The 57,671-nt window shown below is 31.5% G+C and carries 61 protein-coding genes, 1 tRNA gene and 1 other RNA gene (2 of these 63 running past the window's edge); 36 read left to right on the forward strand and 27 right to left on the reverse strand.

The genetic code is table 11. The features are described from left to right. From dnaK to DSQ20_RS00575, 4 genes are all read left to right on the forward strand, one after another. A protein-coding gene (gene dnaK / locus DSQ20_RS00560) for a molecular chaperone DnaK (protein ID WP_179365637.1) crosses the window boundary here: on the forward strand, positions 1–1,596 show its 3' portion. It extends 261 nt beyond the left edge of the window; 1,596 of the gene's 1,857 nt are visible here — the last part of the coding sequence; its start codon lies beyond the left edge, outside the window; it ends in the stop codon at positions 1,594–1,596. A gap of 41 nt (positions 1,597–1,637) precedes the next feature. Further along, positions 1,638–2,717: a molecular chaperone DnaJ gene (gene dnaJ / locus DSQ20_RS00565; protein WP_179365638.1), complete on the forward strand. Its 1,080-nt coding sequence runs from the start codon at positions 1,638–1,640 to the stop codon at positions 2,715–2,717. 9 nt (positions 2,718–2,726) lie between these two features. After that, a complete protein-coding gene (locus DSQ20_RS00570) occupies positions 2,727–3,263 on the forward strand; it encodes a hypothetical protein (protein ID WP_179365639.1) in 537 nt (178 codons plus the stop codon). Positions 3,264–3,512: 249 nt separating this feature from the next. After that, positions 3,513–3,597 (forward strand) — tRNA-Leu (locus tag DSQ20_RS00575). 5 nt (positions 3,598–3,602) lie between these two features. Here DSQ20_RS00575 and gatE read toward each other — a convergent pair. The 3 genes from gatE to DSQ20_RS00590 are packed head-to-tail and all read right to left on the reverse strand — an operon-like array spanning position 3,603 to position 9,028. After that, a complete protein-coding gene (gatE, locus tag DSQ20_RS00580) occupies positions 3,603–5,507 on the reverse strand; it encodes a Glu-tRNA(Gln) amidotransferase subunit GatE (protein WP_179365640.1) in 1,905 nt (634 codons plus the stop codon). Positions 5,508–5,518: 11 nt separating this feature from the next. Beyond that, on the reverse strand, positions 5,519–6,808 hold the full coding sequence (gene gatD, locus DSQ20_RS00585) for a Glu-tRNA(Gln) amidotransferase subunit GatD (RefSeq protein WP_179365641.1): 1,290 nt from the start codon (positions 6,806–6,808) through the stop codon (positions 5,519–5,521). 33 nt (positions 6,809–6,841) lie between these two features. Continuing rightward, the gene (locus DSQ20_RS00590; RefSeq protein WP_179365642.1) at positions 6,842–9,028 is read right to left on the reverse strand and encodes a CDC48 family AAA ATPase; all 2,187 of its coding nucleotides are present in this window, start codon (positions 9,026–9,028) and stop codon (positions 6,842–6,844) included. A 105-nt stretch (positions 9,029–9,133) separates the two neighbouring features. Here DSQ20_RS00590 and DSQ20_RS00595 point away from each other — a divergent pair, with 105 nt between their 5' ends. After that, positions 9,134–9,868 carry a 50S ribosomal protein L2 gene (locus tag DSQ20_RS00595; RefSeq protein ID WP_179365643.1) on the forward strand — a complete coding sequence of 245 codons (735 nt, stop codon included), beginning with the start codon at positions 9,134–9,136 and terminating at the stop codon, positions 9,866–9,868. Positions 9,869–9,924: 56 nt separating this feature from the next. Then, a complete protein-coding gene (locus DSQ20_RS00600; RefSeq protein ID WP_007549405.1) occupies positions 9,925–10,203 on the forward strand; it encodes an acylphosphatase in 279 nt (92 codons plus the stop codon). Here the strand turns inward: DSQ20_RS00600 and DSQ20_RS00605 are convergent. The 4 genes from DSQ20_RS00605 to DSQ20_RS00620 all read right to left on the reverse strand — a co-directional run bounded on the left by DSQ20_RS00605 (position 10,200) and on the right by DSQ20_RS00620 (position 13,032). After that, the gene (locus tag DSQ20_RS00605) at positions 10,200–10,532 is read right to left on the reverse strand and encodes a DUF5655 domain-containing protein (protein WP_179365644.1); all 333 of its coding nucleotides are present in this window, start codon (positions 10,530–10,532) and stop codon (positions 10,200–10,202) included. The genes DSQ20_RS00600 and DSQ20_RS00605 overlap by 4 nt on opposite strands. Before the next feature lie 31 nt (positions 10,533–10,563). Beyond that, an RNA gene (gene ffs / locus DSQ20_RS00610) (signal recognition particle sRNA) lies at positions 10,564–10,875 on the reverse strand. A 34-nt stretch (positions 10,876–10,909) separates the two neighbouring features. Then, entirely contained in the window at positions 10,910–11,824 is a 915-nt protein-coding gene (locus tag DSQ20_RS00615) for a TIGR00269 family protein (protein ID WP_179365645.1), read from the reverse strand. Between the two features lie 44 nt (positions 11,825–11,868). After that, positions 11,869–13,032, reverse strand: a complete 1,164-nt coding sequence (locus DSQ20_RS00620) for a site-2 protease family protein (RefSeq protein ID WP_255458276.1) — start codon at positions 13,030–13,032, stop codon at positions 11,869–11,871. A gap of 81 nt (positions 13,033–13,113) precedes the next feature. On the opposite strand from DSQ20_RS00620, the gene cutA reads away from it, so the two are divergent. Next, a complete protein-coding gene (gene cutA, locus DSQ20_RS00625) occupies positions 13,114–13,425 on the forward strand; it encodes a divalent cation tolerance protein CutA (RefSeq protein WP_179365646.1) in 312 nt (103 codons plus the stop codon). Here cutA and DSQ20_RS00630 read toward each other — a convergent pair. Together DSQ20_RS00630 and DSQ20_RS00635 are read right to left on the reverse strand one after the other, a co-directional pair. After that, a complete protein-coding gene (locus DSQ20_RS00630) occupies positions 13,422–14,474 on the reverse strand; it encodes an mRNA surveillance protein pelota (RefSeq protein ID WP_179365647.1) in 1,053 nt (350 codons plus the stop codon). The genes cutA and DSQ20_RS00630 overlap by 4 nt on opposite strands. A gap of 32 nt (positions 14,475–14,506) precedes the next feature. After that, positions 14,507–14,923, reverse strand: a complete 417-nt coding sequence (locus DSQ20_RS00635; RefSeq protein ID WP_179365648.1) for a hypothetical protein — start codon at positions 14,921–14,923, stop codon at positions 14,507–14,509. Positions 14,924–15,096: 173 nt separating this feature from the next. Between DSQ20_RS00635 and DSQ20_RS00640 the strand changes: the two genes are divergently transcribed. Further along, positions 15,097–15,516 carry a secondary thiamine-phosphate synthase enzyme YjbQ gene (locus DSQ20_RS00640; RefSeq protein WP_179365649.1) on the forward strand — a complete coding sequence of 140 codons (420 nt, stop codon included), beginning with the start codon at positions 15,097–15,099 and terminating at the stop codon, positions 15,514–15,516. 1 nt (position 15,517) lies between these two features. On the opposite strand, the gene DSQ20_RS00645 is transcribed toward DSQ20_RS00640, so the two are convergent. From DSQ20_RS00645 to DSQ20_RS00655, 3 genes are read right to left on the reverse strand one after another with little or no spacing between them, the layout of a single operon-like run. Beyond that, entirely contained in the window at positions 15,518–15,682 is a 165-nt protein-coding gene (locus DSQ20_RS00645; RefSeq protein ID WP_007549417.1) for a hypothetical protein, read from the reverse strand. Positions 15,683–15,733: 51 nt separating this feature from the next. Next, the gene (locus DSQ20_RS00650) at positions 15,734–16,192 is read right to left on the reverse strand and encodes a metal-dependent transcriptional regulator (protein ID WP_007549419.1); all 459 of its coding nucleotides are present in this window, start codon (positions 16,190–16,192) and stop codon (positions 15,734–15,736) included. A 1-nt stretch (position 16,193) separates the two neighbouring features. Beyond that, positions 16,194–16,961: a TrmB family transcriptional regulator gene (locus DSQ20_RS00655; RefSeq protein ID WP_179365650.1), complete on the reverse strand. Its 768-nt coding sequence runs from the start codon at positions 16,959–16,961 to the stop codon at positions 16,194–16,196. A gap of 116 nt (positions 16,962–17,077) precedes the next feature. Between DSQ20_RS00655 and tes the strand changes: the two genes are divergently transcribed. Together tes and DSQ20_RS00665 are read left to right on the forward strand one after the other, a co-directional pair. Beyond that, entirely contained in the window at positions 17,078–18,742 is a 1,665-nt protein-coding gene (tes, locus tag DSQ20_RS00660) for a tetraether lipid synthase Tes (protein WP_179365651.1), read from the forward strand. Positions 18,743–18,780: 38 nt separating this feature from the next. Beyond that, on the forward strand, positions 18,781–19,725 hold the full coding sequence (locus tag DSQ20_RS00665; protein WP_179365652.1) for a glycosyltransferase family 4 protein: 945 nt from the start codon (positions 18,781–18,783) through the stop codon (positions 19,723–19,725). On the opposite strand, the gene DSQ20_RS00670 is transcribed toward DSQ20_RS00665, so the two are convergent. Beyond that, entirely contained in the window at positions 19,722–20,615 is an 894-nt protein-coding gene (locus tag DSQ20_RS00670; protein ID WP_179365653.1) for an NAD-dependent epimerase/dehydratase family protein, read from the reverse strand. The two genes, DSQ20_RS00665 and DSQ20_RS00670, sit on opposite strands and share 4 nt — an antisense overlap. An 86-nt stretch (positions 20,616–20,701) precedes the next feature. Between DSQ20_RS00670 and DSQ20_RS00675 the strand changes: the two genes are divergently transcribed. The 3 genes from DSQ20_RS00675 to DSQ20_RS10495 all read left to right on the forward strand — a co-directional run bounded on the left by DSQ20_RS00675 (position 20,702) and on the right by DSQ20_RS10495 (position 23,281). Further along, the gene (locus DSQ20_RS00675) at positions 20,702–22,078 is read left to right on the forward strand and encodes a nucleotide sugar dehydrogenase (protein ID WP_179365654.1); all 1,377 of its coding nucleotides are present in this window, start codon (positions 20,702–20,704) and stop codon (positions 22,076–22,078) included. Beyond that, entirely contained in the window at positions 22,065–22,628 is a 564-nt protein-coding gene (locus DSQ20_RS10490; RefSeq protein WP_255458277.1) for an asparagine synthase C-terminal domain-containing protein, read from the forward strand. The genes DSQ20_RS00675 and DSQ20_RS10490 overlap by 14 nt, the downstream gene beginning before the upstream one ends. 311 nt (positions 22,629–22,939) lie before the next feature. Further along, on the forward strand, positions 22,940–23,281 hold the full coding sequence (locus DSQ20_RS10495) for an asparagine synthase-related protein (protein ID WP_370464196.1): 342 nt from the start codon (positions 22,940–22,942) through the stop codon (positions 23,279–23,281). Between the two features lie 9 nt (positions 23,282–23,290). Here DSQ20_RS10495 and DSQ20_RS00685 read toward each other — a convergent pair whose 3' ends face one another. Further along, positions 23,291–24,349, reverse strand: a complete 1,059-nt coding sequence (locus tag DSQ20_RS00685) for a glycosyltransferase family 4 protein (protein WP_179365655.1) — start codon at positions 24,347–24,349, stop codon at positions 23,291–23,293. Positions 24,350–24,458: 109 nt separating this feature from the next. On the opposite strand from DSQ20_RS00685, the gene DSQ20_RS00690 reads away from it, so the two are divergent. After that, positions 24,459–25,499 (forward strand): methyltransferase domain-containing protein, encoded by a 1,041-nt coding sequence (locus tag DSQ20_RS00690; protein ID WP_179365656.1) that lies wholly within the window; start codon positions 24,459–24,461, stop codon positions 25,497–25,499. A 5-nt stretch (positions 25,500–25,504) separates the two neighbouring features. Here the strand turns inward: DSQ20_RS00690 and DSQ20_RS00695 are convergent, their stop codons facing one another. Then, positions 25,505–26,263 (reverse strand): bifunctional 2-polyprenyl-6-hydroxyphenol methylase/3-demethylubiquinol 3-O-methyltransferase UbiG, encoded by a 759-nt coding sequence (locus DSQ20_RS00695; RefSeq protein WP_179365657.1) that lies wholly within the window; start codon positions 26,261–26,263, stop codon positions 25,505–25,507. A 129-nt stretch (positions 26,264–26,392) separates the two neighbouring features. Between DSQ20_RS00695 and DSQ20_RS00700 the strand changes: the two genes are divergently transcribed. Then, complete coding sequence (locus tag DSQ20_RS00700) at positions 26,393–27,265, forward strand: hypothetical protein (protein WP_179365658.1); 873 nt, start codon at positions 26,393–26,395, stop codon at positions 27,263–27,265. A 69-nt stretch (positions 27,266–27,334) separates the two neighbouring features. After that, positions 27,335–27,832: a hypothetical protein gene (locus tag DSQ20_RS00705; protein WP_179365659.1), complete on the forward strand. Its 498-nt coding sequence runs from the start codon at positions 27,335–27,337 to the stop codon at positions 27,830–27,832. Here DSQ20_RS00705 and DSQ20_RS00710 read toward each other — a convergent pair whose 3' ends face one another. After that, positions 27,833–29,062, reverse strand: a complete 1,230-nt coding sequence (locus DSQ20_RS00710) for a glycosyltransferase (RefSeq protein ID WP_179365660.1) — start codon at positions 29,060–29,062, stop codon at positions 27,833–27,835. Between the two features lie 127 nt (positions 29,063–29,189). Between DSQ20_RS00710 and DSQ20_RS00715 the strand changes: the two genes are divergently transcribed. From DSQ20_RS00715 to DSQ20_RS00730, 4 genes are read left to right on the forward strand one after another with little or no spacing between them, the layout of a single operon-like run. Next, positions 29,190–29,771 (forward strand): DapH/DapD/GlmU-related protein, encoded by a 582-nt coding sequence (locus tag DSQ20_RS00715; RefSeq protein WP_179365661.1) that lies wholly within the window; start codon positions 29,190–29,192, stop codon positions 29,769–29,771. Between the two features lie 55 nt (positions 29,772–29,826). After that, positions 29,827–30,582 carry a class I SAM-dependent methyltransferase gene (locus tag DSQ20_RS00720; protein ID WP_179365662.1) on the forward strand — a complete coding sequence of 252 codons (756 nt, stop codon included), beginning with the start codon at positions 29,827–29,829 and terminating at the stop codon, positions 30,580–30,582. A 2-nt stretch (positions 30,583–30,584) separates the two neighbouring features. Then, positions 30,585–30,845 (forward strand): hypothetical protein, encoded by a 261-nt coding sequence (locus DSQ20_RS00725; protein WP_179365663.1) that lies wholly within the window; start codon positions 30,585–30,587, stop codon positions 30,843–30,845. 34 nt (positions 30,846–30,879) lie between these two features. Next, positions 30,880–32,085, forward strand: a complete 1,206-nt coding sequence (locus DSQ20_RS00730) for an asparagine synthase C-terminal domain-containing protein (protein WP_179365664.1) — start codon at positions 30,880–30,882, stop codon at positions 32,083–32,085. A 2-nt stretch (positions 32,086–32,087) separates the two neighbouring features. Here the strand turns inward: DSQ20_RS00730 and DSQ20_RS00735 are convergent, their stop codons facing one another. Continuing rightward, complete coding sequence (locus tag DSQ20_RS00735; RefSeq protein ID WP_179365665.1) at positions 32,088–33,182, reverse strand: DegT/DnrJ/EryC1/StrS aminotransferase family protein; 1,095 nt, start codon at positions 33,180–33,182, stop codon at positions 32,088–32,090. 78 nt (positions 33,183–33,260) lie between these two features. Here DSQ20_RS00735 and DSQ20_RS00740 point away from each other — a divergent pair, with 78 nt between their 5' ends. Continuing rightward, entirely contained in the window at positions 33,261–34,142 is an 882-nt protein-coding gene (locus DSQ20_RS00740) for an NAD(P)-dependent oxidoreductase (protein ID WP_179365666.1), read from the forward strand. 68 nt (positions 34,143–34,210) lie between these two features. After that, positions 34,211–35,542 (forward strand): nucleotide sugar dehydrogenase, encoded by a 1,332-nt coding sequence (locus DSQ20_RS00745; protein WP_179365667.1) that lies wholly within the window; start codon positions 34,211–34,213, stop codon positions 35,540–35,542. A 3-nt stretch (positions 35,543–35,545) separates the two neighbouring features. Here the strand turns inward: DSQ20_RS00745 and DSQ20_RS00750 are convergent, their stop codons facing one another. Together DSQ20_RS00750 and DSQ20_RS00755 are read right to left on the reverse strand one after the other, a co-directional pair. Continuing rightward, entirely contained in the window at positions 35,546–36,442 is an 897-nt protein-coding gene (locus tag DSQ20_RS00750; protein WP_179365668.1) for a hypothetical protein, read from the reverse strand. A 32-nt stretch (positions 36,443–36,474) separates the two neighbouring features. Next, positions 36,475–37,107, reverse strand: a complete 633-nt coding sequence (locus tag DSQ20_RS00755) for a glycosyltransferase family 39 protein (RefSeq protein WP_179365669.1) — start codon at positions 37,105–37,107, stop codon at positions 36,475–36,477. A gap of 173 nt (positions 37,108–37,280) precedes the next feature. Here DSQ20_RS00755 and DSQ20_RS00760 point away from each other — a divergent pair, with 173 nt between their 5' ends. From DSQ20_RS00760 to DSQ20_RS00800, 10 genes are all read left to right on the forward strand, one after another. After that, positions 37,281–38,723: a B12-binding domain-containing radical SAM protein gene (locus tag DSQ20_RS00760; RefSeq protein ID WP_179365670.1), complete on the forward strand. Its 1,443-nt coding sequence runs from the start codon at positions 37,281–37,283 to the stop codon at positions 38,721–38,723. Beyond that, the gene (locus tag DSQ20_RS00765) at positions 38,720–39,616 is read left to right on the forward strand and encodes a glycosyltransferase family 2 protein (protein ID WP_255458278.1); all 897 of its coding nucleotides are present in this window, start codon (positions 38,720–38,722) and stop codon (positions 39,614–39,616) included. Before DSQ20_RS00760 ends, DSQ20_RS00765 begins: the two co-directional genes overlap by 4 nt. Positions 39,617–39,620: 4 nt before the next feature. Then, entirely contained in the window at positions 39,621–40,553 is a 933-nt protein-coding gene (locus DSQ20_RS00770) for an NAD-dependent epimerase/dehydratase family protein (RefSeq protein WP_179365672.1), read from the forward strand. Between the two features lie 49 nt (positions 40,554–40,602). Beyond that, complete coding sequence (locus DSQ20_RS00775) at positions 40,603–41,244, forward strand: PIG-L deacetylase family protein (RefSeq protein WP_179365673.1); 642 nt, start codon at positions 40,603–40,605, stop codon at positions 41,242–41,244. A 19-nt stretch (positions 41,245–41,263) separates the two neighbouring features. Next, positions 41,264–42,052, forward strand: a complete 789-nt coding sequence (locus tag DSQ20_RS00780) for an N-acetyltransferase (protein WP_179365674.1) — start codon at positions 41,264–41,266, stop codon at positions 42,050–42,052. 64 nt (positions 42,053–42,116) lie between these two features. After that, positions 42,117–43,298, forward strand: a complete 1,182-nt coding sequence (locus DSQ20_RS00785; RefSeq protein ID WP_179365675.1) for a glycosyltransferase — start codon at positions 42,117–42,119, stop codon at positions 43,296–43,298. A gap of 51 nt (positions 43,299–43,349) precedes the next feature. Next, positions 43,350–43,979 carry a UDP-N-acetyl glucosamine 2-epimerase gene (locus tag DSQ20_RS10500; protein ID WP_255458279.1) on the forward strand — a complete coding sequence of 210 codons (630 nt, stop codon included), beginning with the start codon at positions 43,350–43,352 and terminating at the stop codon, positions 43,977–43,979. Then, positions 43,940–44,422 carry a UDP-N-acetylglucosamine 2-epimerase gene (locus tag DSQ20_RS10505; RefSeq protein WP_255458280.1) on the forward strand — a complete coding sequence of 161 codons (483 nt, stop codon included), beginning with the start codon at positions 43,940–43,942 and terminating at the stop codon, positions 44,420–44,422. Before DSQ20_RS10500 ends, DSQ20_RS10505 begins: the two co-directional genes overlap by 40 nt. Before the next feature lie 35 nt (positions 44,423–44,457). Then, positions 44,458–45,174, forward strand: a complete 717-nt coding sequence (locus DSQ20_RS00795) for an NAD(P)-dependent oxidoreductase (protein ID WP_179365676.1) — start codon at positions 44,458–44,460, stop codon at positions 45,172–45,174. Between the two features lie 58 nt (positions 45,175–45,232). Continuing rightward, a complete protein-coding gene (locus DSQ20_RS00800) occupies positions 45,233–46,294 on the forward strand; it encodes a glycosyltransferase family 4 protein (RefSeq protein WP_179365677.1) in 1,062 nt (353 codons plus the stop codon). Positions 46,295–46,348: 54 nt separating this feature from the next. Here DSQ20_RS00800 and DSQ20_RS00805 read toward each other — a convergent pair whose 3' ends face one another. After that, positions 46,349–47,392, reverse strand: a complete 1,044-nt coding sequence (locus tag DSQ20_RS00805) for a GDP-mannose 4,6-dehydratase (RefSeq protein WP_179365678.1) — start codon at positions 47,390–47,392, stop codon at positions 46,349–46,351. Between the two features lie 82 nt (positions 47,393–47,474). Between DSQ20_RS00805 and DSQ20_RS00810 the strand changes: the two genes are divergently transcribed. Then, a complete protein-coding gene (locus tag DSQ20_RS00810; protein ID WP_179365679.1) occupies positions 47,475–48,395 on the forward strand; it encodes an NAD(P)-dependent oxidoreductase in 921 nt (306 codons plus the stop codon). 35 nt (positions 48,396–48,430) lie between these two features. Next, entirely contained in the window at positions 48,431–49,657 is a 1,227-nt protein-coding gene (locus DSQ20_RS00815) for a class I SAM-dependent methyltransferase (RefSeq protein WP_179365680.1), read from the forward strand. A 45-nt stretch (positions 49,658–49,702) separates the two neighbouring features. Here the strand turns inward: DSQ20_RS00815 and DSQ20_RS00820 are convergent, their stop codons facing one another. The 4 genes from DSQ20_RS00820 to DSQ20_RS00835 form a co-directional block, all read right to left on the reverse strand. After that, entirely contained in the window at positions 49,703–51,589 is a 1,887-nt protein-coding gene (locus DSQ20_RS00820; protein ID WP_179365681.1) for a class I SAM-dependent methyltransferase, read from the reverse strand. Between the two features lie 32 nt (positions 51,590–51,621). Beyond that, positions 51,622–52,458, reverse strand: a complete 837-nt coding sequence (locus DSQ20_RS00825; RefSeq protein ID WP_179365682.1) for a hypothetical protein — start codon at positions 52,456–52,458, stop codon at positions 51,622–51,624. A 374-nt stretch (positions 52,459–52,832) separates the two neighbouring features. Beyond that, complete coding sequence (locus tag DSQ20_RS00830; RefSeq protein WP_179365683.1) at positions 52,833–53,015, reverse strand: hypothetical protein; 183 nt, start codon at positions 53,013–53,015, stop codon at positions 52,833–52,835. Continuing rightward, entirely contained in the window at positions 53,016–53,156 is a 141-nt protein-coding gene (locus DSQ20_RS00835) for a hypothetical protein (protein WP_179365684.1), read from the reverse strand. It lies immediately after the preceding gene. Positions 53,157–53,529: 373 nt separating this feature from the next. Between DSQ20_RS00835 and DSQ20_RS00840 the strand changes: the two genes are divergently transcribed. Continuing rightward, positions 53,530–54,267 (forward strand): hypothetical protein, encoded by a 738-nt coding sequence (locus DSQ20_RS00840; RefSeq protein WP_179365685.1) that lies wholly within the window; start codon positions 53,530–53,532, stop codon positions 54,265–54,267. Between the two features lie 328 nt (positions 54,268–54,595). Here DSQ20_RS00840 and DSQ20_RS00845 read toward each other — a convergent pair whose 3' ends face one another. Then, the gene (locus DSQ20_RS00845; RefSeq protein ID WP_179365686.1) at positions 54,596–55,375 is read right to left on the reverse strand and encodes a glycosyltransferase family A protein; all 780 of its coding nucleotides are present in this window, start codon (positions 55,373–55,375) and stop codon (positions 54,596–54,598) included. 72 nt (positions 55,376–55,447) lie between these two features. Here DSQ20_RS00845 and DSQ20_RS00850 point away from each other — a divergent pair, with 72 nt between their 5' ends. Next, on the forward strand, positions 55,448–56,248 hold the full coding sequence (locus tag DSQ20_RS00850) for an MBL fold metallo-hydrolase (protein WP_179365687.1): 801 nt from the start codon (positions 55,448–55,450) through the stop codon (positions 56,246–56,248). Here DSQ20_RS00850 and DSQ20_RS00855 read toward each other — a convergent pair. Both DSQ20_RS00855 and DSQ20_RS00860 read right to left on the reverse strand, forming a co-directional pair. Then, complete coding sequence (locus tag DSQ20_RS00855) at positions 56,245–57,375, reverse strand: DegT/DnrJ/EryC1/StrS aminotransferase family protein (RefSeq protein ID WP_179365688.1); 1,131 nt, start codon at positions 57,373–57,375, stop codon at positions 56,245–56,247. The two genes, DSQ20_RS00850 and DSQ20_RS00855, sit on opposite strands and share 4 nt — an antisense overlap. Before the next feature lie 22 nt (positions 57,376–57,397). Further along, positions 57,398–57,671: the final stretch of a class I SAM-dependent methyltransferase gene (locus DSQ20_RS00860; RefSeq protein ID WP_179365689.1), read on the reverse strand. Its footprint extends 470 nt past the window's final position; only the last 274 of its 744 coding nucleotides appear in the window; the start codon falls outside the window, past its right edge; its stop codon occupies positions 57,398–57,400.

Genomic DNA, 57,671 nt, shown 5'->3' on the forward strand with positions numbered 1-57,671 from the left:
AAAAATTACAAACCTCAACAAATTTCTGCATTTATCCTTCAAAAAATAAAAAAAGACGCTGAAGCTTTCATAGGCGAACCCGTCAGCAAAGCTGTAATTACAGTTCCTGCGTATTTTGATGATAATCAACGTCAAGCAACTAAAGATGCCGGAACTATTGCAGGTCTTGATGTTGTAAGAATAATAAATGAACCAACAGCTGCATCGTTGGCATTTGGATTAGATAAAACTAAACAAGATATGAAAATTCTTGTCTTTGATTTTGGTGGTGGAACGTTAGATGTTACAATTATGGAAATGGGTGGTGGTGTATTTGAAGTAATGAGTACATCTGGTGATACTCAGTTAGGTGGAACTGACATGGATAAAGTAGTAATTAATTACATTCTTGATGAATTTAAGAAAAAAGAAGGAATTGATCTATCTAAAGATAGTACTGCAATGGCTAGAGTCAGAGAAGCTGCAGAGAAAGCAAAAATTGAACTTTCAACTATTATGGAAACTGACATTAATCTTCCTTTCATTTCTCATAATCCCTCATCTGGTGCAAAAAATCTTGAACTAAGACTAACAAGAGCAAAACTTGATGATTTAATTCGCCCAATTATTCAACGATGTAAACCTTCTATAGAAAAAGCACTTGAAGATGCTAAAATATCAAAAACAGATGTTAGCAAAATTGTGATGGTTGGGGGACCTACAAGAATTCCACTAGTGAAAAAATTTGTTGGTGAAGTTCTTGGTAAAGAACCTGAATCTGGTATAGATCCAATGGAAGCAGTGGCTATGGGTGCAGCAATTCAGGCTGGAATCATTGCTGGAGATGTAACTAGTGATATTGTATTGCTTGATGTTACACCATTAACATTAGGAATTGAAACTTTGGGTGGAGTAAGAGAGCCATTAATTGAAAGAAATACAACCATACCTACATCAAAAAGTAAAGTGTTCACTACTGCAGCAGATAATCAGACAGCAGTAACAATTCATGTGGTCCAAGGGGAAAGACCTATGGCAACTGATAATGTTTCATTAGGAAGTTTTAATCTTACAGATTTACCACCTGCTCCTAGAGGAATTCCTCAAATTGAGGTAAAATTTGACATTGATGCAAATGGAATAATTAATGTAACTGCAAAAGATCTTGGAACCAAAAAAGAAGCTAAAATTACCATCTCGTCTAACTCAAAATTATCACCTGAAGAAATTGAAAAATTAAAACAAGATGCAGAAAAATTCTCTGATGAAGATAAAAAGAAAAAGGAGAAAATAGATCTAAGAAATGAAGCTGAAAGTTTCATCTATACAGTTGAAAAACTTGTAAATCATGATCTTAAAGACAAAATTTCACAAGAACAAGGAATCAAAGTCACTGATGCTGTAAAAGAAGTAAAAGAATCTCTTGATAAGGAAATTGAGATTCTTAAACCAAAACTTGATACTTTAAAAACACTAGTAAATGAAATAACAACTGAACTTTACAAAAATTCTGCTCAACCAAATACAGATCAGCAAAATGCTGGAACTGATGGCCAGCAAGATCAAGGTACTGCTCAGCAAAATACCGAATCATCTTCTGATGAAAACAAAAACTAACAAATTCCACCGTTTATACAATTACAATTAAAGGATGATTTATGGCTGCAAAACGTGATTATTATGAGGTTTTAGGAGTTTCAAAATCATCTGCTTCCGATGAAATTAAAGCACAATATAGAAAATTAGCATTAAAATTTCATCCTGATCGTAATAAATCTGAAGAAGCTGGTGAACACTTTAAAGAAATTTCAGAGGCATATGCTGTCTTATCCGATCCTGAAAAAAGAAAGGTTTACGATCAACATGGTCACGCTGGTGTAGATGGAAGATATAGTAACGAAGATATTTTTCAAGGTGCAGGTGGCGACTTTAGTGATTTATTTGGAAGAAGCGGTGGGTTTGATTCCATTTTCGAATCAATCTTTGGTAGAACAGGAGGAACTAGCTATAGGCAACAAAGAGGTTCAGATATTCTATATCAAACTACCATTACTCTTGAAGATGTTCTTCATGGAAAAAAAATGGAGATTGATTTACAAAAAGAAATACAATGTGAAATATGTAATGGGTCGGGATGTAAACCTGGGACAAACAAGAATACATGCTCTACATGTAATGGCCAAGGTCAGGTACGTCAAAGCAGAAGCATGGGATTTGCATCATTTGTAACAGTAGTACCTTGTTCAACATGTAGAGGACAAGGTTCAATCATCCAAACTCCTTGTAGCGAATGTAAAGGAAACGGTAAGAAAAAAGGTAGCAAAAAAATATCATTTGATATTCCTCCTGGTGTAGATAGCGGTGATTATACTGTTCCAGAAGAAGGCAACGAAATGCCAGAGGGAATAAACGGAGATCTAATTGTTAGAATTAGAGTACAAGCTCACCAAAAATTCAAGAGAGATGATATGGATATTTTTTATGATCAAGATGTATCTATGGTTGATGCCGCTTTAGGGCGTGAAATTACAGTTCCAACTTTGGATGGAACTGAAAAAATTAAAGTGGAATCAGGCAGTCAACCAAATACGATCATAAAATTAAAAGGCAAGGGTTTGCCACGCATGAATTCAAAAAATAGAGGTGATCAATATGTGCGAATTGTTGTTAATATTCCCAAAAAACTCAATAAGCATCAAAAAAATCTTTTAGATGAATTCCAAAAAGCAGATCAATAGGTAATAAAATTGAAAATAGCTTTAGATGTAGATGGTGTTCTAGCAGATGTAATTAAATCATGGTTAATTTACAGTAATAAAATCAGAGATAATATTTCTAAAGATGAAATAACAAATTGGGATTTTTGGAAAAAATTCAAAATTAATAGGTATGATTTTTATGAAGAATTATCTACCTGTTGGAAAAACTGGAATGCAATTCCTCCAACAGAAGAAAATCTGTCCGTAATTACAGAAAATCTTTCAAACATTGGACAAGTTGATATTGTTACAGCAAGAGAACTTTCAACTGATTCTTTTGTAAAAGATTGGCTAAAGCATCATGATATAACTTACCAAAATTATGTCTCTGTAATTGATGGTCCAATGAAAGCAGATTTAGATTATGATGTTTTTATTGATGATTCCCCACTAAATGCAATTAAATTTTTAGAACGGAAAAAGAATGTTTTATTATACTCACAACCATGGAATCAACATATTTCTGATCCAAAGGTTCAAAGAATTTTTACATTATCTGAAGCTGTTGAAAAATTGAAATTATAATCTGGCATCTTTGACTAATTTTCTTATTCTAACTTGATGACCACTTCGTATGTGACTTATATGATGAGTGTTTGCTATTTCTTTAATTTTATCATCACTATAGAATTTTATGTTATAACGTCCTAGAATCTTTTTACAATTACTACAATAAATCTCTCTAAATTCCATTTTCTATGTTTGTTAATTCGAAGTATTTTAACTAAAACAGTATAATAAAGAAACTTATTCAGGATTTCAAAAATTCAGATTGCGGGAGTCGCCCAGCCTGGCCAAAGGCGTAAGGTTCAGATCCTTATCTTCTAGGAGTTCGTGGGTTCAAATCCCACTTCCCGCATAGAATTAGATGCTTTCTAATTTTTTCTTGATATTTTTTAAAAGAAGATTGTTTATCATTTCGCCTGATGCTTTACCTCTTAATTCCTTCATAGCAATTCCCATAAGTGGTCCAACAGCTCGTTCTTTTTGATTTTTAATAATTTCTTGATTTGTTTCAACTATTTCTACAATGATCTTTTCCAAATCTGATTCATTTACCGCCTCAATTGAAGTATTTTTAATTGCTTCTTCAGTAGTTTTGGCTTTTCCAGCCATAATATTTTCAAAAATCATTTCAATTGATTCTTTGGCAATTTTTCCAATATCTAATAATTCAAATGTTTTTACAATGTCATCATTTTGTAATAAATTAGCATTTAGTCCATTTCTTTCTAAATTAGTAATTGTGGAACAAAGTATTGATGCTACAAACATAGTATTAATTTTGGTCTTTTCAACAATTTTTTCAAATAATTCAATATATCGTGAATCAAAAATCTGTTCTGCTAGTTGTTCATTAATTTCATATCTTGTTTGTAAGTCTTTGATAGATTCATCCCATGATTTTGGTATGTTTTTTCTTGCATCTTCTAATTCTTTTTTTGAAATTAAGATTGGTGGAATATCTGTTTCAGGATACATTCTTGCTGCACCAGGTCTGGGTCTTAGAAATTTTGTTTCACCTGTCTGAGTAGCTAATCGTGTGTCATTTGGTATGCCTTTATTTTTTATATGTTCGATTCGTAAAATTATTTGATCTATGATGATATCCATCATTTCAAACGGGATAGCTAAAACTAAAAATGCATCATTATCATTAATTTTTAGAAATTCTTTCAAATTCTCTATGTCTTTTTCTTCAATACCGTAATTTGGTAACTCGTCTGAATGAAAAACTCCACCTAAACCAAAAAACCTCACTAATTCTGCTACTTCTTTTCCTAATCGTATTCCTTCATAAGGTGAATATCCAAACATACCTCTCATATTTTTAAAGATTATTGTAACGATCTCCTGATTTTTCTTTATAGCATTTTGAATAATTTTTGATTCACATTTTTTAAACTGCTCCGTGACTAATTTTCTGTCCTCGTTATTATGACTCCATTCTATCTCTTGTAATTTTTTTGAAATTTTTAGTAATCCATGTTGTCTTTTAGCCTCATATTCTACTACTTTTTCTAATTGTTCTAATTGCTGAACACCTTTTACCTCAATTACAACTCCCCCATCTTTAATTGAAACATTGACATCTTGTCTAATGGAACCTAATCCTCTTTTTACCTTCTTAGTACTCCTCAAAATTCTTCCTAACCCCAAAGCAATTGATTTGATTTGTTGGGGTTCTACTTCAAATGGTTCAGTAGCAATTTCAATTAATGGTATTCCTAAACGTTCTAATCCAAATTTTCTTGTAGAGCCTTCATCGCCCAAATTTTTTGCAGCATCTTCTTCTAGACATATGGATTGAATTCCAATATTTTTTCCGTCAACCTCAAAATTACCACCTTGTGAAATTAACATAGTACGTTGGAATCCGGTTGTATTAGATCCATCAACAACTGTTTTTCTCATAGGATAAATTTCACTAAAAATATTTGATTTTAATGTAGAAGCAATAATTAATGTAATTTTCTTTGCATCATCATCTAATTCATGTGGCGGTTCTTCATCTTGTTCTACAAGACAACTACTTGCTGGATTAGCGTAATACATTATGGTTTTTGATTTAGATTTTTCAAATAATACTGCAGGATCATATTCACCTAATTCGCTTTTTGATGCTCGTAACTTCCTCAGAAATTTTATAAAATATTCATCTGATTCTAATGGCATACAATTGCAAAACAACTTCTTATTAGTTGCTAGTTGCTGATGAATTTCAAGTCCTACTTTTACTCCAATCTCATTTATGGAAAATTCTGACACTACTATAACCTCTAATCTAATAACTCCGATGCAATATTTTCAAGCATAATCTTCTTTATTTTATTTCTGTCTTGAAAATTTCCTAATGCCCACATTGTTTTTACTAGAGCTACCTCGGGAATCATATTTTCTAGTGGAATTATGCCTAAATCAAGTAAATCTCGACCACTTTCATACACTGTCATTCTCACTCTACCATCAATACATTGAGAAGTCATGCCTAAGAATATGCCTTTTTCATTTGCTTTTTTTACATTATCATACATTATTTTTCCGATATGTCCTAAACCAGTACCCTCAAAAATTATTCCATCATAATTCATTTCAATAATTTTTTCCAGGAGACTAGGATCATATCCTGGGTGATATTTGATTAGAGCTACTTTTGTATTGATCTTAATTCTTGGTTGAAATTCTTTTACTTTGAAAAAATCATTTCTTGCATTTCTTTGAATTTGATCATCTACAACAATAAATGCTGGATCATCTCCAATAGTTTGAAATGCGCCTCTTTTGCTAGTGTGGTTTTTTCTAACTCTTGTTCCAAAATGACACGCAATTGTTTCATCATTTTCATCTTGATGCATTACAATATAGACACCATTTGTTTTACAACCTATCAAAAATTTTACCGCACCAATCAAATTTAGAGCTGCATCTGAAGAAGCACGATCAGAGGATCTTTGTGAACCTACAAGTGCAATTGGAATAGGAAATCCCACAAGTGCAAATGAAAGAAATGATGATGTATAATGCATTGTATCTGTTCCATGCGCGATAATTATACCTGAATAATCTGAAGATGAATGCTCTTTTAATTTCTCAGCAATTTTTAACCAGTGTTCTGGCATTATGTTTTCTGAATATTCTGAAAATAATACTTCTGCATCCATATTTGCAATTTTAGAAAGTTCTGGAACTGATGAATTAAGTTCCTCAGCACTTAAAACCGGAGTTACTGCACCTGTTCTATAATCTACCTTACTTGCAATTGTTCCTCCCGTTGATAATAATAGAATTTTTGGCAAGCTTGGATTTTTTTCAACACTTTCTACTTTTTCAATATTTTTTTTAGAACTAGATGTTATCTCGATTTTTTTGATCTTTTCTATTTCTAATCCAATGTTATATCCACTTTTTAATTTGAGAACAAGATGTGAATCGTCACTGTGTTCATATCTTGGCATAATTATTCCCAAATATGTCAAATCTGCTAAAATCTTGACTGAATCTCCAACACTAATCTTATTAATTTTCAAAAACTCTAGTGATTTACCAGCGTATCCCCTAAATTCTGACATTTACGAGAGTTGGTATTGCCTATTTAATAAAAACTACCTGTAATAGGAAGCAACTAGTTTTTCGCCTATCTTGAGGTTCTTTTGTTCTCTTACTTTCTTTACTGCTGCTTCAAAATGTTTCATAGTAACTTTGGCATCTCCAGAACTCTTCTCTATATCTTTGACATCTGGATGTGCATCTAAAAATTCATGAATTACAAGTGATACTGCAGTATTTGCAATCGCAGCAGTATCTGCACCGCTTAAACCGTCTGTCAACTCTGCAATTTTATCAATATCTACACGTTGTGGATCATTTGGATTATCATTAATTGGTATTTTTTCAGCATTAATTTTCAAGATCATCTTTCTGCTTTCTTTATCTGGCAATGGTATCTGAATGATCTTATCAAATCTACCTGGTCTTAGTAATGCTGGATCGATCATGTCTGGTCTGTTAGTAGCTGCTAAAACAACTACTCCATGCATGTTTTCCATACCGTCTAATTCTGTAAGTAATTGACTAACCACTCTTTCAGTAACAGCTGTTTCGCCTCCTGCACCTCTAATTGGTGCAATCGAATCAATTTCATCAAAGAATACAACACATGGTGAAGCTTGTCTTGCTCTTCTGAAAATTTCTCTTATTCCGCGTTCAGATTCTCCAACCCATTTTGATAATAATTCAGGACCTCTAACTGAAACAAAGTTTGCTTCACTCTGAGTTGCAACTGCTTTAGCTAATAGTGTCTTACCAGTGCCGCTTGGACCATGTAGCAAAATACCTCTTGGCATTTTATGTCCTAATTTGTCATATAGGCCTGGATATTTCATTGGCCATTCTACTGCTTCTTGAAGTTCACGTTTTACATCTTCCAAACCACCGACTTCTTCCCATTTAACATCTGGATTTTCTATGAAAACTTCCCTCATTCCAGATGGAGTAACTTCAATCAATGCTTTCTGGAAATCCTCATTATTTACAATCAATTTATCCAAAGTCTCTGGAGGAAGTTTTTCTTCTTCCATGTTAAGCTCAGGTAGTAATCTTCTCAAGCATTTCATTGCAGCCTCTTTACAAAGATATTCTAAATCTGCACCAACATATCCGTGACTGACACTGGATATTTTCTCAACATTGACATCATCTGATAATGGCATGTTTCTGCTATGAATTGCAAGAATGTCCTTTCTTCCTTTTTTATCTGGAACTTTAATCTCAATTTCTCTATCGAATCTACCTGGTCTTCTAAGTGCTGGATCTATTGCATTTGGTCTGTTTGTAGCTGCAATTACGATAACCTTTCCTCGAGCTTCCAACCCATCCATTAATGATAACATTTGTGATACTACTCTTCTTTCTACTTCGCCAGTTACCTCTTCTCTTTTAGGTGCAATAGAATCAATTTCATCTACAAATATTATTGATGGTGCTTTTTCTCTGGCTTCTTTGAAAATCTCTCTTAGTCGAGCTTCACTTTCACCATAAAACTTGCTCATAATTTCTGGACCGGAAATACTAATGAAATGAGCTTGACTTTCATTTGCAACTGCTTTTGCAAGTAAGGTTTTACCTGTTCCAGGTGGACCGTATAATAACACGCCTTTTGGGGCTTCAATTCCTAATTTCTCAAAAATTTCTGGATGTCTTAATGGTAGTTCTATCATCTCTCTTACTTTCTTTATTTCATCAGTTAAACCTCCAATGTCCTCATACGTTACTTGAGGAACTCCTCGTAATGTTTCACCCTTTTCTGCAATATGGAAAACAGTTTTCTGAGTAACCAAAACTGCATCTGCAGCTGGTGTTACTCCAATTACTTGAAATGTTAAACGTCCTCCAAAATATGGAACCATTACATTATCTCCCTTAATCAAAGGAACGCTTTCAAGAGCATCAGCAAGGTAACGTTCATCAATTGGAGGTATTGCTTCAAGTGGTGCAACTACAACTTTTTCAGCAGCGACTGCTTTGATTTTTCTTACAGTAATGGTATCGCCTATGGCAATTCCTGAATTATTACGACCCAATCCATCAATTCTGATAATTCCTTTTCCTTCATCTGATGGGTAAAGTGGAAGACATTTTGCAACGGTTCTTCTCTTACCTTTAATCTCAATAACATCGCCAGTAGATGCGTTTAGTGTATCCATAGAATCATAATCAATTCTTGCTACGCCACGACCTACGTCTCGTGTATATGCTTCTAGAACTTTAAGAGAAAGTGCATTCTGGCTCATATTACAAACTCTGTTGTCTAATTTTTATATCTTTGTGGTAATTTCAGCAAAATACACGGGTAAAATCACAAGCTTAAAATCCTTAATGAATGGGAATCGATCTACTTGGGTAAGAGACCATTAGTAAGAAGACGTGGCCGTGGAGGATTTCAATTTAGATCTACTTCTACTGGTAAAGTAGGTAGTAAAGCAAAATATCCTCGATTTTCGTTATCTGAGCAACATGAAGGATTAGTAATTGATCTAGTGCATGAGCGTGGTAGAGAAGCACCACTAGCTAAAATACGATTTGAAGATGGTTCAGTCTCGTTTATGCCTGCAGTTCTTGGTACTAAAGTGGGCGAAACTTTCCAATTTGGATTAAAATCAAAAATCGAAAAAGGAAATGTAATCAGTGTTCAAAATATTCCTGATGGAACTATTGTTTGTAATGTCGAAAAACATTTTGGTGATGGCGGTGCTATAGTAAAGTCAGCAGGAACAAACGCAACTATTTTCTCTCACGGTGAAGAGGGAGTTACAATAAAACTCCCATCTGGAAAATTCACTACACTAAATCCAAAGAACAGGGCAATGATTGGAACTTTGGCAGGTGGTGGAGCTGGTGAACGATTCTTTATGAGTGCAGGTAACAAATGGCGTAGTTTTAGAGCTAAAGGAAAGAAATTCCCTATAGTAAGAGGTGTAGCACAAGCAGCTTATGTACACCCACACGGTGGTGGAAGACACCAACACGTTGGACAAAGTTCTACTGTTTCTCGAGATGCTCCACCTGGAGCTAAAGTAGGTAGCATTGCTGCAAGAAAAACTGGTAGAGCTAGAATTAAAGAAAGAAAGTAATAATCTGATTTTTCTTCCCTAAAATTGATTAATACCTGATTGAAAATATTTTTTGTATGTCAAAGCAAAGAATCAGAATTTTTGTAAAAGGTAAAGTGCAAGGTGTATTTTTTAGGCAAGCGTTAAAAGTAATGGCTAAAAAAAATGATGTTTTTGGTTGGGTAAAAAATCTCAAAGATGGTCGAGTTGAAGCTGTACTTGAAGGAGATGAAGAAAAAGTAAATAGGCTAATTGAATGGTCTCATGGAGGACCGGCAAATGCACGAGTCGAAGATGTTGAAATCCGAAACGAGAAATTTACTGGAGAATTTTCAAAATTTGATGTATTGTACTAGTTAATTGTTTCAAAAGCATTTTTTATGATTTCTTTGAGTTCTGTTATTTCTTGCCCTGTTTTGATTTGTAGAATTTGTGGAATCTCTTTTCTGCTTTTTTGAATTTTAATTATAATGCCTTCTCTTTCTGGCTCTACATCTACAAACCATCTAAATGTCATGGATTTTCCAAAAACAACTCTATGCATTCTGATGTCCTCGACCACGTTTTCTCCTAATGAAAGACAGAATTCTCTTACAGAATCAAATAGTGGTAGTACTGAACTTGGAATTTGTTTTTTAAAATCATTATAATCTCTTTTTGTTCCAAAAGAAATTATTCCATCCATGATGATTAAAATTTTATTTTAATTATAAAGGTAGTAGATCTGTTGGTTCCAGTCTAGACGGATAGCCCCATTTCAAGGCATACAAGATCCGCCACGTAGACGAGGAAGCGTGGATGCTCCACCTTAGGATTGCTCCCTCCCGGACCTCATCCCTTTCGATAGTTCGGACTTAGACGTTATCCCTTCGGATAATTCTGGTCCTGCAACCACCCGCCTCGGCGTGATTTCATTTCCGCACACCAAGCGGGAATTACCTATCTAGAGATTTACCCAACAGTTACTGATCTCTGCGTATAGCCGGTTTCAGAATAGGGCACGGCTGGCACCCCAATCCTCCCTACTACCATTTTTTTCTATGACGGTATGTTATATTTGCATTAGGTTTGATTTTCTTTTAGTTTTAAAACCATATTACACACAGAACAGATCTTTCCAGTGCACTCATTACCACATTTTATACAGATTGTCTTTTGTTTGCTATTGCTGTCCTTTACACTTTGAGATACTTTGATTATTGATTGATACAGATTATTTTTAATTCCACTATGTTTTCCTTCTAATGAATTCAAGAATTCTCTGATCTCAGTTCTTATTCCTTCGTTCATGTGTGGACAAGGTTCTGTTTGAAATGGTATGTCGTTTGTAAAAGCATAAAATACAATTTCAGATTCATAAATCTCACAAAATGGCTTTATCTTTCTCAATGTGTTGCTGGAATTATCAGGATCCATCCAACCAATTTTAGTAGTATCTCCAGATAACATGTTTATTACAAATGTCTGTAACGTATCATCTAAATTATGCCCTGTTGCTATTACATCTGCACCAATATCTTTTGCTGCATGATCAATTGCACGTCTTCTTAGAGTTCCACAAATTGAACATGAAGATGTTTTTTCGCTTTCTCTCAAGTCTAGTGCTTCTTCTAATGTTAAATCAAACAATTCTTTATAAGAAAAAACTTTGTGTTCTACATTTAATTTAGCACAATATTCTTGGACAATCTCTAATGCCTCGTTTCTATAACCTGGAATTCCCTCATCAATTGTTATTGCCTTGATTCTAAAGTTATGTGTTTTAGTCATTTGATTAATGATATCAAGTAAAGCAAGTGAATCTTTACCACCAGATACTGCAACTGCTACTAGTTCATTATTTTGAATCATATTGTGTTTTGAAATAGTTTTTGCAGTCTTTCTTACAATAGAACTTGAAAAACATCTAGAGCATAATTTTTCTCCAGAATATTTACGCGTGTATGCTGCCTGATTCTCACATCTGTCGCATTTCATTAAACCATCTGATTATTTTTCATTAATGATTCTTTAGGTATTTTTTAGATAGTAAACCAGCCTGATTTCATGTATGATAATGCAATATTCAAACCAAACAATGCAAACGTGAATGCGTAAATTCCCCACATTGTAATGTTTACTGCCTTATCAGAAATTTTCTTATCTATGATTGTATGAATGAATTTTCCACCATCTAAAATTGGTAATGGCAACATATTGATGATTCCAATAAAAAATGATATCATCCATAACCATAGCAAAAACATTGAAACATTTGGATCGTTCCATTCAATAAAATTCAAAACTGGTTTGTATGCAAATGAATTATCCCTCATTATTCCTATCAATCCTCTTTGAGGATCTTCAGGTGATGGAATTATTTCAACAGGAAATTGTAAAATCTGTCCATTTCTCAGTACAGAGACATTTGCTATTTCACCAGGAATTAATTCTGTCTTTTGGAAATCCAACGGACTCAACATTTGGATTCCGTTAATTGAAGTAATGATGTCATTTGCAAGCAGTCCTGCTTTTTCTGCTCCAGAGTTTTCTATAATTGAAAGTATCAATACTCCATCTGGTAAATCATAAAATGTACTTAGTAATGGTTCAGGTAAAACCATTGCAAAGAAAGGATTTGTTAAAAGTATCAATCCTAACGCAAATGCAAAAATTACATTTGAAGTAGCTCCTGCACCGATGACTCTTAATTTTGAAATCTTTTTTGCTTTGTTAAATTCTTCCTCGTCTGGTTCTACAAATCCTGCAAACATTGCAATAAATATTGCAAACCCTCCAGTTTTTATCTTAATTTTTTCTAGTGTTGCAACAATACCGTGAGCACCTTCATGAATAACTAAAACAATTGGAATTGATAGTAAAAAGTATAGAATTGATGATGAAGATGTCAAAGTTACACCAGGAATTAAGACGGTTAACTGTGAAAATTCAGTTGGTGCTACAAAGTAGTTAGAAATATTTGATAGTAAAAACCAAAATGCAAATCCCATCATAAGAAAGCCTGCAACTACACTAACATTAGCAAAAATTTTGATTCCTCGTCTGGTTCGTCCTAACATTCTTGTTAACACTGATTGTACTTGTTGATTTTTGTAAACTAGACTGTAAATTTTTAGCTCAAATCCATGTTTTTCTAATTTTAATCCCTTGGCAACCACCAAAATTATTACCCACGCTATTAACACGTAGATTATCGAATTTTGAGTGATAAAATCAAGGTCCAAACTAATTGTTAATTTTTTAAACTCCTGTCATTTATAGGTATTATGAAGCCAACCATGATTATCTCTACATATCCTAACAAAATTTCAATTACAAAAATTGCAAATCAACTAATTGAAAATAAAATTATCGCTTGTGTTAACATTACTAAAATTTCATCCATTTACTCTTGGAATAATAAAATTGAAAATACTACCGAATATCTTGCAATCTTCAAAACAACACAAAAAAACAAAAAAATTCTCAAAGAAAAAATTAAAGAGACTCATCCATATCAAGTTCCTGAAATTGCTGAAATTGCTATTTCATCAATAAATTTATCTTATCTCAAGTGGCTAGCCAAATCTACCTCTTAGGCTTCTATAGCATAACGTAGTAAAGAAACTATTCCTCCCAATCCAGTAACTCTGAGACCTATGTCTGTGGAAGAGTCTACACTGTAAGTTTTCACACCTTTACTTTCAGCATCGTTGAGAAATTCTATTATTTTTTTTTCATCATTTGTTTGTATTGCTTTATCTGAAAAAACTAGTAATTCGACAGCACCAAATTGATTAGCTTTAAGAGTTTCCTCAAACCCCATAGTAAATTTCTTGCTTTTTTTGTTTGCCCTTAGCATTATCTCATCAATTATTGAAGATACTTTGGCCAGTTTACTCTCTGACATTATTTCTTTCATAGCTTGGGATTTTGTAAATGTGTAGATTCCGTCCTCTCCTCCTGAATCAATGCCTTCTACAACCTGAATTTTATATTTTTGAGCATCTTTGGATTTTAATATAAAATTTGAAAATCTTTTCTTTGTTTCTCCCGGACCAAAAATAATGATAGTGTCTGTTTCTTTGACTATAGAAAATAATGCTTGCTGAATTTGCTCAAAGAATTTTTCTATATTGAAATTTGTTTTGTATCTTTTTCCTCCAGATCCGGAATAGATATTTGGAATAAACTCCAAATGTGTCCCTTTTAATCTTGCTATTCCGCAATCTCCAGTATCAATTGCAACTAATACAAAACCTATTTGCTTGTTGTTTGACTCGATTAAATTTTTTTCAATTGGTAGCCATCTTTTCTTTGTAACTGTAATTCCATCACTTACTTTAAGAATAAACGAATGGTGTGATCCGTGAGGTACTGACTCGTTACTTGATTCTAATATGGTACCACCAATTCTTAATCTATCCAACACATCATCAAGTGATATTTTTTCTACATTTAGTGCAATTCTCACTTTTATTCTCTCCCCTTTGTCCGGTCTTGCATAATCTTTTTCTAGTTTGATTACTCTTGTTGTATCGCCAACTATTCTGTCTCCTTCTTTGATTACACGACGCAAATTCAAAAGATCATCAGAATCTTCTGGCATTACAGAAATTGAATTATCATCAATTGTTTTTGTAATCATGATCTTATTCTAACTAACAGAAACAAAAGAGTTTAGCTTGTGACTTCGTTAGTTTTTGTCTCTTCAGTTTTTTTCTTTAGGTAATTTTCAACCCAATCCAAAGTAAGGACACCTGATTCAGCTAGGTTTGTTAAAGAATTTGCAGAGGCTTCGCCTACTACCTTTCCATTGTTTTTTCTTATTTGACGCCATTTTAGTGCTGTATTTCCGCTCTTTGAATTATAGATAATTCCAAGAATATCTCGTGCGTTAACAAATGTAATGTCTCTTACTTTTTTTAAGGTAACCTTGTCTGCAGCTTCAACATAAATTGATCCCAAACTGTCTTCTCTTTCAGCAAATACTTCTGAATCCTCCAAATAACTTCTTGGAGCATAAGATCGGCATGTACTTCCAATTACAAATCTTCTAAAACTTTCCAATGATGCAGGAGTGTCAATTGTAACCATTTTGAATAAATCCACAGTTCGTCATTTATCAATCTTGTTGAAAGACTCAATAGGCATCTGCCTGAATTATGCCTTGCTGGCAGTGATGACCCTATCCCTTTGATTGATGATGAGGATCTTGAGTTCTGAGCCTGCTCTTAGAATTTTTATGACAGACATGCTAATTTCATATCATGAAATCTTTAACTGAATATCTAACCTATAATGTAAAAGGACGTAGAGGTTTTGTCAATATTACTTCTGATGTGAGAAAACTGGTTCTTAAAAGCAAAGTCCAAGAGGGACTTTGTCTTGTAAATGCAATGCATATCACAGCAAGTGTTTTCATAAATGACAATGAAAGTGGATTACATCATGATTATGAAAAATGGTTAGAATCACTTGCACCACATGAACCAGTTGATCAATATGAACACAATAATACTGGCGAAGACAATGCAGATGCTCATTTAAAACGACAAATAATGGGAAGAGAGGTAGTTGTTGCTATTACTGCTGGCAAATTAGATTTTGGTCCGTGGGAGCAAATTTTCTATGGTGAATTTGATGGACAAAGACCAAAAAGAGTGCTAGTTAAAATTATTGGCGAATAATTTATCCAAAATCTACATCGCGCTTCTGACTTTGTGACTCGTTCTTTCTTGCAGAAGCTCTGAATTCTTCATCATGATTCTGAGGTCCATGACCGCATTTCACACATGCCACTTTGAACCCATCATCATTTTTTTGCCAGGTTTCACAGCCACAAAAACATGCCATGTGTCATATTATTTTTAATACGATATATCCTTTGGGATCAGAAATTTGTTTCTAAGATGTTTTACAACACTCACCCATTGGGATTTCGTGATCATGAGGACATTTTCTTGGATGCTTTAACATGGTACATAGTGCATCTGTAAATTGTTTGTTCATATGATGTTCAATTCCACATACCATCTCTTCATCAATTGCAACTTTTAATGCACTGTCCATCAAAACTTCCAACAGTCTACTGTTTCTCATCATACTAGAACCGATTCTTTCTCCATCTTGGGTTAGTGTTACACCTGCTTTGTTATAGTTTACAAGATTTTTCTCATTTAATTTTTTGAGCATTTGTACAACACTTGGCTGTCTGACATTGAGCATCTTTGCAATTGTAGATATCTTGACATCTTCTCCTCTCTCTTTTATATGCCAAATTGCCTTGAGATACATTTCGACATGTTCAGCTTCTGCTGTTCCTACAAAAAGAATCTCATCATTTTCATCATTTACTGCGTCCATACTATACCACCTTTGAATCTTTTAATAAATATTCAAAGTATTGCCTTGCAAATCCTGCCAATCCTGTATGATCTGCCCAAATTGCAACTAGATCCGGGGTATTCATTGCTCCCATCTCTGGACCCAATAAAATTACGACATATCTGTTATCTGAAATTATTCCTCCACCAAAGAGTCCTTTTTTGATTTTTACAGTTGCAACTCTGCTTATTGCCTTGAGTGACTCTTTATCCATTTTATCTGAAGTTAATATTTTGATATCTACTCCTTTATCGTGTAATGCTCTTAGTTTTGGTAATGCTTGTCTGACTAACTCTTGTCCTGCTTCAGGTAATGCAATCATTACTTCATTTCTGCAAGATTCTACCATCTCCAAAATTTTTGAAGCGATATTTATTGCACCAGATAATACCCATATATCTGGCCTTTCACTGGTTCCACTTTTTTCATACAACGGAACAAGCTCGTTTAAAATAACATTTTGATTTTGTAAAAAATCATTTTGCATCTTTTGTTTTGTAGTCTCCAACCCCGTAGATGGAGATTTTGCAAAGTATTTTGTTGGTCTGGAATCATCAGAACCAATCCAGCCTTTCTCTTCTAGTGTCCCTAAAACCTCATAAATTTTTGAATAAGGAACACCTGACTTTTGACTAAGATCAGAGGCTGTCAATTCACCCGTTTCAAGTAACGAAGCAAATGTCCTTGTCTCATAACTAGTAAGACCGATTTTTTCTAGAGCCTTTCTTGTCTTGTCAGTTATATTCATGCGATCTAATCGTTAAGTTTTGATATTTAAACCAGTCATGCCTGATTACTAAATTCCATACGGGGCCAAGTAGGCAATGCGTTATATAGCATTTCAGAAAAGTTGCCATTGTAAGCATGGCATTAATTCAGATTTCCAATCAGTCAAGTAAAAGTCTAGGCAAGAAATCCACTATTAGATTTACTCAAAGCATATGTCCTGACTGTAACATGATATTAGATGCTGAAGTCTTTGAGCGAGACGATAAGGTCTACATGTCAAAGATTTGCCCAACTCATGGTGAATGTGAGGAATTATACTTTGGTTCTTATCAAATGTACAAGAAGTTCAGTACATACTGGGTAGACGGTAAAGGCGCTCATGCTCCAAACGTAATGATTGACAAATGTTCATGTCCAAATAACTGTGGATTGTGCTCAAATCACCTATCACACAGTGGATTGGCAAACATGATTGTAACTAATCGATGTGATTTGACATGCTGGTATTGCTTCTTTTATGTAAAGAAAGGCCTTGAAGGTGCTTACATGTATGAGCCAGACCATACACAAGTTAGAGGAATGATGAAGACACTTAAAGCTGAAAGACCAATTCCCGGCAATTCTATTCAGATTACTGGTGGTGAACCAATGCTTAGAGAAGACATTGCTGATGTTATTAAAATAATGAAAGAAGAAGGTGTTGACCATGTCCAGATGAATACCAATGGTATTAGACATGCAATGGATCCAGAAGCTGCAAGAGAAGTCAGACTAGCTGGATGTAACAACTTGTATCTTTCTTTTGATGGTGTTACTGCAAGAACAAATCCAAAGAATCATTGGGAAATTCCATATGCACTTGATAGCTGCAGAAAAACTGGAACAACCGTAGTCTTTGTTCCAACTGTAATCAAATCAATTAATGACCATGAATTAGGTGGAATTATTCGCTATGCACAAAAGAACATGGATGTAGTTCATGCTGTTAACTTCCAACCTGTATCGTTAACTGGTAGAATGGGTAAAGGAGAACGTGAAAAATACAGAATTACAGTTCCAGATTGCATTCAAAGAATTGAAGAGCAGACAAACGGTGAGGTAACTGTTGATGACTGGTTCCCAGTACCAAGTTGCATGCCACTAACTAATGTAATTGAGGCATTTTCTAGTAAACCAAAATATGAATTATCTATCCACTTTGCCTGTGGTGCAGGAACATACATCTTTGAAGACGCAGAGACAAAGAAATTTGTTCCACTAACTAAGTTCTGTGACATTCAAGGAATGCTTGAACTATTTGAAGACAAAGCAGAAGAGATTCGTTCTGGTAAAAACAAGTACTTTACAATGCTTGAAGTTGTAAGAAAACTAAAAGGCTTTGTTGACACAAAGAAGCAACCAGCAGGACTAGACTTGGCAAAGATGTTTGGCAATATTTTAATGAAGAGATCATTTGAGTCAATTGGCTCATGGCATGTCAAAGGATTATTCTTGGGTATGATGCACTTTCAGGACAAATACAACGAAGACTTGGAAAGATTGCAAAGATGTGACATTCATTATCTTACTCCAGACCTTAGAATCGTTCCATTCTGTGCATTTAATGTAATTCCAGAATGGTACAGAGACAGAATTCAAAAGAAATACTCCATTACAGTAGAAGAATGGGAGCAAAGAGAAGGCGTCAAACTAGAAGACGGTCTGTATCGTGGTCTAATGAGACGTGGAGCAGGAGATGAACTTGCTGCTGGTTGTGCAAAGAGTCAGATGTTCCATGACGCTGCTCAGGCAACAATGTAAATCTTAGACCTTAAATTATCTAAAACTAATTTTGTTTTGTGAAGATACTCTTTATTTCTCCAAGATATGAAGGAGGTATTGGAGGTCACGCATTTAGGGTGGCAGAAAAACTGCGTGAATTTGGATTTGATGTAAAGTTAATGCATATCCCACATGTTCCAATAAAAAATTTGAAAAATCCAAGCTTTGCAATTTTTGGTATGATAAAGGCAATACTTGATAGAGAAAAATATGATGTGGTACATGCATGGAATGTTCCATCTGCATTTGTGATGAAGTTTGTAAAAGCAAAAAAGAAAGTTCTCTCAGTTCATGGGATTTATTCAGAACAGGTAGACGCATTGCATTCTACTGCCACAAGTAGTATGGTTAGTAATGCAGAGTCTAAAGTTTTGAAATTTGCAGATGTTCTTACAACTGATTCAAAATCTGTTCAAAAAACATACAAAGAAAAACTGGATCTTGACTTTGTGTATCTTCCAGCACCGTTAGATATTAAAAAATTCAATGAAATTCCAGACGTAAAAAAAATTGAAAACCAAATTGTCTATGTTGGGCGCGATAGCTTTGAGAAAGGAACCGATATTTTACGAAATATAGAGCCACAAATTAAAGGCAAAATAGTTTATTGTACAAACATGTCATGGATTGAGGCTATGAAAAATCTCAAGGCATCTTTTGTTCTAGTTGTTCCTTCAAGAATGGAGAGCTTGCCACAATCAATCAAGGAAGCATTTTTTTTAAAAATTCCAGTAATAGCTACAAGTGTTGGGGACATTCCAGAAGTGATTAAAAACAATGAAACAGGAATACTTGTTCCACCAAACGATCCGCAATCATTACTTGATGCAATTAATTCATTATTGGAAGACAAAGATAAGACATCACAAATGGCAGAACATGCATATGAGTTTATAATTGAAAATTTTACCTGGGAGAAATTAATCTTCAAATATGTTGATTTTTATAAAAATTTATCTTAGATAAAAAATTTTGATAATCCATTTTTTAATTCCATAGAATACTTCCAGTTTAATACAGATTCAGTCAAGTTGGTATCTGCCTGACTAGACTGTACATCACCATCCAGTGCATTTTCATACTGTATCTCTAGTTTCAAACCTGATAACTCGATCATTATTTTTGCAAGCTGCTCAATTGATGTTATAATGCCTGTACCAATATTAAAAAATCCGTTATTTACATTGCTTTGCATAGCAGCTATGTTTGCACATGCAACATCATCAACAAAAATAAAATCTCTTAATTGTGTACCTGTGCCAAAAATTATTGGAGATTTTTTTTCTTTTAACCTATTGAGGAATTTTGTAATCACACCGGCATATGAGCCAGTTTGACCATCTCCATAGACATTAAAGTATCTAAGGCCAATAATGGATACATTATCTTTAGAATATTTCTCAGCAAGAAATTCGTCGTCTAATTTTGTTTTTCCATATGGGTTAATCGGATTACGTTCACTATTTTCAACTATTGGGATTTTTTTTGGATTTCCATAAACACTTGAACTGCTTGCATACACTACTTTCAAGTCAAACTCTTTTGCAATTCTAAATACATTTTCAGTTCCTTTTACATTGACATCGTTGTATTCTTGTTGTTTTGTAAATGATTCTTGTACATCTGTAAGTGCAGCTTCATGAAATATTCCATCAGAATTTTTTACTATGTCTCTAAGTTGATCAAAATCTCTTATGTCAACTTTATGAAACTCAACACCAAGTGATGAAATTCTCTCAATCTTTCCTCGATACATATTATCAATTACAATTGGAGTGTGATTTTGCTTGAGAAGTTGTCTTACTATGTTATTTCCGATAAACCCTGCTCCTCCAATTACTGCAAATTTCATGTCGTCGCTAAAATTTTCCAATCTTTAAATCTTCATCATTAATAAAACTAAAAAACAAGTAAATTATGTGAAGTTGTAAGTCAGAAATGAAAAATGTTCTAGAAATGAATGAATTTGAGTTCAATAATAGCATCCAATCAGGATCACTCAAAATATGTGTAATTGGAATTGGAAGAATAGGTCTCCCTACCGCATTATCATTTGCCAATTCTGGTCTACCTACTATCGGTCTTGATATCAACTCTGAACTAGTTGATATGATTAATCAAGGAGAATTTCCCTTAAAGGACGAACCTGGATACCCTACAATCTTTGAAAAAGTTTTAAAAGAAAAAAAATTCACTGCGACTACTAAGATTCAAGATGCTGTTCCTCAGTCAGATGTAATAGTTTTATCATTGCCTACACCAATGGATAAACAAAATGTACCAAATTATGATGCTTTACGTTTAGTAGGAAGACAACTCCACGAATTTTTAACTTCTGGTTCTATAGTCATTGTTGAAAGTACAATTGAGCCAGGTTTTGTTGAGAATGAATTAAAATCAATAATAGAAGGAAATGATCTCAAACTAACTGCTGGTAAAAATTTTGGTATAGGAGTATGTCCAGAAACTGCAAATCCAGGACAAATTCTTAATGACTTTGAGAGATTACCTAGATTAGTTGGAGCAATAGATCAAAGAACTCATAATATAATAAAAAAAATCTACAAACATGTTTTTACTGTAGACTTGATTTCAATGCCTGACTGTAAAACAGCAAATGCCGTAAAATTAACAACAAATGTTTTTCGTGATCTAAACATTGCATTTATCAATGAACTGGCATTAATCTTTGAAAAATCTGGAATAGATATAATGACCGTTTTAGAAGCTGCAAAAACAAAATATAATTTCCAAGTTCATTATCCTGGAGCTGGAGTTGGCGGACCATGTCTTCCTGTAAACTCTTATCAAATGATAAATTTTGCAAAAACTTTTGGCTTTGATAACTTTTCAATTGTTGAAACAGGAAGAAGAATTAATGAATCAATGCCAGATCATGTAATTGAACTTTTGAAAGATGCCTTTAGCGAATCTTGTACAGACATAAAACAGTCAACAATATTGATTTTAGGCGTAACATACAAACCTGATGTAAAAGATGTTCAATTAACTCCTGCCGAACCAATTATTTCAAAATTACACCAACTAGGTTCTAATGTAAAAATATATGATCCATACTTTAAGAATTCAACTTTGTTTGGAATAAACTGCGAATCAAATCTTGTGGAATCTTTGAAGCAATCTGATGCATTAATTGTGGTTACAGCTCATAAAGAATTCCATGATCTAGAACCAGCATTCTTAAAATCAACTCTGAAATCTCCAGTGGTAATTGATTCTAGATGTATAATTAATCAATTTGATGCAAAAAATGCAGGATTGATTTATCGTGGAGTTGGACGTGGAAAAATCTAGTTCGAAATTAGCTCCTAATTCAATCAAAAATATTCTCACTCTTAGATACAATCCAACAAAAAAATCAAAATTTACCAAAAAAACTTGGAAAGATTTTGTTGAAAAACCATCCAATACATCTTCACAAATAATAGAAAACTTGATCTGTTCAAACATCCATAAAACAATTAGAAATTCTACAAATACAAAAATATCCATAGCTCTTAGTAGCGGAGTTGACTCTACACTTGTTTTAGCACTATTAAAAAAAACATGTCCAGATGTAAAAATTAGTGCAATTTCAATTAGATTTGAGAATAGTGTTGATGAATCAAGATATGCTGCAAAGATTGCATCAAAATTTGACATAGATCATAATATTGTATATGTTGAAAATTATCTCAGGGAATTACCACAAGCAGTTAGTATTATTAAACAACCGTTTTGGGATTTACACTGGTATCATGTTGTAAAAAAAGCAAAAACTCTGGGAAAATTCCTGATGTCAGGTGATGGTGGAGATGAATTATTTGGAGGTTATACATTCAGATACAAAAATTTCTCTCTCTAACTGCAAAAAACTCATCACCAATTGATAAAGTCAAAGCATATCTGCAATGCCATGAAAGAGATTGGGTAGAAGACCAAGCAGACATATTTGGTAAAAAACTTGGTTTTAATTGGAATCCTATCTACAAACAATTTTTACCATATTTTGATAATCCATTAAGTCAATTATCGCAGGTATTTCTGGCAGACTTTAATGGTAAACTACTCTACAACTGGATTCCATTAAATACAAGTTTTCACAGTTACTTTGGAGTAAAACCTGTTACTCCACTATTATCTAAAGAAACAATTCAACATACTACACATTTACCGATTAATTTAAAATATGACTTAAAAACCGATACTGGAAAGCTTCTCTTAAGGGAAATTCTTCACAAGTATTCCCTTGATAAATTATTGATTAAGAAAAAACAAGGGTTTTCTGTAGATACAATGAATTTGTGGAAATCTTATGGGTATGATTTATGTGATTGTTATCTGTCTGATGCAAGAATTGTACAGTCCAAATGGATTAACAAAGATTGGATTGAAAAGCATTTTGATAAAAATAACATAGATATCAGATATGTAAACAAGTTTCTTGGGTTATTATCTTTGGAGATATGGTACAGAATATTTATCACAAAAGAAATGAAACCAACTGTTACTCTTTAAATTCTTAATTTATTTAATTCCGTGTTTTTCCAAAATATCTAAAAACTCTTTTGCAATTTTACTCCAATTGAAGTTCTCTTCAACGAATTTTCTTCCACTTTCTCCCATGCTTTTTCTTTTTTGTTCATTATTAATTAAAAGTGATAATTTTTCAATCCATTCGTTTGCATCACACTTCTCTATCAAAAATCCAGTTTCGTTATTTTTCATAAGCTCTGGAATCCCTCCTACGTTTGTTGCAACTACTGGCTTTTTCATTAATTGTGCTTCTTGCAATGTTAACGGTGACATGTCAATTCCACTAACTAGTGCATAGACATCAATCTCAGTTAGATACTCTCTGACTTTATCTGGATATTGCAAATTTCCAAGCCACTTGAAATTATCATGTTTTCCTAATGCCGATAGAATCTTGTCACGGTACGGCCCATCTCCTGCCCAGTAAAAAGTCACATCAGGCATGGATTTTAAGACACTATCTAAAATAAGCATCTCTTGGGCTTTTCCCCAAATTACTGCCCCTTGTAACAATCCAACACAAGGATGTTTGAGAGTCATTCCTTTTGATGTATACCATCTAGATGAGGATATTCCCTGATACATCACTCCTGTTTTTTTGTTTGGATAATTCCTCTTGACAATTTTTTCTAAATGTTCACAAATTGGTACAATTAATGATGATTTTTGAAAAGTTTGTCTAGCAATAGAAATCCACATTTGCAATGCAATTCTCTTTGGAAGTGATTTGTACAGTGTATTTTTTGCCCACTCCATTTCCTTCCAAATGTTTCCTCTCAGATGTATTACTAGGGGAATATCCTGTTTAGATGCGGCAAGCGCAAAATGCCTTTGTCTGTCTACTAGAATGACATCTGGCTTAAATTCAGAAATTAATTGATCAAACTTCTTTCTAGTTTGAAACCAATCGGAAACCTTACGGCTTGGAAAACCATTGCAAATATCTGTATCTACAACTAGCTTACAATCAACTCCTAAATCTGTTAGAGCACTTGCAAATTCCTTTAGATGAAATATCTTGGAGGTAGAACCTCCTATAAGTAATCTCATTTTTGTTCACAATTATAAAAATAATGTATGTATTAAGACATTTTGTAAAATAAATGGTATTATACTTAATCCTAATATTTTTAAAGCCATAAAAAATCGATTAAACAACTTGAAACCTTCTCTTGTTGAATATCTAGTTTGTCCTATATGCAGAAAAAATTTCAACATCAAAATAACAAAAAAATCTAAAGGAGAAATTATGGAGGGATATTTGATTTGTATAAATAAACACAAATTTACTATTACAGACGGAATTCCTAGATTTGTCACAGATGCTACAAAGGGTTTTGTAAAAACTGAAGATGCATTCTCATCAAAATGGAAAATATATCATAAATCATATCATGAGAAAAAATGGTTTGAGTTTCAAAGAAATTGGTTTTTAGAAAGGTTTCAATGGGAAACTCTTGAAAGTTTTAATAAATTTCTATTGACAAAACATAATGTTCTTGATGCAGGAACTGGTCTTGGAAATAGTGCAAACTTTCTATCTACCAACAAACAATCACTAGTTTTTGCAATAGATGCTAGCGAATCTGTAAATTTTGCTTATAAAAAATATGGCGGTGCTACAAACATTCATTTTTTGCAAGCAGACTTGCGTCAACTTCCATTTAAAAAGAATTTTTTTGACTATGTCTACTCTGATCAGGTATTACATCACACAAAAAATACTGAAACATCATTCAAATATCTGACAAAATTCCTCAAAAAGGCAGGCCATATTTCGATATATGTTTACAACAAAAAGGCTCCAATAAGAGAATTTGCAGATGACTACATTCGTTCAAAGACTACAAAAATGTCTGTAAATGATTGTGTAGAGTTTTCAAAAGATATGACAATTCTGGGAAAATCATTATCTAATCTAAAAAGGAAGATTATCATACCACGTGACATTAAGCTACTTAACATCAAGGCAGGTACATATGATGTACAGCGATTCATCTATTGGCATTTTTTGAAATGCTTTTGGGCTGAAGATGGAGATTTTGAGAGAAGCGTAGGTGTTAACTTTGATTGGTATTATCCAAAGTTTGCTTATAGACACACTCCTGATGAAGTACGTAAGTGGTATCGTGATACCAAAATAAAAATTACAAGTTTTAAAGAAATTGAAAGCGGAATTAGTGTTACTGGGAAAAAATAAATTTTTTATAAACTTTGTTTATTCTGTTTTTTCATTATGAAAATATATGAACTTGGAAAAACATGTGCAAAATATTTTCTAATTTTATAACCATAACTCTTGAATATACTATATCCAGAATAAACTAACGGACCGTTTGATTCATTGTGAACTACATACCCATAAGAAGCGAACATTTTTGCCCAAGAGTTTTTTGAAAACTTGAAAATTTCAATAATAAAAGATCTTTCTGTTCCTAACGGATGTAAAAATAACAAGTTTTTTAATCTAATTTTTTTATGATTTAATCCGTCTTTACCATCATTTCTTAAATTTTCTTTTGAATTTGATTTACCTGTAATTTTTTTGTACAGTATTTTTGGTAATAATACATAATGCCAAAAATTAGTAATTACTGACCACCAATTTGATGGAACAATGTGTATGGCTAAACCGTCTGATTTTAGAACTCTGTTGATTTCCTTGAATAGTGAATTTTTATCTTTTATATGAGCAATTACATGTGAAGAAAAAACTAAATCAAATGTTTCTGGCTTGAATTCTAACTCTATTGCATTCATTTCTTTTACATCAAAATATGTTGAAGATGGATTGATATCAATTGAAATTACATCAAAACCCCAATCTGTTAAAATTCTTGCAAGATATCCGTCTTTTCCTCCAATTTCTAAAATTTTTTTTATTCTAGCGTCTGATAGGTTTTTTCTAATAGATGACAGTTCCTGATTTCGAATAAATTCAATCCACGTATTTTCATTAATCATTTCTCATCTTATGTGATTTTTTCTATACATGACTAAATCATTAAATATCTTATTTTGAGACATACTTTTTGTCATACTTTAATTAGTATAACTAAAATCTAGAATTAATTTATAGTTGTTTACAGTGATATGAAATTGTTTAAAAAAATCAAATCAAAAATCTCACATTTTCCATATTTCTATCAGTGGATAATTCTTGTAAATATGAATAATGATATTTCCACATCCTTTTTAAAATTTAAGGAGATAATGCCCATAAAAGACAGATTTTGGGCGGATCCATTTGTAGTTTACAAAGATCAGAAACATCATATATTTTTTGAAGAATTTCTGAATTATCAAAATAAAGGACATTTGTCAGTAATGACTGTTGATAATAATGGAAATTATACTAAACCTGTAAAAATTTTAGAACGTGATTATCACTTATCATATCCGTCTATATTTGAATTTCAAAATGAATGGTATCTGATTCATGGAACAATACATAATTCAAAATCTTATGTGGAATTATTCAAGTGTGATAATTTTCCATTTCGTTGGAAGCATGATCGTAAATTAATCATTGATATCCCACTTGTAGATACTACCATGTTTTTTTATAATAAAAAATGGTGGATATTTGCATGTAAAGCCGAAAATAATGGAACATCTCGATCTGAGGAATTGATGCTTTTTTATTCTGATGATCCACTTAGTGCAAATTGGATTCCACACCCTTTGAATCCTATAGTCTCTGATATTAGAAATGCTAGACCTGCAGGAAAAATCTTTGAAATGAATAATAAAATTATTCGACCTGCACAAAACTGTTTTCAAGTATATGGAAACGGACTTTCCTTTAATGAAATAATTAAATTAAATGAAAATGAATATGAAGAAAAACACCTGGAATTCTTCAAGCCTGATTGGAAAAGTGGTCTAATTGGACTTCATACTTTTAATTATGAAAAAGGTTGTACTGTAATTGATGCCAGAATAAAACGAAGTAGACTAAACTAATTAAAGAAAATCCAATTTCAAATCAAATATGATAGTTCAATTGATATACAACATAATAAGAAAAAAATCATGAAACAAAATATTGGCTTTCGAGGATGGTTCTATTTTAGGCAAGGATGGACAACTTATTTTGCTTTCATTTTTGCAGCCATTAACACAATGGTTGTTACATATTATCTAGCAATTGAAAATATTCCTTCTTTAAAGACAATTTTTCCAACATTTTATGTTTATCTAGCTATTACAGCTTCTATTGGTGTTCCGTTGCTGATTTTAGTTGGATATGCACATCAGAAAAAAACTTCGTCATATAAAGCCGAAGCTGATATCTATTATGAATCAAATCCTCATGCACTAAGACAATATAACGATATAGAATTGCTTTTGCAATTAAATCTAAAATTAGTCGATCTCTTACTTTTGGATTATGAAAAAAATAATGTTTCCAATGAAAAATTAGATGAGCTAATAAAATTGAAAAATGAAATAGAAACTTACTTTAATCAAAGAAAAGACAATAAACAAATAGATGTTGCATTATTCAAGAAATTTTCACACTTGAAATAATCAATCTCTAATCAATCTATCATATTCTTCCTTTCCCCATGTACTGATGTTTTTTTCTCTGAATTTTTTTATGTATATTTTTTCAATCTTAAGAATAATAAAACTCATAAACCTATCCAAAATGGATAATTTTCTATCTAGCGTTTTACTTTTCTCAAATACTTTTACAAAAATATTTTCCCAGTCTTTTGATACCAATTCCGGATCAGATATTTTCTTTACATATTCGTATTCCTTTTGTGCTAAATCATCTCTGAATTGTTTTGATTCTACAATCTTATCTATGATATCTGCTATCTCTTGCGGTTCATTTGATTTTGGTAGAAATGGCGGGATTATTTCCTCACCATCAACAATGTTGGGTTTTTTTGGATCCGTATAACAAATCACTGGTTTTTTACAAAATGCAGCTTCTCTTTCTATCCCGCCTTGAACACCTGCTCTCATTTGCCCCATCACTGCGTTCGCTCCTGCAAAATATCTGCCTAATTCTTCTCTTTTAATTAATGGAATGAATCTGACTCTGTCTGATTTTTCATCGATTAATTTTTTATTTATTGAACTTAACTCATCAAATTTTTCAGTGGTTGTATCTTCTATAAACCACTTTACTTGTAATACTTCAAAATCTGATTTACAAAGCTCTATTGCCTTCCAAATCTTATCCATTCCTTTTTCCAATCCAAATCTTTGTGCTGACAAGAAAGTAAATTTTTCTTTTTTAAATTCAATTGGTTGTATTTTTTCATTGAAAAGTTCTGTATCTACAAATATCCTGTCTAATCTGATTGCATCTTTTCTATATTTTTTTAATGGTGTATAATATTCGTCCATAGGTGCTATACATGCAATGGCATTATCTAGTATTTTTTTATAAAAGTTTTTTTCAAAAAAATTATAATTTTTATTTTCTTTTGCAAAAGGTGGATTTGTAATATCTCCTCCGACAAAATACATTATGTAATTTATTCCCGCTAAATATGCAATTCTTGTTCCTGCCCAAGGAACAGCTATGCATAAATCATAGTTATCTTTGATTTTTTTGATTCTTTCTACTTGTTTTGAAATTAATAACGAATCAAAGTATTCTATTCCATCTTTTCCAGTTGTTGTTTTATCTACACCTTTTTTTGGAAAATCTATTAAATGAACTTCTATATTTCTTGCAAATTTTTTCATTAGATAGATATTGCTTGTTGAATCTCCTATTGCCAGAATTTTTAATTTCATCTAAAAGACCTCTTTGTTCATTGTTTACACTACTTTAATTTTTAGTTGTATTATCTTAAGATTTTGAATTATGTATTGTTCAAGTCTTTATGAAATGCTTTATTTAGCTAAATTCTTTCTATTTTGTATGAGAACAAAAAAATTTGAAATTTCAGAACAGTTTTACTCCGACTTGATATCAGTACATAAAAAACGACGAAATGAAGTTAAAAAAAAATGGAACCGAGTTTTACCTTTTAATGAATTAATATCTGACAGATGGGAAAAAGCCAAATTTTTGAATGGATTGCATGGTAGTAGCATATATGATAACAGTTATGTATTTGGCAAGGTTTCTATTGGAAAAAATACTTGGATAGGTCCTTACACTATACTTGATGGCAGTGGTGGAAAACTCTCCATAGGTGATTTTTGTAGTATTAGTAGCGGAGTTCAAATCTATACTCATAACACAGTAAAATGGGCTGTAAGTGGTGGAAAAGCTGAATACGAAAAAAAATCTGTCAGGATAGGTGATAATTGTTACATTGGTCCTTACTCGGTAATTAGTATGGGATCTAGTATTGGAAAAGGAAGTGTTATTGGAACATCAAGTTTTGTTAATACTGTAATTCCTCCTTATTCAATTGCGTTTGGTTCTCCAGCAAAGATTGTAGGTAAAGTTAAAGTCAAAGGAAAAAATGTAGAGTTTGAGTATTTTAAAAAATAATTTTATAATTTCATTCTACCAATAACTAATAATATCCTAAAACATTAGATTAGAAATGGGAGTATTTGATCAAAAAATACAATGGGTTGATCCAATTACCAATGAAACTTTAAACTCTGATGGGCATTACCTTGTTTCAAATCATTCATCATATTCTATATTCAATGGCATACCAAATTTTGTTGATAATGTAAATGATCAAACCCAAAAACAAGTTCAAGAATCATTTGGAGAAAAGTGGTCACAAAGTGATTTTGGACAAAATGATGCTGAATTTGAAGAAAAAATTAAACCTGTTTACCTAGAAATGATGGGTCTTGAAGAATCTGATCTAGCTGTTTTTAATAATAAAATTATTCTTGAAGTAGGAATTGGAAGTGGTTCATCATCAAGATTGTGGGGACCACAAGCCAAAGAATTTCATGGAGTAGATATTTCAAAAGCAGTTTATCGTGTTCAAACAAATTTAAAAAAATTAATTTCAAATCCTATTCTTTCTCAGGCTGACATCAACAAACTCCCTTATCTTGACGAAAGTTTTGATGTTGTTGTTAGTAATGGTGTATTTCACCATACACCTGATACAAAATTAGCATTAAAAAATTCCCTAAAAAAATTAAAAATTGGCGGGTTTTGTATTTTTTATATATATAAAAAAAATCACCCATTAGAGAATTTTCAGACGACTATATTCGTTCAAAAATTTCTGATTTATCTTATAATGATGCATGGGAAAAAATTAAGCCTCTTACCGATTTTGGAAAGTTACTACATGAAAAAAATATTCAAATTACTATACCGTTTGATATAGAATTGTTGGGAATAAAAAAAGGAACATATGATCTACAGAGATTTTTTTATGATTATTTTTTCAAATGTTTTTGGAAAGATTCATGGGGATATGATTATTCTAATCTTGTTAATATTGATTGGTATCATCCAAAATATTGTTGGAGACATTCAAAAGATGAAATACAGTCATGGTGTGCTGAGTTTAATCTAAATATTAAATATATCAAAGAACTAGAAAGTGGTTATGCATGTTATGTTGTAAAAACTTCTAGTATAACCTGAAACAATAATTACTTCATTGAAATAAGAAAAATAGTTGCAAATTAACAAAAACCAAATTCGTAATTATCTTACAATTAGATATGATCCTCTGATAAATTCCCCGCATTTAGCAACTTGGAACGATTTTGAAACTCAAACTTCTGATCCACATGGGCTTGTGACTGAAAATCTTCTTACTCTCTCTTTAAAAAATTCTATCCCTGATGACAATAAATCAATAGCAATCTCGCTAAGTAGTGGAATTGATTCTTCAATATGTTTAGCAATACTACGAAAAACGTTTCCCAAAAGAAAAATAATTGCTATATGTGGAGTTTTTGAAAATGGCTTTGATGAATCGATTGAGGCAAAAAAAATTGCAGACAAATTCTCTGCCGAATTCAAAGTACTTCATATGGGTTCGATGTTTACAAACATGCCCGAGATCATCTCTATTTCCAAGAGGCCCAGATGGAATACTTACACTCATCTTGTTGCCAAAGAAGCTAAAAAGAAAGCAAATTTTTTGGTGACTGGTGATGGCGCTGATGAACTATTTGGTGGATATGTTTTTCGATATCATAAATTCAATCAACTTTTAAAGTCAAAGGATCAATGGCTAGAAAAAACTAAAAAATATCTAGAGTGTCATAATCGAGATTGGGTTCCGGATCAAAATAATTTGTTTGGTAAATGTATCAAGTTTAATTGGAATGAAATTTACAATTATTTCAAACCTTATTTTCATAATGCTCTAGATCCTATTTCTCAGGTAATGCTAGCTGATTTTAATGGAAAATTGTTATTTGATTTTATACCTACTGGGAAAGCAATATCTGATTATTACAAAATCAAAAACATTCCAATATTTTTGGATAAATCTTTGATAACTTTTGCACAAAAACTACCATTACATCAAAAATATGACAACAAAACTAACAGAGGAAAATTAGTGTTAAGAGCAATATCAAAAAGGTTAGGGATAAATCATATTGAAGAAAAAAAAGGTTTTTCACCTAGTTTGCTTTTTGATTGGCAGAAAAATGGTAAAGAAATATGTCAGTCATTCTTATTAAATAAAAATTCTCAGATATATAAAAAAAATCTAATCAATTATGACTGGACTGTAAAAGCATTTGATAAAATTGAATTTGATGGAGACATAAGGTATTTGAATAGACTAATTTCTATACTTGCTTTAGAAATATGGATTAAAATTTTTGTAACAAACGAATTAAAAAGTACTAAAAAATTAATCTAACATTAATCATTTAGTGTCTTATTGATTATCCTGAAAATATTTTCTTGATCTTCCCGTGTCAAATTTTTGTGAAGCGGAAGTGTCAATGCGTTATTAAATAATTTTGCCGAGTTTTCTAAATTGCCCACCTTTTTCATATTCTTGTATGCTGGTTCCAAATGCAATGCATATGTGCCAATTTGGCTTTGAATATTTTCATCAGCCAATGCCTTTCTTATCTTGTCTCTGTAACCGTCTTTTTGCACGTAACAAGTGTATGATTGAAATGTCTGTCTTGTATTCTTGCCTACATATGCTGGTTTGATATTTCCAATTTTTGATAATAATTCTTGATAAATTTTTGCCTTTTGAATCCTGTCTTCAATTATTTTTTCAATTTTCTTCATCTGAACTAGCCCGATGGCGCTTAACACATTTGATAATTTGTAATTGGTTCCTATAGTTTCAAACGAAGTACCCTTTGCTCCAAAATGCTTAAAGGAATAACACTTTTCTGCAATTTCATCGTTATCTGTAGTTATCATGCCGCCCTCTCCAGTTGTAATTACTTTTCTTGGATGGAAACTAAAACAAGAATAATCTGCAATCTTTCCAACATAATCCTCGCCAATTTTTGCACCTAAACTACAAGCAGAGTCTTCCAGACATTTCAAATCTAGTTTTTTTGCCTTTTGATAGATTTCTTTTTCTAATGGAACTCCAGCCCATGAAACTGGACTGAAAACGCTCATTTTTTCATCATATGCTTCCTCCAGAATATCTGCAGTCATATTCATGCTATCCAAATCCACATCTGCAAGTACTGGAATTCCACCCGCCAAAACTACTGCTTCGGCAGTAGCAGGGTACGTGTAATCTGGAACAATTACTTCTTGTCCTTTAATATTCAAACATTCCAATACCGTATGAAGTCCTGTAGTGCATGAAGTAACTGCTATTGCGTGTTTTACTCCCACATAGTTTGCAACCATATCTTCAAATTCTTTTGTAGTGCTTCCCTCTGTTAGAAAACCTGTAGCCATTACTTTTCTGATCTCGTTTATCTCATCCTCTCCTACATCGGGAACAGCTAGTGGTATGAGTTTCTTTTCAGTCACTAATTTGGGATTTTTGCTCTCTCGTATTAAGGTATTTTTTAGCAAGCTTTTTTAGAATATGAGGCAGGGTTTTTGTTGATGAAAATACTGATAATGGGCTCAGAAGGATTTGTAGGAAAAAACTTGGTCAAGGGGTTGTCTGAAAAACATGATATCTATACATCTGATCAACTTGACTCTACTGATCAAAATTATTCTAAATGTGATATTACAAATTACGATTCAGTGGAAAAAATAGTTAGAGATGTAGATGCTGTAATTCATCTGACTGCTCATTCTTTAGTTTCTTCTCTTGATGGTTCTATTACCAATGCTAGAGTTAACATCATGGGATTGCTCAATTTACTTGAAAGCTGTAGAAAAAATTCAGTTCCTAAAGTGATTTTTACTTCTGCTTCCTCTCTTGTAGGTGAGCCAAAATCTTTTCATGTAAATGAAGATCATACTCCAAAACCTAAAACAGCATATGGGATAACAAAATTAACGTCTGAACATTATCTGCGTCTATATCATGAGCTGTATGGTATAGATTACACTGTGTTTAGATTTTTTAATATTTATGGACCATTTCAAAAAAACGGATTAATCCCATCTATTTTTAATAAAATTCAAAACAATGACTCTATTACAATTTTTGGGAAAGGAGATCAAGTTCGTGATTATGTTTACATTGAAGACATTCTTCCATTTTTTGAACAAGCGGCTTCCTCAGAAATTGGAAAAAATAAGGTTTTCAATATGGGAACTGGAAAAGGCAGTACCATACTAGAAATTGTAAAAAACATGTCTGAAATTCTTAAAATTGAGCCAAAAATTGAGTACCAACCTGTCAGACCAGGTGAGATAGGTAATTTTGTGGCCGATACAACTCTATTGCATGAAACGTTTGGTAAAACCCCTTCAACAGATGTTAAAATTGGTCTCAGTAAAACAGTTGATTGGCTAAAAAATAACTCATGATTACTTTTTTGATTAAAATTTTTGAAATGACATAATTAAATTAGTACTTTATTTACTCGTGATTGTAATTGACTAAACAAATTTTATCCAAAGAAGTTTTTGCAATATATGGGCTTGGTAATGTTGGTGGTTCTATAGCTGCTGTTTGGCTTAGAGCAGGTGCTAAAGTTATTGGTGTTGATATTTCTAAAACCCTTTTAGCTGAAATTAAAGATGGTGTTTCTCATAAGAAAGAACCTTTCTTATCTGAAACTTTTTCAAAATCCATTAAAAACAAGTCGTTTTTTCTAACTTCTAATGGAATTGACGCATCAAAAAGATCTTCAATCAAAATTATCGTAGTTCCAGTAGGATTGAAAAACAAAAAGGTGGATCTTAGTTCTGTAATCCAAGTAACCAAAAATATATCCAAAGGCCTCAAAAAAGGTGATACTGTAATTTTATCTCCGTCTGTTCCGCCTGGAACTACAGAAAAAATAGTCTTGCCAATTCTTGAAAAAGAAAGCAAACTAAAAGGCGAAAAAGACTTTTACCTCATTTACAATCCTGAAAGAATTTTTGAAGGAAGAGCAGTTAAAGATATTGAAGAAAACTATCCTGCCGTAATCTCTGGACTTGGACCCAAGAGTTTGAAGATTGCTGAAAATCTATTTGGGATTATTTCTAAAAAAGGAGTTTTAAAAATGCCTACTTTAGCAGAAGCTGAAGCTGAAAAATTATTTGAGGGAGCATATAGGGATGTAAACATTGCACTTGCAAACGAATTAGCAGAATATTGTGAAAAAATTGGAATTAATTTTTGGGAAACTCGTAAAGGTGCAAATTCTCAGCCTTTTTGTCATTTGCATTATCCTGGTACCGGTGTAGGCGGTCTGTGCATTCCGGTTTATCCACGCATAATTATAGAAAACGCATCAAAATTTGGCAAGACAATGAGTCTTTTAGAATACTCTAGAAGAATCAATGATAACATGCCCAAAAAATGTGTTGATGATGCCATCAAAATGCTCTTAAAAAATAAAATTAAACCTAAAAATGCAAAGATAGCTGTTCTTGGATTGGGTTTTAGAGGCGAAGTTACAGATACAAGATTGTCTCCTACATATGATGTTGTAAATGAATTTCTAAAAAAAGAATGTACAGTAACTGTTCATGATCCGTATATCTTTGAAGACACAAAACTGCCAAAATCAGTTTCTCTTACAAAAGATCTTGTAACTGCTACCAAGAATGCAGATTTAATTTTCATTTCATCAGATCATAAAATTTATTCTAAACTTGATTCAAAATCATTTTCAAAAGGAAAAAAATTGATTTTGTTTTTTGACGGACGAAATGTTCTCAATTCAAAGTTATTTTCAGCTGGTATGCTCAATACAATTGGAATTGGTAAAAACTGATTTTTATTGTTGTTTTTGATCAGGGATTTTTTCATAATTTATTCTGAAAAGTTTAAAGTAAATGTCGTGTCCTTTTTCTTTTGAATCATATTCTTTAGTTAAATAATCATATTTTTCTTCATTTTCAAATACGTCGTTTAGAAATGCTGGGCTGTTATCTTCTTTTACTACTATATGGGTTATTTTTTCAACTAAAAAGGATCTTCCGAACCTATCTTCATGATATCCACTTGATGTTAATAATTCCTCCATAGAATTTGTTCCTCTTATCTGTACTATTGCTGTATTTGTTGATATTTCTGCCCAAGTCCTTGGAAAATTATTCATTTGACTAATTCCAGCAGAGAAAACATACGATGATTCTGGTTCAAAATTATTTACTACTGCATTTGAAGGGATCATCTCTTTCATAATCTCATATACTGCACTCTCATGTTCTCTGTCAATATCTTTCCAAATTAGAAATAATGGAGAAGAAATTACAATCAACACAACTAAGCAAATTAGCGAAATTTTAAAAAATTTATTCTTATTTTCATATATCCATCTAAAAAGAAATAACGCTAGTAATGCAAAAATTGGATACAAAGGAAACAGATATCTTGTATCTGACGCAAATGAAAATGCATAGACTGCTGGTAAGAGAATAAAAAAGCCAATACTGAGCACAAATTTGGCAATCTTTCTATCTTTAACCATTAATACAAATCCAATTGGGACAACAAAGATCAACATTGGAATTTGAGACCATCCAAGAAACTTGAATGTGTTTATCAAACCTTCAGAAACAAGATTAATTGTACCACCATACATTTTAGTTTCCGGACTACCTGTCAACTCCTCAGTACTAACACTAACTCGGGACCAAAAATTATCTGAACCAGATTCCTCCGTTCTCAAAATTCCCACTGCTGAAACAATTAAAATAAAAATTAGTACTGAAACTGAAATGTGAAAAATTTTTCTTTGTTTATTGAATTTTTTAGAAAAAACACGAAAATAAATGCAGGCAATAAAAATAGCCCTTCAATTCTTACTGTAGATGCTAACGCAATTGCTATAAAAGCCAAATAATTTTTCTTATAACTCGAACTTAATATGAGAACCATCCCGATAACTATCAACAAAATGTATAACGGATCCGTAATTCCAAAAGTTGAGTTTTGAATTATTCTTGGTTCAAAGACAAAGATTAAACTTCCCAATAATGCAAATTTTTCATCAAAAAATTTTCTGCAAAGAAAATAAATAGGAATTGCAGTTAGTGAGGAAATCACAACTGATAAAATTCTCTGCAATGCCATATAGTCCAAAAAATTACCTGAATTATACAATGAAAAGAAAAAACTTACAAAAAGTGGCCAACCGTTATTGGAAACTTGCATAGATGAGTTTTGTCCTAAGCTATGATCTATGGCATACATAAAATATGCAAAATTATCTGAATTCAATGGAATTTCAAATGGAACAAAAAGAAATCTAATTGTTATTCCAATTGCAATAATTGTAGGTAAAACTATGATTGGGTTTTTGATAGTGGGATTTTTTGCATATTTTAAATTCAATATACTCAATTTAGTTGATAGGCTTAATATGGATAATTTGAATCCATAAAATTAAATTAATTATGCTATTTATTCAAGGAAAAACTATGGAATTCGTTTTTTTAATTAATTTAATGATTTATTCAAAATAATCTCGAATGATGTTTAAATAATGATTAGATTCTGTTTTAATTATGAAATATAAGCAGATTCTACTTACCCGTCCACCTACAGGGTCAAATGCTTTACAAGGCGGCTCTGATGCAGATCCTCATCCACAACCTCCATTGGGCTTGGCTTATCTTGCGGGAGTTCTTGAAAGACTACCAGATGTAAATGTTTTAGATATTCTTGATGGTAATTTCTCAAAAAATTATGTTTACGATGTAAAAATGGCAGTAAAAAAACATAATCCTGATCTAGTTGGATTTAGTGCATTTACCCCTTTTGCAAATCCTGCTTTGGAAGCTGCAACTGCTGTAAAAGAAGTCAACCCGTCAATTCTTACCGTTTTAGGAGGACCCCATGCTGTTTTAGCTGATGTTACTATGAGAAAATGCCCTGCATTAGATGTAATCGTATATGATGAAGGTGAAGGACAAATTGAAGAAATTGTTAGTGGAAAAGCTCTCTCTGATGTAGCTGGCTTGTTTATTAGAAAAGAAGGAAAAGTAGTACCAACAGCACCGCGATCATACATAGATAATATGGATTCATTGCCATACCCTGCTTATCATAAATTGCCACATTTTCCTGATGGTTATCACCCACACCCTCCAAAGAGTACTGGAAAAAAGTGGTCTAGTATAATGTGGTCTCGCGGTTGTCCATTTTTCTGCAATTACTGTAACAGAGAAAATAGTTTTGGATTAAAATTTAGAAACCAGTCTCCTGAATATGTTGTTGATCATATCAAATATCTTCATTCAGAATATGGAATTGAAGAATTGACTTTCTATGATGATGTGATGTCTCTTAATAGAAAAGCAACCATGACATTGATGAAGGCGATGAATCCTGAAAAACTAGGCTTCAAGCTAGATTGGGACGCTGAAACTCGTGTAGATCTAGTTGACAAAGAATTGCTATTGGAAATGAAAAAAGCAGGATGCAGGATGATCTCTTATGGAATAGAACACGGCGTATTCATTCATGAAATTAAAGGTGGCAGAGCAACCCTCAAGCAAGCCGAAGATGCTGTAAAGTGGACACATGAGGCTGGAATTCAGACTGTTGGATATTATATGATTGGGTTGCCACAAGAAACAGAAGAGACAATCAAGAAAACAATCGAGTTTGCAAAAAAATTAGATTGTACATATGCACAGTTTGCAATAACTATGCCGTTTCCTGGTAACAAGCTGTATGATGAAGCCATAAAGTCTGGCTTGATTCAACTAGATGATACTTGGGACAAGTTTGTCTATGCAGGTGTTGGTTCTGGTGGAATTCAAGCTCCAGTTTTAACTACAAATGCATTATCTGCCAAAGATTTAGCATATTGGGCAAAAAGGGCATACCGTGAATATTACTTCAGACCTTCTTACATACTCAAAAAACTACTTAGTGTTAGAAGTTTCAAAGATTTTGCAATGTATTACAATGGTTACAAGATGTTGAAAAAAGATACCAAGTGATTAATTTGAAAATTACTGTAGGGATTCCGGCGTATAATGAAGAAAAAAATATTGCTTCAATAATTGAAAATTTAAACAAAATTGCAGATACAGTAATTGTTTGCAATGACGGTTCTAGTGATAATACTGGAAGAATAGCTGAAAAAATGGGGGCAATTGTAATTAATCATGAAAGAAATCTTGGATATGGTGGCGCCATACGATCACTCTTTCTTAAAGCTAGAGAACTAGAAAGTGATGTTCTAGTTACAATGGACTCTGATGGTCAACACAGAATCTCTGATGTATTGCCTGTTGCAGAACCAATAATTAAAAACCAGGCAGATCTAGTTATTGGTTCAAGATTCCTTGAGGGAAATCAGGAGAACATTCCAAAATACAGGAAAATTGGGATAAAAATGATAACTAAACTTGCTAATGCTTCCTTAGAAGAATCCGTCACTGATTCTCAAAGTGGTTTTAGAGCATACAGCAAAAACGTTCTTTTGACAATTACTCCGTCAGAGCAAGGTATGGGAGTGTCCAATGAAATTCTTATGAAAGCAAGTAAAAGCGGGTTTAAAATTGCCGAGGTGCCAATAGTTGTATCATATGAAGGCAGAACCTCTACACAACATCCCGTTTCGCATGGCGTATCTGTAACACTTAGTACGCTAAAATTTATCTCAATTGAGCATCCTTTGAAATTCTATGGAATTCCAGGGCTAATTTTTTTCGGAATAGGGTTGATATTTACAATTATGACTATTCAGGGATTCACAGAAACAAGACAAATTCTGTTGAGTGCTGCAGTAATTGGTGTTGGCACAATAATCTTTGGCACAGTTTTACTTATGACTTCTATCATTTTATATTCAATAGTAAATCTTGTACGAGAAAACTCTTCAAAGTGATTTTATGAAAATTCTTGTTACTGGTGGAGCTGGCTTTGTAGGTTCACATCTGACTGAATTATTGGTTTCAAAGAATCATTTTCCAATAATCGTTGACAATCTAAACAGTGGTCTTTACTCTAATATCAAAAAATTCGTAGACAGAAAAAAAGCTCAATTCATCAAATATGATATTCGAAATTTCAAAAAAATCATGAAGCTTCCTAAAGTTGATGCGGTAATTCATTTGGCAGCAATAGCCAGTGTAGTGGAATCAATAAGTAATCCAATTTTTGTAAATGATGTAAATGTTAATGGTACTTTGAATGTCCTTGAATTTTGTAGAAAAAAGAAAATCAAAAAACTTGTTTTTACATCATCTGCGGCAATCTATGGAGATTATGAGAAAAAAATCACCGAAACATCACCCACAATTCCTACTTCTGTTTATGGTTCTACCAAGCTGACCGGTGAGCAATACTGTAAAATTTACTCGGATCTGTTTGGAATCAACATTACGGCATTAAGACCATTTAATATCTATGGGCCACGTCAAAATAATGCATACGCCGGAGTGATCTCCAAATTCATGGATAGGTTAAACGAAAACAAGTCTCCCATAATATTTGGAAACGGAAAACAGACAAGGGACTTTATTCACGTTGATGATGTTGCACGAGCGTTTTATTTGGCTTTAAAATACAAAAAGAAATCTTTTGATGTCTTTAACTTGGCAACTGGAAAATCTACCTCAATTAATGAACTGTCTGAAATTTTCCTCTTAGCTGCAAACAAGCCAGGACTAAAAACAATACACAAAAAATCCATTCCTGGCGTAGTTGTTCACAGCTCCACAAATCCAAATAAAATCAAACAAAACTTGCACTTTACACCAACTATTGGTCTTAAAGATGGAATCACAAGGTTTGTAAAATCTCAAACCTATTCAAAATTATAATAAATCAGCAAATTTAAGACTGACCTATTTTTACTTGTGTTGATTAACAGTGAATATACTTGCAATTGGTGCACATTGGGATGATATTGAACTCGGATGTGGTCTTACTCTAAAAAAGTTAAGGGAAAAAGGCCATAATATTTTCTCAGCAGTTGTATGTAGCTCTCAATATGGTAAAGATGAGAATGAAGGAATGAAAGAATCAGAGGCATTAGCATACGGATTAAAATCGTTTGAACTTATTGGTGCAAATTACGTTCCGACTAATAAAGAGCCTAACAGTAAACTAGTGTATAATAAAAAAATAATGCAGATCTTTGAAGGAATTGCAAACACCAAAAAAATTGATGCTGTTTTTACTCACTGGTTTGGGGACCTTAATACAGATCATAAGGCAACTTGGGAAATATCTAGAACAGCATTTCGAAATGTAAAAAATTTTCTGATGTATCAATCCAATTCTTATAGTGATAATGTAAATATTTTTACGCCAAACTTATTTTTTAGCTTTAATCAAGAATCATATCTCTTTAAAGAAAAAATACTCTCTCAATATGTATCTGAGTGGACTCGTAGAGAAATCAGATGGAAAAGAGAAATATTTGAAAGGGAGCGATACTGGGGTCATATTTCTGGTAATGATTATGCTGAGGGATTCCAAATAGGAAAAGTTGTGGATTTTTTTGTGTAATGTGTTTTGAGGAATAATTTTGGCCAACAAAAATATTAATCATGAAAAAATTCTCATTGGAAAAAACTGTAAAATTAGTGATAATGTAACTCTTGTTGGAAATATTAGAATCGGTAATAACTGTAAAATTGGAAATAATGTATTTTTAAAATCTGTTTCACTTGATGATAATACTATTGTAGAAGATAATTCTATTTTGGGTTATGGTAATATTACTGGACATTATTATAATCCAAAACAGTCTCACGAAAATGACTCTCTAAAAAAAGATACATATCAAATAAAAATTGGAAAAAATGTTTTGATTCGAACAGGAGTTACAATCTATCTTGATGTAAATATTTCTGATAATTGCTGGATCAATCACAACGCAATTATTCGAGAAAATGTGACTATCTCTGAAGATACGACTATTGGTTCAAATACAATTTGTGAAAATAATGTTTCGATAGGAAAAAGATGTGCTATTCATAATAACACAATGATTTGTGCAGAAACGATGATTGAATCATATGTGTTTATTGGACCTGGTGTGACTTTCACAAACAATTCCCCAATTGGACATTTACGTAATGTTCCCTCTACAATTAGAGGCGCAAAATTACGATTGGGTTGTGCTATAGGTGGTGGCGTTACTGTTTGCCCTGGAGTTGAAATAGGGCATGAGGCAATTATTGCAGCTGGTGCTATAGTTACCAAAGATATTCCCCCAAGAATAATCGTTGCAGGAAATCCTGCTAAAAAAATAAAAGATGTTGATTCTCAAAGTTTCATTAAAGAGGACATTCGTAAACAATATGGAATTTAGCTAAAACATTTGCTACTATACATTACACAAAATACTATAAAACGACAGATTTCTTTACTAAAACATGAATATTTTAATAATTCATGAAGTCGATTGGTTAAAGAAAGTTACGTATGAAATTCATCATTTATCAGAGCTCTTTTCTTTAAAGGGTCATAATGTTTATGCAATAGATATTCCAGATCCAGGAAAATTATCATTAAATAAAGAAATTGCATGCGACATAAACAACTATCATAGAATATATGAAAAATCATCTGTTAAACTTCTAAGAACTCCTGTAATACCAATTAAAGGTCTGAATCGAATTTCTGCATATTTTACATCATATGGTTTTATTAAAAAAACTTTGCAAGATTACAATATTGATATTGTCTTATTGTATTCCATTGTAACAAACGCAAAGGCTACCATAAAAGCATGTAAAGAATCAGACATTCCTATAATCCACAGAACATTTGATGTTGTTCATGATTTAATTGATGAAAAATACTTGAAGAATATAGTTTTAAAATTTGAAAAATCAGCATATCCCGAATTTGATGAAGTGATCGCAAACACTCCGTTTATGAAAAAATGGTCTGAGGATATGAAATCAAAACATGTAATCATAATTTCCCAAGGAGTTGATCCAAATATAATGAAACCCTTACCTAAAGATTTAGAACTGCAGAAAAATCTCCAAATTTCTAACCAAGATCGAGTTGTAATGTATCTGGGCAGTATACACTCAATTTCAGGATTACCTGTAATCCTAAATTCGATTCCTAAAATTATCCAAAAAATCCCTCATTTCAAATTGCTTGTTGTAGGTGGAGGAGCACATCTTGAAAATCTCAAAGAGATCTCAAAAAAATTAGGAATACAGGACAAAGTTGTTTTTACAGACTATGTGCCTTACTTGCATATTCCTCGATATTGCAGTCTTGCAGAGTTATGCATTAATCCATTTGAAATTACTGACATGACAAAAAAATTATCCCCAGTTAAGATTTTTGATCTTTTGGCTTGTGGTAAACCAATTTTGGCGACTCCTTTGGAAGGGTTATTGTATGATTTTCCAGAGGAATCAAAAATATTGATTTATGCTAATTTGGAGCAATTCGAGTCTGAAATAATATCACTGCTTAATAACAAATCTTTAGAAAGTTTTGGGAGGAAAGGTAGGCAATATGTTGAGGCTAACTATACTTGGGAAAATGTTGCAAATAGATTTTTAAAAGAATTTGAAACTTTTCTGAACTAGCATGTTTTATCAATAACTTTTTAATTCACGTATAATGAAAGCCGATATCTAATGAAAATAATGTCTATTTTTGGAACAAGACCTGAAATAATCCGTTTAAGTAGAATATTCACATTATTGGATAAAAATTTTGAACATGTAATGGTCAACACAAGTCAAAATTACACTAGGGAATTAAATTCAGTTTTTTTTGAAGATCTAAATATTAGAAAACCTGATTATGATTTAAAAGTAAACACTGAGGCATATGGGATAGAAGTAGCTGATGTCATTGTTAAAACAGAAAAACTTCTAAAAAAGGAAAATCCAGACATATTGTTAATTCTAGGTGATACTAACAGCGGGCTTTCTGCAATTCCAGCTGCACATCAAGGAATAAAAATCGCTCATCTAGAAGCAGGCATGCGAAGCTATGATCTTAGAATGCCTGAAGAAAAAAATCGTGTCATGATTGATCATCTCTCTACTGTATTATTACCATACACTCATTATTCTCGAGAAAATCTAATCCGGGAAAATATTCATCCCAGCAAAATCTTTGTTGTGGGTAATCCAATAATTGAAGTGATAGATCATTACATGCCTAAAATTGAGAAAAGCAAAATATTTCAAAAACTAAAAATCAAAAAAATGAATACTTTTTGGTCACAGCACACAGAAGCGAAAATGTTGATAATATAAAATCATTAAAGAATATTTTTTCTGGCCTTGAAAAAATTCACAGAAAATTTGGCAAAAAAATCATTTACCCTATCCATCCTCGAACAACTAGTAAAATAAAAAATATTGAGATTCCAAAAGGAGTGCAACTAATTGATCCTTTGGGATTTTTTGATTTTACTTACCTGGAAAAAAATGCTTTTTGTTTACTTACAGATTCTGGAACGGTTCCTGAAGAGACACTTTATTTCAAGAAACCATGTGTAACAATAAGGGAAAGCACCGAAAGGCCAGAAATCATTGAAGCAGGATCTAACATATTGTCTGGATTAGAGCCTGAAAACATACTACGAGCTACAGAATCCATTACTTCTGGAAAACCAGATTGGCAATGGAATGAGGCACTTGGTGACGGAAAGACTGCAAGAAAAGTCATCAATATTTTACACGGAAAACTTTACTGAACATTTTTTATACCTACAATCTGGTAATATTCTAAATGACTGTATTGATTACTGGAGTTACTGGAGTACTAGGTTCTGAATTAAAAAAATTATTTCCAAATTCTATTTCACCTGAACACAAAGATTTTGATATATGTGATAAAAATCAGGTTAATGCTCTTTTCAACAAAGAAAAATTTGATCTGGTAATTCATACTGCTGCATACACAACAGTACGAGGATGTGAAGAAAATAAAGAATTAGCAATGAAAGTAAATGTGGAAGGAACAAAAAATTTGGTCAATGCAATATTAAAATTTTCTCCAAATACCAAATTTGTTTACATAAGTACAGCTTGTGTTTTTGATGGACACTCAGAAATGTATACAGAAAGTTCAATACCATACCCTGAAAATTTTTATGCTTTGACTAAATTATTGGGAGAATATGAAACACAAAAGATCTCCAATCATATTATATTGAGAACAAATTTTGTTGGAAAGAAAAAATGGCCATATCCGGGTGCATTTACAGATCGATTTGGAACGTATATCTTTGCAGATAAAGTTGCATATGGAATTAAAGAAATTTGTGAAAGTAATTTAGAGGGTATAGTCCATATTGTTGGAGACAAGAAAATTTCAATGTTTGATTTAGCAAAAATAACAACTTCTGATGTAAAACCAATTACAATTAATGATTATTCTGGTCCTAAATTAACAATGGATATGAGTTTAGATACAATAAGATGGAAAAAATACTCTCTTGACTGAATTCTGATTTTATGTTTATTTTAATGTTGAATTTATTTGAAATAATTGGTGAAAAAACATGAAAATTCTAATGGTTGTCACAGGTTTAAATGTTAAAACAGGTACTTATGAAGTAATTAGAAACGTTACACATCAACTAATAAAAAAACATGAAATAACAATTTTGACAGATAATGTTGAAGTCGATGATATTCAATATACTCATATAATTAAATTACAAGCAATATCAATACCGTTTATTCAATATCGTTTTATGCCTAAATTAATTACACTTATACAAAATCATCAATTAGATAACTATGATATAATACATGTTTTTGAATATCCTCTTTTTGTAACTGATTACATTACCTTGATGAAAAATAAAATTAAACCGCCTGTGATAATCAGTTTGCACGGAACACTAAACCAATATGGTAAATTTCCACTTAATCTAATTAAAAATATTCACAATAAATTTATGGTGAGATTTCAAGATTGTATAGATTTATTCCTTGTTTCTTCACTTGCAGAAAAACGGCAAGTAGATAAATTCAACATTCCTGAAGAAAAAATACAAATTCTTGAACCTGCTATGAGATTGTTTTCTGTTGAAAAAATTGTCTCAGATAGAAAAAATATACTTTATGTTGGCAGATTAGGTCTAACTAAAAATATAGATCTTTTAGTCAGTGCTTTTGCAAAAATTAAAACTAAAAATGTAGATCTAATTATAGCTGGACAAGATTTTGGAGCCTTAACCCAACTTAAAAGCCTTGTAAAAAGACTAGGCATTGAAAATAATGTATTCTTTAAGGGTTGGATTTCTGAGAAGGACAAAATTGAATTATTATCTAAATCTACCCTGTTTGTTCATCCTTCTTTAGAAGATGTCTTCTTACTTTCGCTTTTAGAAGCAGCTGCAATTGGTATTCCATGTATTGCATTTGATGTTGGTTCAAACTCTGAAATTCTTGAAGATATGGTCACTGGTATAATTGTTAAGAAAAAAAATCCTGATGGATTGGCAGAAAAATTAGATCTGTTACTATCTGATTCAGAACTATATGAAAAAATTTCTATTAACTCAAAAACTAAATTACCTGAAAAATTTAATTGGGAAAAAACTGCTAAAAATTAGAAGAATATTATATCCAAGTATTTACCTATAAAAAATTTCAAAATTAAATTTATTTTATTTTTTTGTTTTTTTAATAATTACTTTGGAGTCTTCTCCTGATGTTGCTGCGTCCCAAGGAAATTGCTCTCCTTTTAACCATCTTTCCCATCTTTTGATGTCTTCTTCGACCATCAATTTTATAAGTTTCTTGAATTTAGTTTTTGGAGACCATTTAAGTTTCTTTTCAGCTTTTGAATAATCTCCTTTCAAATCTGGTACATCATATGGTCTTAACTTCTGTTTTGCCTGTTTTATTTTTGAAGTAGAAATTCCTGCAATTTTACATGCTTCTTGAACAAGTTCTCTTACAGAATGACTCTCATTTGTTGCTAAAACATAATCATCAGGATTTTTTTGTTGTAACATCATCCACATTCCTTCAACAAATTCTGGTGCATATCCCCAATCTCTTTTTGCATCTAAATTACCTAAATACAATTCATTTGATAATCCTAAGGAGATTTTTGCAACGCCATTTGAAACATGTCTTGTAACAAACTCAAGACCTCTTATGGGTGATTCATGATTAAATAAAATCCCATTTGAAGCATGAATTCCATAAATTTTTCTATACATGTTAACCATCCAAAACGCATAAACTTTAGCTACACCATATGGACTAACTGGATGAAAAGGGGTTTTTTCATTTTTTAATGGTGTTTTTTCAACACCAAACATTTCACTTGAAGATGCCTGATAAAATTTAATTTTTTTATTAAATTTGTTTAATTGTTCTAAAATCCTAACACATCCAAAACCAGTCATATCCCCAGTGTAAAGTGGTTGATTAAAAGATACATCTACAAAACTCTGAGCTGCCAAATGATATATTTCATCAGGATTTGATTTCTCCAAAGCCTGCGCAACAGAACTAGAATCTACAATATCTCCCGGAATTAACTCTACCTTGTCAAAAATTTGTAAATAATGTAATCTCCAAAAATTAGGAGTTGATAGTCTTCTATAAGTACCAAAAACCTTGTATCCTTTATTATGTAAAAATTTTGCCAAGTATGCACCATCTTGACCTGTAATTCCTGTTATCAATACACGTTTCATAATTTTTGTTAAAACTCACCAAATTTAAACAGTTAATGTATCTATCTCTAAAGTATTAATGCCTATTAAAAAATCCGTTTTTATGGAACCAATTGTTATTTCTGGATCAAATGGATTTTTAGCTTCTCATTTATCTCAATTCTTTATAAAAAATCATACAAAAACATACGGAATTTATCGTGGCTCTTCACAAATTTCTGGTGTAGAAAAAATTCATGATGATATTTTATCAATAGAAAATATGCCTGATGATGTTTCAACCATACTTCATTTTGCCGCATTAACTGATATTGAATATTGTGAAAAAAATCCAAATGAGTGTTTTGAAATTAATGTTAATGGTACAAAAAATATGTTGGATTTAGCACGTAAAAATGATTCAAAATTTGTTTTTGCAAGCTCTAGTCATGTTTATGGAAAACCAGACTCTCTTCCCATTGACGAAAATTTTCCATTAAATCCCATTTCAATTCATGCTAAAAGCAAAGTTGAGGCAGAACTACTATGCGAAGATTTTGCAAAATTATATGGTTTAAAAATTATTATTCTTAGAACATTTTCAATTTATGGACCTAGAAGTCCTTTATATTCAATAATTTATCGTATTATTAATCAAATTTTGAACAATCATAAAATGATTTTGGGAAATCTTCAAACTAAAAGAGATTTTCTTTACATATCTGATTTTTTATCTGCGATAGATTTTTTACTTAAAATAAATCTTAGTGGATGCCAAAAATTTAACATTGGATATGGTGAAAGTTTTTCCATTGAAGATTTATGCAACAAACTTTTTAAAATTTCTCAAAAAAAACTCCCTCTAGAATCAGATTTGACTTTAATCCGAAATAACGATATTGAAGAATTAGTATGTAATAATTTTAAACTTAAACAATTTGGATGGATTCCAAAACTTTCCATTGATGAGGGATTAAAACAAACATTTCAATGGTTTAAATCAAAGCACAAATCAAATTCTAAATCTTTCTTGAATAATTCATAATATTCATAATGAGGTTCAAATTCAATTAAAAAAGATTGAATCTTAAATCAAGAGAATCTTGTAGGATATGTAATTCAAAAAATCTAGTCACTATTCTTAACTTGGGTGATCAATATTTTGCTGGATATTCCCCAAAATCTAACGATGTAGTTCCTTTCAAGGAAAAAATACCACTTGAATTAGTTCGATGTGATAAATCCGTTAATCCTAATGCGTGTGGACTAGTCCAACTTAGGCATACAACTCCTCCCAATCTAATGTATGATCGATATTTTTATCGTTCTGGTATAAACCAAACAATGACTAAGAATCTTAATGAAATCGTAAAACAGGCTATTTCAAAAGTGAAGTTGGAATCAAATGAACTTGTGATAGACATTGGCTGTAATGATGGTACTTTATTACAAAATTATAAAGAATTACCAATAAGATCAGTAGGTTTTGATCCTGCTAAAAATATGCTACAATTTTCAAAACAAAGTGGAGCAACAATAATTACTGAATTCTTCTCTTCTGATGAATTTATAAAACATTTTGGAAATGAAAAAGCAAAAATTATTACAAGTATTGCAATGTTTTACGACTTAGAAAATCCAAATACATTCGTTGAAGATATTTCTAAAATTCTACATCCTGATGGAATTTGGATACTTGAACTATCTTATCTTCCTTTAATGCTATCTCAAAACGCTTTTGATACTATTGTTCATGAACATTTGGAATATTATCATCTTAATGTCCTAGAATTTCTTTTATCAAAATTTGATTTGAAAGTAGTAGATGTTCAATTGAATGATATTAACGGTGGTAGTTTTCGTGTTTTTGTTCAACATAAAAATAAACTAATTAGTCTTGATTCATTAAAACATATTGTAGAACTACGTGAAAAAGAGAACAATCTTCACCTTGATACAAACCATCCATTTGATTCTTTTATCACAAGAGTAAATAATGAAAAAGATAAACTTGTTACATTCATCCAAAATGAAGTTTCTATTGGAAAAATTATACACTGTTATGGTGCATCTACCAAAGGTAATACATTACTGCAATTTTATAATCTAGACAACAAATTAATCCAATTTATAGCTGACAGAAATCCTGACAAATGGGGTAGACGAACTATTGGAACCGATATTCCTATAATTTCTGAAGAAGAGTCTCACTCACTTAATCCTGATTATTACTTGATTCTTCCATGGCATTTTATCGACGAATTTCATAAACGAGAACAAAATTATATAAAAATGGCGGTAAATTAATCGTACCACTTCCTCAATTCAGAATAATTGAAAAATAATTATTTTCTATTTATGCTCTGATAACACATTTAAAATTTTTAAGTGAATACTCTCACATTCATCGATTTTTTCTAGTCTGCCTAAACTCTTTTCTCTAATTTGTTCTTGAATAATCATCCATTTTAATAAATTAATGCGCATGAGTAATGTATAGTTTAATTTGAATCCAAAATGTAAATTGATTTGGTTTTTGATCTCATCTAAAATTTTGTTCATCTTACTATTGCCTTCTAAATTCTCTTTAAATTTTAAAACAGGATCTTTAGATGACATTCCCATTAGATTACATAAAAACCACATGAAATCTTCAAATGGATTCCCTTTTTCAGAAAATGTTTCCCAATCAATCACATTTATTTTTTTAGTTTTAGTATCATACAAAACATTTGGAAACCAAAAATCTCCATGAACTGGAGTCATGCGAATTTGATAATTTTCTATATATTGAACGTACTCTTTTAACCAATCAAAATACTCATTAACATTTGTATATTGAAAATACTCCAATCCATTTTTAATAAACATGATTTCGGCCTGTATGTTGTCTTTATTCATTTTCTCTAACTTGTTCTTTTTTTGAAATTCAATTAACCAATTCAATGTTGCAAATATTTCATTTTTATTGTTTGGATTAACTGGTCTGCCATTTAACCAATTAACTATCCACATTCTTTCTTCTGGTTCTTTTATATTCGGATAATTCCTTTCAAAAAACTTAATGTCACTGGGAATTTCGTAACCAAATCTTCTAATGTAGACAGATTTTTCAATTATTCCATTTACATTAAGTAACATAAATAAAATTTTTTCATGTCTGCTCATTCTTAAAATATTTTTATAACCTGTTTCTTTTTTTATCCAATTTTCCAAAGATCCTGAATTATCCCCTTTCCGGCAACAAAATACAAATGATGGTGCAAAAATCTGTATGCCCTTTTTCATTAAATAGTAATTCATATTTTTAAGAAGATATAGCATCATTTCCATTTTTTTAGTTCCTTTTTTACCCCCACGCAAAGTTGAAATGAATATACTGATATTTCTGAAAAAAGCTTTAAGAGATATTTTATCAAAAATTTCTCCAGAATAATATGGTGTGTTATACGTTGGTAATGCCCAATATGATTTTACACTCATACCAGAATTTTGAAGAATCATTAGATATTCAGAAAATTTTCTACTAGAATTTACTCTTAAATTATTTCCCGACTCTTTCCATTTAATTTTTAAACCTCTGTCATTATCCACTCCAAAAATTATACATCCTTTTTCGTTTACCACCCTTTTTAATTCTGTAATTATTTGTTTTTGTGAATCGGGTTTATCTGAGGTTATGGCATTATTTGAAATATTATCTAAAATATCATTACATAATATCAAATCAAAATATCCATCTGGAAATGGCAGTTTTAATAAATCACATTTTGCAATAGATATGTTACTGCATTTTCCTTCATCAAATCTTTTCTTTTGAAATTCTATACTGTAATCATCAAATTCAATTGTGTAAACTTGTTTGAAAATATTAGATAGAATCTCTGCTTTATTTCCAAATTCATTTTTAATATTCAAACATCGTAAACAATTTTTTCCTATTCCATGAAAAATAACATCTATGCTCTTATCATATTCTAAATTAGAAAAATAGGATTTAAATTTATTATTGGCTACAAGAAATTTTCTAATTCCTTCTTTGTAACCATTTTGTTCAACGTCTAAAAGAAGTTCTTTCATAATCATTTCATTCTTTACATTATACCGTGAATCATAATTTTTAAAATCTACACAGTTATTTTCTTGTACATAATCATTATGACAGTTATTACAATATAATTTATTTTCAACTTTAAGTAATTCATCCTTGCATTCAGGACAATTATATTGAAAGTTCATTTATTTGATTTTCAAACCCAGTAAATTAAACATTATTTTACATTTTTTATCATTCTTATTTTGATTTTAATCTTTTTTAGTAAAAATCTTATTCCATAAGTTTTTGTTAAAAAAATTGATACTTTTACTAATCGTATTATCTCACCATGTCTAATTTTGTATAAAATCCTACGATCTATTGTTGTTTTATGGTATCGCATTTTTGACATGTATTTATCTAAAAGTTTTTTTGACAGTGTAAAATCATTTAAAATTTCTTCAATATTTTCATTAAAATTAATCTTTTTTGCAAGTTCATATAATATTTTTTTATATTCTTCTCGAATTTGTTTTTGAACAATTCCATGATAGAGTAACGTATAAAAATAATCTTCATTACATGGAACATAAAATCCACTCGGATGCATTATACGTCGTTTAAGAATATCTTTTGCCCATTTTTCATCATAATGGTGACCTTCTTGATATCTAAAATCTAATAATATTTTCTTATCACCGATCATTATTGAAGCTTTTCCAATAGCTGATTTTTCTTCATTAATTAAATCTGATATCATTTTTACATTGTCTGTAAGAATATCAATATCATGATGCACAAATTTATCTGGTAATTCTTCAAAATTTCTTAAAATAACATAATTGGAAATTACATTTAATGAATCAAGAAATTGTTTCATATCAGTCCATCCATTATGACCAATTAACTCTGATTCTATTTTTTTTATTGAACCATTCCATTTTTCTGGAAGATCTTTTTCTAAATCTTCACTTTTTTTACCAATTAATAACATTAGATCGTGATTAGTTTCTTTATATGAATTTGAAGCATGTAAAGCATAATCAACTCCAATCCATTCCCTGTATTTCATTTTGCTGTTGTAAATATTCGAATTTACTTCTACTTGATTTACATCATCAAGTCTCTTAGTTTCTATCTTTGGATTAGGATCAGAAACTATAACTAGTAAAAACGGACCTTTTCCACATAATTCTGCTTTTTGAGATGCATTAGGTAACGAAGAACCATAAAATCTCTTTAGATTATTCTCAAATTCTTCAGGACTCCATTTAATTTCATATGTTTCTCTAATAATAAATTTTTTTCCTATATCGTCAAAAATTTGGTTCTTTTTTCAAATGATTTTTCCCATATGATAAATAAGTATAATTCTGAACCCATATTATCTATAACTCTTTTCTAAATTATAATAAATGAATGTTGATAAAACAATATGAATACCATCTAAACTACGTTAAATATGTCTGATATACGTGTAACATACTCAGGCTTTCTCTTCTTCATTACAGGAATTGTTACTATTTTTACAAGTTTGATATTTATGTTAATAGTAACTCGAAGTTTAACTCCCCAAGAATTTGGAACTTGGAATCTGATTAACGGGCTAATCTTGTATATAGCTCTCATTCAACCTGTGACGTCGTATTGGATTACCAGAGAAGTTGCAAGAGGAGAAAAATCTGGAAAAACCGCTATTCTTTCTAGTAGTTTTTTCTCTTCAATTGGGATTATAATTTTTCTAATTTCTGCATTTTTGTTAGCCAACAAACTGATGTTGATCGTCAAATCTTATTTTTTGCTGCACTATTAATTCCAATATCGTTTTTAAACAATGTTCTTTCATCGATAAATTTAGGGTTTAAACCGCATGTTATTAGTCTAGGACAGCTTTTTTTGGAAATGTCAAAAATCATAATGGCAATAATTTTGTTTATTTTCTACATCTTGGTGTACCAGGAGTAATACTGACTATTACATTAGCTACTATTCCAAGTACAATACTACTTGCATATTTTGCTAGAGAAAAATTAACAATGCAATAAAACAAGAATTTTTCAAAAAATGGATTAATCTATCTTGGGTATCTCTTTACCCCGGGGTTAACGTTTTATTAAGATCTCTTGATATCGTCATTTTTTCAGTGATAACTGGAAGCGTCACCGGACTTGCCTATTTTGGAGCTGCTTGGAGTGTTTCAACGTTAGTAATACACTCCGGTTCAATTTCATCTGCTATATATCCAAAATTACTGGGTGGAGGAAAATCAGATTATTTACAAGATAATATTACCAAAATACTATATTTTGCAATTCTGTTGGCTGCCTTATCAATTACATTTGCAAAACCTGGATTGTTTGCATTGAATCCAATTTATGCTACAGCTGCCTTGTTAGTATTGATTTTAACAATGAGATTTATTTTAGATACTATTAATAGAGTCTTTGAAAGTTTTGTTACTGGAATAGAAAAAGTTGATCTAAATTCCGAATCAACATTAACAAATTATGCAAAAAGTAAGTTATTTGTAATTCCAACCTTTCGACTGGTTCAGAATGGAATTTATTTGATACTTCTAGTTGTGGGATTTGTTCTTTTGATTCCTAATCATTCAGAGTTTGATTTATTGATTTATTGGGCTCTGTTAGGATTCTTCGGAGTGATACCTACAACAGTGTATCTTTCAATCTTAATGTCTCGTAGCTTTAAAATCAAAATAGATCTTAAAAGCATGAGTAAATACTTGATAGTATGCATAACCATATTTGGACCTCTATTTCTTTTAACTGAAACATATCTGAAATATAATGAAAAATTAATTGAATTTATGCCGGAACTTTATTATTTGTTGGATTTGGAATCGGAGGATATCTTTTGCTAACATATGCTGTAGATTTCAAAACTAGAAAATTATTTCAAGCCGTAATTGGTGAGATAAAAAACAAGATCAAATAATGCACTTTGAATTTTCGTTTAATGTTATCTGATAATTTTTATCAATTTATATTTTTTTGATGCGTTCAAATAATCTTAAATTTTTACATAAAAAGATTAGCGTTATATTTTCAATCTTAATTTTCTTAAAATGTCAAAACATAATGAAAAAACACCTTCACAATTAATTTTTAAAAAAAATGGTAAATTTCTCATACAAATACTTTTGTCTAAATTTTTCTTACACCACAATGTAAACGGTAAAAAAGGAAAAATTAATCCCAAATTTTATGATGCATTTTTTTCAATACTTGAATCATTCCAGATCTTGACATTCCTCCATCATATACCTCCATCAAAATCTCATCAATAACAAAAATTTCTCCATATTTTAATAGATTAAATGTAATTGCTGCATCATTTCCAATAAATGATTCTTTTACAAAACTTTTTTTTATTTGTTCAGTCCTGTATAATCCATACAAAACTTGATTGTGACGAATATTTTTGATATATTGTTTTATGCGTTCCATATAATTTCCTGAAATTCTAAATGTACTTTGATATCCTATTTTTTGATAAATTTTTTTATGTATTTTAGAAAAAAATGATTTTTCTGAACTTTCAGATTTTATATATTCTGTCATAGGACCATAAAGCTTTATTTTACTAATAGAACATACAAAATGTTCATTTTTTTCTAGAATTTGTAGATTTTTTTCTAAAAATTCTGGATATAATATATCATCAACAGACGTCCATACAAAATATTTACAATTAGCTTTTTTTAATACATAATAATAATTTAAAATTGGTTCAATTGTTTTTTCTTGTCTAAAATATTTTATTCTATTATCTTTGGCTACAAATTCTTCACAAATTTTTGATGTTGAATCTGTAGATGCATTATCTGAAATTATGATCTCAAAATCTTTGAAAGTCTGCATCACTAATGACTCCAATTTCTTACGAATGAATTTCTCTCCATTATATACTGGTAAACCAATGCTGACTTTTGGATGATGATCTGAAGTTTGTATCTCATTTGGCTTCATATGTAACGTAATTCATAACTAAATTATCTGTTTAATAATATGTTTTAAATCATTTATACCGTTTAGTAATACATGAGAATAACATTTGTAGGAACTGGCTCAATTATTCCCAATCCAAAAGCAATACATCTGAGATCTTATTCTTCTATATTGATAGAAATTGGTAGCGAAAAAATGCTTTTTGATATAGGACCAGGCACTCTTCACAAACTACATACTTTGAAAATTAATACACAAATTTATCCAGATTATCTTTTTCTAACCCATTATCATATTGATCATACACTTGATTACATCCCACTTGTAAAGAGTAGACATTTCAACCAAAAAACATGTGATGTCGGAATAGGTAAACCTCTTATGGTATTTGGTCCCATAGGTTTGAAAAGATGGAACAAAGATATTTTTCAAAATATTAGTAAATGGAATTATATGAGTAAGGAATTAGATTATAGAAAAGTCACAAATTGTTTTGAAGTGTCAAATGGAAATGTTCTAACTAAAAAAAACTGGAAAATCACATGTTGTCCAGTTGATCATGATGATGGAATTGCATTTCGTTTGGATTCAAATGGAAAATCTTTTGTTTATACAGGTGATATGGGTTATGATGAAAGAATATGTAAATTAGGAAAAAACGCAGACGTTGTTGCCATTGAATGTTCTTTTCCAGACAAAAAATCATTGAAGGGAAAACACCTTGAGCCTGAATTAGTAGCCAATATAGCAAAAATTGGGAATTTTAAATCAATTATTCTAACACATCTATATCCCATTGTTTATGGAAAAGAAAAATCAATAATTAAAACTATTCAAAAACTAACTGATTGTAAAGTTTCTATAGCTCATGATTTTAAAACTATTACACTTTAATTGTTTTTAAAAAAACTAGCCACTCCATCGATTACTCTCTTGATATAATCTGATTTCATGTTTGTATGTAGTGGTAATGTTAAAACTTCTTTTACTACTTTATCTGTTACAGTCATATCTCCATATTTGTCATTTGTAAAATATTTGTGCTTGTGAACCGGTATAAAATGAATTCCTACATCTATACCTAATTCATCGAGATGTTTTATTAGATACTCTCTTTTATCATCTAAAATTCTAAGACTGTAAATAAATGGAGATATCTCTCTGAAATCTGTTTGAGGCACTTTCAATCCTTCTATGTTTTTGAAAGCGTTGTTATACTCTTGGCATGTTTTTTGCCTGCTTTTTATAAATTCATTTACTCTTTTAATTTGTGATATTCCTACACTTGCCATGATGTTTGTTAGGTGATACCTATAGCCTTCACTTATTACGTCATAATCCCACGATCGTTTATTTTTGTAGCGCTCTGTAGTATCTTTGTCTACACCAAGTAAACGTAAATTTTGTAAATAATGAAATTCATCTTCATCATTTACAATTACACATCCTCCATCAATACTAGTGATTATCTTGACAGGATCAAAACTAAAACAAGTGATATCACCGTAACTTCCTATTTTTTTATTGTCTATTGTTGTACCAAATGCATGCATGGCGTCTTCTATTATACGTAAATCATACTTTTGAGCAATTTCAAATACTCCTTTTTGATCACACGGAATACCTGCAAAATGTAAAGGTATGATCGCCTTAGTTTTGTCTGTAATTAATTTTTCAACTTGGGAACAATCAATTCCAAGATTATCCTCTTGTATGTCACACATTACTACATTCGCACCTGTCATTTTTATCGCTTGATGATCAGCTACATAGTTAAACGATGGTGTGATTACTTCATCACCTGATCCTATTTTTGCTGCGCGTAATGCTATATGTAAAGACGATGTACCAGTATTAGTGGCAACTACAAATCTATCTTTTAAATCAAGAAAATCTGAAATTCTATCCTCAAATTCCTTTGTGTAGGAACCCATGCCTAACCAACCTACATCCAAAGCATCTTCAAGGTGTTTTTTGGTATCATTACCCATGCATGGTACAAATACTGGTATTCTTTCCATATGCTTACTCGTATTTCTTTTTCTATAAATCTATTCTAATTATTTTCCATGGCAATAGTATTACACCGCTAATCTGCAACCTTTTTCCATCTTCTAATTTCAAAGTATGTGCTCCTAATTGATTAATTGGTGGTTTTGGCAAATCTTTATTGATTTCAAAATCATACACTTCTATATTTTTAGCTCCTAATTCATAAACAAATTTACGAAATTGAGGGAGACTATACACATTGTAATAATCATTAAAATGCTCTTTTCCAGTTTCTTTCTTAAATTCTCTTACTTGTGTTATAAAA

It is taken from the genome of Nitrosarchaeum sp. AC2 (genome assembly GCF_013407385.1).
GTDB lineage: Archaea > Thermoproteota > Nitrososphaeria > Nitrososphaerales > Nitrosopumilaceae > Nitrosarchaeum > Nitrosarchaeum koreense.

What these genes read in the sequence shown, in the direction of transcription:
- dnaJ (WP_179365638.1), top strand. Translation starts at nt 1,638, where the DNA reads ATGGCTGCAAAACGTGATTATTATGAGGTTTTAGGAGTTTCAAAATCA.
- gatD (WP_179365641.1), bottom strand. Translation starts at nt 6,808, where the DNA reads ATGTCAGAATTTAGGGGATACGCTGGTAAATCACTAGAGTTTTTGAAA.
- DSQ20_RS00590 (WP_179365642.1), bottom strand. Translation starts at nt 9,028, where the DNA reads ATGAGCCAGAATGCACTTTCTCTTAAAGTTCTAGAAGCATATACACGA.
- DSQ20_RS00600 (WP_007549405.1), top strand. Translation starts at nt 9,925, where the DNA reads ATGTCAAAGCAAAGAATCAGAATTTTTGTAAAAGGTAAAGTGCAAGGT.
- DSQ20_RS00605 (WP_179365644.1), bottom strand. Translation starts at nt 10,532, where the DNA reads ATGGATGGAATAATTTCTTTTGGAACAAAAAGAGATTATAATGATTTT.
- DSQ20_RS00615 (WP_179365645.1), bottom strand. Translation starts at nt 11,824, where the DNA reads ATGAAATGCGACAGATGTGAGAATCAGGCAGCATACACGCGTAAATAT.
- cutA (WP_179365646.1), top strand. Translation starts at nt 13,114, where the DNA reads ATGAAGCCAACCATGATTATCTCTACATATCCTAACAAAATTTCAATT.
- DSQ20_RS00630 (WP_179365647.1), bottom strand. Translation starts at nt 14,474, where the DNA reads ATGATTACAAAAACAATTGATGATAATTCAATTTCTGTAATGCCAGAA.
- DSQ20_RS00635 (WP_179365648.1), bottom strand. Translation starts at nt 14,923, where the DNA reads ATGGTTACAATTGACACTCCTGCATCATTGGAAAGTTTTAGAAGATTT.
- DSQ20_RS00640 (WP_179365649.1), top strand. Translation starts at nt 15,097, where the DNA reads ATGAAATCTTTAACTGAATATCTAACCTATAATGTAAAAGGACGTAGA.
- DSQ20_RS00645 (WP_007549417.1), bottom strand. Translation starts at nt 15,682, where the DNA reads ATGGCATGTTTTTGTGGCTGTGAAACCTGGCAAAAAAATGATGATGGG.
- DSQ20_RS00650 (WP_007549419.1), bottom strand. Translation starts at nt 16,192, where the DNA reads ATGGACGCAGTAAATGATGAAAATGATGAGATTCTTTTTGTAGGAACA.
- DSQ20_RS00655 (WP_179365650.1), bottom strand. Translation starts at nt 16,961, where the DNA reads ATGAATATAACTGACAAGACAAGAAAGGCTCTAGAAAAAATCGGTCTT.
- tes (WP_179365651.1), top strand. Translation starts at nt 17,078, where the DNA reads ATGGCATTAATTCAGATTTCCAATCAGTCAAGTAAAAGTCTAGGCAAG.
- DSQ20_RS00670 (WP_179365653.1), bottom strand. Translation starts at nt 20,615, where the DNA reads ATGAAATTTGCAGTAATTGGAGGAGCAGGGTTTATCGGAAATAACATA.
- DSQ20_RS00675 (WP_179365654.1), top strand. Translation starts at nt 20,702, where the DNA reads ATGAAAAATGTTCTAGAAATGAATGAATTTGAGTTCAATAATAGCATC.
- DSQ20_RS00685 (WP_179365655.1), bottom strand. Translation starts at nt 24,349, where the DNA reads ATGAGATTACTTATAGGAGGTTCTACCTCCAAGATATTTCATCTAAAG.
- DSQ20_RS00695 (WP_179365657.1), bottom strand. Translation starts at nt 26,263, where the DNA reads ATGATTAATGAAAATACGTGGATTGAATTTATTCGAAATCAGGAACTG.
- DSQ20_RS00700 (WP_179365658.1), top strand. Translation starts at nt 26,393, where the DNA reads ATGAAATTGTTTAAAAAAATCAAATCAAAAATCTCACATTTTCCATAT.
- DSQ20_RS00705 (WP_179365659.1), top strand. Translation starts at nt 27,335, where the DNA reads ATGAAACAAAATATTGGCTTTCGAGGATGGTTCTATTTTAGGCAAGGA.
- DSQ20_RS00710 (WP_179365660.1), bottom strand. Translation starts at nt 29,062, where the DNA reads ATGAAATTAAAAATTCTGGCAATAGGAGATTCAACAAGCAATATCTAT.
- DSQ20_RS00715 (WP_179365661.1), top strand. Translation starts at nt 29,190, where the DNA reads ATGAGAACAAAAAAATTTGAAATTTCAGAACAGTTTTACTCCGACTTG.
- DSQ20_RS00720 (WP_179365662.1), top strand. Translation starts at nt 29,827, where the DNA reads ATGGGAGTATTTGATCAAAAAATACAATGGGTTGATCCAATTACCAAT.
- DSQ20_RS00740 (WP_179365666.1), top strand. Translation starts at nt 33,261, where the DNA reads ATGAAAATACTGATAATGGGCTCAGAAGGATTTGTAGGAAAAAACTTG.
- DSQ20_RS00760 (WP_179365670.1), top strand. Translation starts at nt 37,281, where the DNA reads ATGAAATATAAGCAGATTCTACTTACCCGTCCACCTACAGGGTCAAAT.
- DSQ20_RS00770 (WP_179365672.1), top strand. Translation starts at nt 39,621, where the DNA reads ATGAAAATTCTTGTTACTGGTGGAGCTGGCTTTGTAGGTTCACATCTG.
- DSQ20_RS00785 (WP_179365675.1), top strand. Translation starts at nt 42,117, where the DNA reads ATGAATATTTTAATAATTCATGAAGTCGATTGGTTAAAGAAAGTTACG.
- DSQ20_RS10500 (WP_255458279.1), top strand. Translation starts at nt 43,350, where the DNA reads ATGAAAATAATGTCTATTTTTGGAACAAGACCTGAAATAATCCGTTTA.
- DSQ20_RS00795 (WP_179365676.1), top strand. Translation starts at nt 44,458, where the DNA reads ATGACTGTATTGATTACTGGAGTTACTGGAGTACTAGGTTCTGAATTA.
- DSQ20_RS00800 (WP_179365677.1), top strand. Translation starts at nt 45,233, where the DNA reads ATGAAAATTCTAATGGTTGTCACAGGTTTAAATGTTAAAACAGGTACT.
- DSQ20_RS00805 (WP_179365678.1), bottom strand. Translation starts at nt 47,392, where the DNA reads ATGAAACGTGTATTGATAACAGGAATTACAGGTCAAGATGGTGCATAC.
- DSQ20_RS00810 (WP_179365679.1), top strand. Translation starts at nt 47,475, where the DNA reads ATGGAACCAATTGTTATTTCTGGATCAAATGGATTTTTAGCTTCTCAT.
- DSQ20_RS00820 (WP_179365681.1), bottom strand. Translation starts at nt 51,589, where the DNA reads ATGAACTTTCAATATAATTGTCCTGAATGCAAGGATGAATTACTTAAA.
- DSQ20_RS00825 (WP_179365682.1), bottom strand. Translation starts at nt 52,458, where the DNA reads ATGAAATACAGGGAATGGATTGGAGTTGATTATGCTTTACATGCTTCA.
- DSQ20_RS00830 (WP_179365683.1), bottom strand. Translation starts at nt 53,015, where the DNA reads ATGAGAGCTATATACAAGATTAGCCCGTTAATCAGATTCCAAGTTCCA.
- DSQ20_RS00845 (WP_179365686.1), bottom strand. Translation starts at nt 55,375, where the DNA reads ATGAAGCCAAATGAGATACAAACTTCAGATCATCATCCAAAAGTCAGC.
- DSQ20_RS00850 (WP_179365687.1), top strand. Translation starts at nt 55,448, where the DNA reads ATGAGAATAACATTTGTAGGAACTGGCTCAATTATTCCCAATCCAAAA.
- DSQ20_RS00855 (WP_179365688.1), bottom strand. Translation starts at nt 57,375, where the DNA reads ATGGAAAGAATACCAGTATTTGTACCATGCATGGGTAATGATACCAAA.